Origin of the sequence: Gluconobacter potus (assembly GCF_015244705.1) — a bacterium.
In the GTDB taxonomy this organism is placed as follows: Bacteria; Pseudomonadota; Alphaproteobacteria; order Acetobacterales; family Acetobacteraceae; genus Gluconobacter; species Gluconobacter potus.
On the sequence record NZ_JABCQF010000001.1, the window covers coordinates 574,877 to 632,547 of the forward strand.

General features: G+C 59.1%; 39 protein-coding genes (2 of these 39 running past the window's edge). 21 read left to right on the plus strand and 18 right to left on the minus strand.

What is annotated here, in order from left to right:
* The 5 genes from HKD31_RS02515 to HKD31_RS02535 form a co-directional block, all read left to right on the plus strand.
* Positions 1–220, plus strand: the 3' end of a protein-coding gene (locus HKD31_RS02515) for an ABC transporter permease (protein ID WP_194263727.1). The gene continues 593 nt to the left of window position 1, outside the view; 220 of the gene's 813 nt are visible here — the last part of the coding sequence; its start codon lies off the left edge, out of view; it ends in the stop codon at positions 218–220.
* The gene (locus HKD31_RS02520) at positions 217–1,824 is read left to right on the plus strand and encodes a dipeptide ABC transporter ATP-binding protein (protein ID WP_194263726.1); all 1,608 of its coding nucleotides are present in this window, start codon (positions 217–219) and stop codon (positions 1,822–1,824) included. Before HKD31_RS02515 ends, HKD31_RS02520 begins: the two co-directional genes overlap by 4 nt.
* 86 nt (positions 1,825–1,910) lie before the next feature.
* Entirely contained in the window at positions 1,911–2,453 is a 543-nt protein-coding gene (locus HKD31_RS02525) for a cytochrome b (RefSeq protein WP_194263725.1), read from the plus strand.
* A gap of 484 nt (positions 2,454–2,937) precedes the next feature.
* Positions 2,938–5,199 (plus strand): TonB-dependent siderophore receptor, encoded by a 2,262-nt coding sequence (locus HKD31_RS02530; RefSeq protein ID WP_194263724.1) that lies wholly within the window; start codon positions 2,938–2,940, stop codon positions 5,197–5,199.
* Positions 5,200–5,639: 440 nt separating this feature from the next.
* On the plus strand, positions 5,640–7,694 hold the full coding sequence (locus HKD31_RS02535; RefSeq protein WP_194263723.1) for a TonB-dependent siderophore receptor: 2,055 nt from the start codon (positions 5,640–5,642) through the stop codon (positions 7,692–7,694).
* A 33-nt stretch (positions 7,695–7,727) separates the two neighbouring features.
* On the opposite strand, the gene HKD31_RS02540 is transcribed toward HKD31_RS02535, so the two are convergent.
* Both HKD31_RS02540 and HKD31_RS02545 read right to left on the minus strand, forming a co-directional pair.
* A complete protein-coding gene (locus tag HKD31_RS02540; protein ID WP_194263722.1) occupies positions 7,728–13,748 on the minus strand; it encodes a DUF4011 domain-containing protein in 6,021 nt (2,006 codons plus the stop codon).
* Positions 13,749–13,919: 171 nt separating this feature from the next.
* Entirely contained in the window at positions 13,920–14,531 is a 612-nt protein-coding gene (locus HKD31_RS02545) for an FMN-binding negative transcriptional regulator (RefSeq protein WP_194263721.1), read from the minus strand.
* 222 nt (positions 14,532–14,753) lie between these two features.
* On the opposite strand from HKD31_RS02545, the gene pdxR reads away from it, so the two are divergent.
* The 4 genes from pdxR (at position 14,754) to HKD31_RS02565 (ending at position 22,565) form a co-directional block, all read left to right on the plus strand.
* Positions 14,754–16,235, plus strand: a complete 1,482-nt coding sequence (pdxR, locus tag HKD31_RS02550; protein ID WP_194263720.1) for a MocR-like pyridoxine biosynthesis transcription factor PdxR — start codon at positions 14,754–14,756, stop codon at positions 16,233–16,235.
* 252 nt (positions 16,236–16,487) lie between these two features.
* Positions 16,488–18,413: a S9 family peptidase gene (locus HKD31_RS02555; protein WP_194263719.1), complete on the plus strand. Its 1,926-nt coding sequence runs from the start codon at positions 16,488–16,490 to the stop codon at positions 18,411–18,413.
* A 92-nt stretch (positions 18,414–18,505) separates the two neighbouring features.
* The gene (locus HKD31_RS02560; RefSeq protein WP_194263718.1) at positions 18,506–20,815 is read left to right on the plus strand and encodes a TonB-dependent receptor domain-containing protein; all 2,310 of its coding nucleotides are present in this window, start codon (positions 18,506–18,508) and stop codon (positions 20,813–20,815) included.
* 76 nt (positions 20,816–20,891) lie between these two features.
* Positions 20,892–22,565: an amidohydrolase gene (locus HKD31_RS02565; protein WP_194263717.1), complete on the plus strand. Its 1,674-nt coding sequence runs from the start codon at positions 20,892–20,894 to the stop codon at positions 22,563–22,565.
* 174 nt (positions 22,566–22,739) lie between these two features.
* Here the strand turns inward: HKD31_RS02565 and HKD31_RS02570 are convergent, their stop codons facing one another.
* The 5 genes from HKD31_RS02570 to HKD31_RS02590 form a co-directional block, all read right to left on the minus strand.
* Positions 22,740–24,323 carry an efflux transporter outer membrane subunit gene (locus HKD31_RS02570; protein ID WP_194264077.1) on the minus strand — a complete coding sequence of 528 codons (1,584 nt, stop codon included), beginning with the start codon at positions 24,321–24,323 and terminating at the stop codon, positions 22,740–22,742.
* Positions 24,323–25,534, minus strand: coding sequence for an efflux RND transporter periplasmic adaptor subunit (locus HKD31_RS02575; RefSeq protein WP_194263716.1), 1,212 nt, complete (start codon positions 25,532–25,534; stop codon positions 24,323–24,325). Before HKD31_RS02575 ends, HKD31_RS02570 begins: the two co-directional genes overlap by 1 nt.
* Positions 25,534–28,731, minus strand: a complete 3,198-nt coding sequence (locus HKD31_RS02580; RefSeq protein ID WP_194263715.1) for an efflux RND transporter permease subunit — start codon at positions 28,729–28,731, stop codon at positions 25,534–25,536. The genes HKD31_RS02575 and HKD31_RS02580 overlap by 1 nt, the downstream gene beginning before the upstream one ends.
* A 275-nt stretch (positions 28,732–29,006) precedes the next feature.
* Entirely contained in the window at positions 29,007–29,552 is a 546-nt protein-coding gene (locus HKD31_RS02585; protein WP_194263714.1) for a hypothetical protein, read from the minus strand.
* The gene (locus tag HKD31_RS02590; RefSeq protein WP_228120170.1) at positions 29,549–30,637 is read right to left on the minus strand and encodes a DUF3500 domain-containing protein; all 1,089 of its coding nucleotides are present in this window, start codon (positions 30,635–30,637) and stop codon (positions 29,549–29,551) included. Before HKD31_RS02590 ends, HKD31_RS02585 begins: the two co-directional genes overlap by 4 nt.
* Before the next feature lie 340 nt (positions 30,638–30,977).
* Here HKD31_RS02590 and HKD31_RS02595 point away from each other — a divergent pair, with 340 nt between their 5' ends.
* A complete protein-coding gene (locus tag HKD31_RS02595; protein WP_194263712.1) occupies positions 30,978–33,272 on the plus strand; it encodes a TonB-dependent siderophore receptor in 2,295 nt (764 codons plus the stop codon).
* 3 nt (positions 33,273–33,275) lie between these two features.
* Here the strand turns inward: HKD31_RS02595 and HKD31_RS02600 are convergent, their stop codons facing one another.
* The 3 genes from HKD31_RS02600 to HKD31_RS02610 are packed head-to-tail and all read right to left on the minus strand — an operon-like array spanning position 33,276 to position 35,477.
* Positions 33,276–34,178 carry a delta(1)-pyrroline-2-carboxylate reductase family protein gene (locus tag HKD31_RS02600; RefSeq protein WP_194263711.1) on the minus strand — a complete coding sequence of 301 codons (903 nt, stop codon included), beginning with the start codon at positions 34,176–34,178 and terminating at the stop codon, positions 33,276–33,278.
* Positions 34,179–34,217: 39 nt separating this feature from the next.
* Positions 34,218–34,571 carry a RidA family protein gene (locus HKD31_RS02605; protein WP_194263710.1) on the minus strand — a complete coding sequence of 118 codons (354 nt, stop codon included), beginning with the start codon at positions 34,569–34,571 and terminating at the stop codon, positions 34,218–34,220.
* A 30-nt stretch (positions 34,572–34,601) separates the two neighbouring features.
* Positions 34,602–35,477 carry a D-amino-acid transaminase gene (locus HKD31_RS02610; protein WP_338085522.1) on the minus strand — a complete coding sequence of 292 codons (876 nt, stop codon included), beginning with the start codon at positions 35,475–35,477 and terminating at the stop codon, positions 34,602–34,604.
* 202 nt (positions 35,478–35,679) lie between these two features.
* On the opposite strand from HKD31_RS02610, the gene HKD31_RS02615 reads away from it, so the two are divergent.
* A complete protein-coding gene (locus tag HKD31_RS02615) occupies positions 35,680–36,996 on the plus strand; it encodes a dihydroorotase (RefSeq protein WP_194263708.1) in 1,317 nt (438 codons plus the stop codon).
* Between the two features lie 3 nt (positions 36,997–36,999).
* Here HKD31_RS02615 and HKD31_RS02620 read toward each other — a convergent pair whose 3' ends face one another.
* Positions 37,000–37,893, minus strand: a complete 894-nt coding sequence (locus tag HKD31_RS02620) for a LysR family transcriptional regulator (protein ID WP_194263707.1) — start codon at positions 37,891–37,893, stop codon at positions 37,000–37,002.
* Positions 37,894–38,042: 149 nt separating this feature from the next.
* On the opposite strand from HKD31_RS02620, the gene HKD31_RS02625 reads away from it, so the two are divergent.
* From HKD31_RS02625 to HKD31_RS02660, 8 genes are read left to right on the plus strand one after another with little or no spacing between them, the layout of a single operon-like run.
* Positions 38,043–38,996, plus strand: coding sequence for an N-carbamoyl-D-amino-acid hydrolase (locus tag HKD31_RS02625; protein WP_194263706.1), 954 nt, complete (start codon positions 38,043–38,045; stop codon positions 38,994–38,996).
* Positions 38,996–39,808, plus strand: a complete 813-nt coding sequence (locus HKD31_RS02630) for an ABC transporter substrate-binding protein (protein WP_194263705.1) — start codon at positions 38,996–38,998, stop codon at positions 39,806–39,808. Before HKD31_RS02625 ends, HKD31_RS02630 begins: the two co-directional genes overlap by 1 nt.
* Complete coding sequence (locus HKD31_RS02635; RefSeq protein WP_194263704.1) at positions 39,805–40,641, plus strand: amino acid ABC transporter permease; 837 nt, start codon at positions 39,805–39,807, stop codon at positions 40,639–40,641. Before HKD31_RS02630 ends, HKD31_RS02635 begins: the two co-directional genes overlap by 4 nt.
* Entirely contained in the window at positions 40,638–41,420 is a 783-nt protein-coding gene (locus HKD31_RS02640) for an amino acid ABC transporter ATP-binding protein (RefSeq protein ID WP_194263703.1), read from the plus strand. The genes HKD31_RS02635 and HKD31_RS02640 overlap by 4 nt, the downstream gene beginning before the upstream one ends.
* Before the next feature lie 23 nt (positions 41,421–41,443).
* The gene (locus HKD31_RS02645) at positions 41,444–42,328 is read left to right on the plus strand and encodes a polysaccharide deacetylase family protein (protein ID WP_194263702.1); all 885 of its coding nucleotides are present in this window, start codon (positions 41,444–41,446) and stop codon (positions 42,326–42,328) included.
* Positions 42,325–43,782: an amidohydrolase family protein gene (locus HKD31_RS02650; protein ID WP_194263701.1), complete on the plus strand. Its 1,458-nt coding sequence runs from the start codon at positions 42,325–42,327 to the stop codon at positions 43,780–43,782. Before HKD31_RS02645 ends, HKD31_RS02650 begins: the two co-directional genes overlap by 4 nt.
* Entirely contained in the window at positions 43,782–44,654 is an 873-nt protein-coding gene (locus HKD31_RS02655) for a transporter substrate-binding domain-containing protein (protein WP_194263700.1), read from the plus strand. The genes HKD31_RS02650 and HKD31_RS02655 overlap by 1 nt, the downstream gene beginning before the upstream one ends.
* Positions 44,644–45,297 (plus strand): aspartate/glutamate racemase family protein, encoded by a 654-nt coding sequence (locus tag HKD31_RS02660; protein WP_194263699.1) that lies wholly within the window; start codon positions 44,644–44,646, stop codon positions 45,295–45,297. Before HKD31_RS02655 ends, HKD31_RS02660 begins: the two co-directional genes overlap by 11 nt.
* Here the strand turns inward: HKD31_RS02660 and HKD31_RS02665 are convergent.
* Complete coding sequence (locus HKD31_RS02665) at positions 45,287–46,534, minus strand: MFS transporter (protein WP_194263698.1); 1,248 nt, start codon at positions 46,532–46,534, stop codon at positions 45,287–45,289. The two genes, HKD31_RS02660 and HKD31_RS02665, sit on opposite strands and share 11 nt — an antisense overlap.
* Positions 46,534–48,927: a TonB-dependent receptor gene (locus HKD31_RS02670; protein ID WP_194263697.1), complete on the minus strand. Its 2,394-nt coding sequence runs from the start codon at positions 48,925–48,927 to the stop codon at positions 46,534–46,536. Before HKD31_RS02670 ends, HKD31_RS02665 begins: the two co-directional genes overlap by 1 nt.
* A 349-nt stretch (positions 48,928–49,276) precedes the next feature.
* On the opposite strand from HKD31_RS02670, the gene HKD31_RS02675 reads away from it, so the two are divergent.
* Complete coding sequence (locus HKD31_RS02675; RefSeq protein ID WP_194263696.1) at positions 49,277–50,677, plus strand: FAD-binding oxidoreductase; 1,401 nt, start codon at positions 49,277–49,279, stop codon at positions 50,675–50,677.
* Positions 50,678–51,076: 399 nt separating this feature from the next.
* Here the strand turns inward: HKD31_RS02675 and HKD31_RS02680 are convergent, their stop codons facing one another.
* Genes HKD31_RS02680 through HKD31_RS02700 form a run of 5 tightly spaced genes read right to left on the minus strand, consistent with a single transcriptional unit; the run spans position 51,077 to position 56,483 of the window.
* Positions 51,077–52,222 carry a beta-propeller fold lactonase family protein gene (locus HKD31_RS02680; RefSeq protein WP_194263695.1) on the minus strand — a complete coding sequence of 382 codons (1,146 nt, stop codon included), beginning with the start codon at positions 52,220–52,222 and terminating at the stop codon, positions 51,077–51,079.
* Positions 52,223–52,265: 43 nt separating this feature from the next.
* Positions 52,266–53,696: a cytochrome c gene (locus HKD31_RS02685; RefSeq protein ID WP_194263694.1), complete on the minus strand. Its 1,431-nt coding sequence runs from the start codon at positions 53,694–53,696 to the stop codon at positions 52,266–52,268.
* Positions 53,693–55,351, minus strand: coding sequence for a GMC family oxidoreductase (locus HKD31_RS02690; RefSeq protein WP_194263693.1), 1,659 nt, complete (start codon positions 55,349–55,351; stop codon positions 53,693–53,695). The genes HKD31_RS02685 and HKD31_RS02690 overlap by 4 nt, the downstream gene beginning before the upstream one ends.
* Positions 55,352–55,354: 3 nt before the next feature.
* A complete protein-coding gene (locus tag HKD31_RS02695) occupies positions 55,355–56,023 on the minus strand; it encodes a sorbitol dehydrogenase family protein (protein ID WP_228120126.1) in 669 nt (222 codons plus the stop codon).
* A gap of 43 nt (positions 56,024–56,066) precedes the next feature.
* A complete protein-coding gene (locus HKD31_RS02700; RefSeq protein WP_338085523.1) occupies positions 56,067–56,483 on the minus strand; it encodes a GlcG/HbpS family heme-binding protein in 417 nt (138 codons plus the stop codon).
* Between the two features lie 518 nt (positions 56,484–57,001).
* On the opposite strand from HKD31_RS02700, the gene HKD31_RS02705 reads away from it, so the two are divergent.
* Positions 57,002–57,671 carry the start of a carbohydrate porin gene (locus HKD31_RS02705; RefSeq protein WP_228120127.1) on the plus strand. 1,040 nt of this gene lie beyond the right edge of the window, so the window shows 670 of its 1,710 coding nt (coding positions 1–670); its start codon is at positions 57,002–57,004; its stop codon lies off the right edge, out of view.

Here is a 57,671-nt window from a genome sequence, read left to right on the forward strand (position 1 = left end):
ATGGGTGATCCTTTATGAAAGTGCCCTGAGCTTTCTGGGGGTTGGTGTGCCGCCTCCCACACCGACCTGGGGGAACATGCTGGCCGAGGCGCGGCCTTATATCAGCACGGCTCCGTGGCTGAGCCTTGTGCCGGGGATCTGCCTCATGCTGACCCTGCTTGGCGTCAACATGCTGGGTGACGCCATTCGCGACCGCCTCGACCCAAGGGAACGGACGTGACCGATCTTCTGCTTCAGGTCAGGAATCTGCGGATTGCCACGCGTGCGGGGGCTACACTGGTTCAGGATTTCAATCTGGACCTTGCCGCCGGAGAACGTCTGGCCATCATTGGCGAAAGTGGTTCGGGAAAGACCATGGCCACGCGGGCTCTCGTCAGTCTTCTGCCTCCTCCCGTGCAGGTCGTGGGAGGGACGATCCGCTTCCAGGGACAGGAGATCACCCGATTGGGCTCCCCGGGTCTGCAGCGTCTGCGCGGCCCCGGGATCGGCATGGTCTTTCAGGAGCCGATGACGTCGCTGAATCCGGCCCTGACGATTGGCCGCCAGCTTTCTGAAGGGCTGAAACGTCATTGCGGGCTGTCGCAGGCGGCTATTCGTGGCCGGATCATTGATATGCTGCATCGTGTCCGGATCCGTGAGCCCCAGCGCTGTCTTGCGGCCTATCCGCATGAATTTTCGGGCGGGATGCGGCAAAGGATCATGCTGGCTTCCGTACTGCTGCTGAAGCCCTGCCTTCTGATTGCCGATGAACCGACCACGGCGCTCGATGTTCTCAGCCAGCGTGAAGTCATGGACATCATGGTTGAACTGACGCAGGAACAGGGGACAGCGCTTCTGCTGATCTCGCATGATCTGCCTCTGGTCGAACGCTATACCGACCGGGCGATCGTCATGGAAAAGGGCGTTGTGGTGGAGGCAGGCCCGACCGGGGCGATGATGGCTCATCCGACCCATCCCTATACCAGAAAGCTGATCGGGGCCCTGCCACGGCGGAAAGCGGTGTCTGTGGAGGGAGTGAAAGAAAAAGCGCCCGTCCTGCTGTCGATCGACCAGGTCTGTGTGGAATACGCTACGAAGCGTGGTCTGCTGCGTGCCGGGTCGCCCCGCCGGGTGCTCGATGCTGTATCGCTGCAGGTTAGGGCGGGGGAAATCGTTGCCCTTGTCGGGGGAAGTGGATCAGGAAAAACCACGCTGGGCCGGACGGTCATGGGGCTGACGTCCTTTGTATCGGGATCGGTTCTTTTTGACGGTTCCGACATCGCAACGCTTGGCGGAGCAGCGCAGCGCGATTTCCGCCGTCAGGTTCAGCTTGTGTTTCAGGATCCGTTTTCCTCGCTTGATCCCAGGCTGTTCGTTGCTGAAATTGTCGCGGCTCCGTTGCGCCATGTTCCCGGACTGGATGAGGCTGCGCGCCAGGCGCGTGTAGAGGCCGTTCTGACGTCAGTGGGACTGGAAGGCTTCGCACGGCGTCTGCCACATGAGATGTCCGGTGGGCAGCGTCAGCGTGTGGCGATCGCGCGCGCTATTATTTCAAATCCGAGGATTATTGTGGCGGATGAACCTGTTTCGGCTCTTGATCTGAGCGTCCAGCAGCAGATTCTTACCCTGCTTCAGACATTGCAGCGTGAGCAGGGGTTTGCCTGTCTTTTCATCACGCATGATCTGTCGGTTGTGGAACAGATTGCTGACCGGGTGGTCGTGATGGAAAACGGGGTGATCGTTGAGGAGGGATCTGTGGCCGGGGTTTTTGCGAACCCACAGCATTCCTATACACGCCAGTTACTCTGTGCGACGCCGAAGCTGATCCCTGATCCGGAGCGCTGATAAATTCGTTCTTTGCGAATATTTTATCGTATTTCTTTTCGATTTTGTGAAATGACAGGCAAAGAAATGCATTTTTCAGGGTGTATATGAACGAGACTGACATACTTCGTTATGACCGATACACAATTGTCCTGCACTGGGCCGTGGGCTTCTGTGTCGTGCTTTTGTGGGTGATGGCAGAAGGGGCGGAACTCCTGCCCAAAGGGCCACTGCGATTGTCCATCTGGTCGGTCCATGTTCTGACTGGCTTTCTGCTGGCTTTGCTTCTTCTGGTGCGAATCGCGTGGCGTGTGACGGGCGGCCGCCGTCTGCCCCCTGCGGAACGGGGCGTGTCCCATATGGCGGCAGTGTTCGTTCATGGTCTGCTGTATGTATTGCTGATTGCCGTGGTGGGGCTGGGGATTGCGAATGTTTTCGGACATGGCTTTCCTTTATTTGGTATCTGGCGGTTTCCGCGTCTGTGGGACAGGCCGGTACAGCATTTTATTGCTGGCTGGCACGGTACGGTAGCCAATGTCATCATGATCATCGTTCTGATACATGTGGCAGCCGTGGCGTTTCATTCTCTGATCCTCAAGGATCATATCCTGCGACGAATGATGCCGGGTTCTCGTCGTTTCCCACGATAGTCTTCATATTTGTGAAATCTGCTGTTCGTTATTCCGGATGGCCCTCCCAGGTCTTGCTTCCCTGTGAGGGCATCATATTTCAGAAAAAACGGTTATTCCTGATTCTGGAGTAATGGAAATATAGTATATTGATCTTCATATATCCAATTAATTTCATTAAATATATAAACAATACATATTTGTATGTAAAATAAACTCCTTAATTATTATGGCTTAATAATAATTTTTAGCTTATTTCAATATAAATACTTAATTCACTGAATATATGTGGGTCGAAGGGAATGCCCTCAAAAAGGGATTTCGTTTTGGAATGAGGAAGTGTCGGCCTGTCTGGTGAAGAATCGCCCCTGATGCAAAGCTAAAATTGCACTTTCGCTTTACAAAAAACATTTCATTCATATCATATCGGAATCGCACTGACGTAGGGCGTAACCGACGGGCGGTTGGGTCATGAACCGGTGGTCTGAAGGAGAGGGCATCTACGATGCTGTTTAGAAGCAGGGCTTACAGGACTTTTGCCAGCACCAGCCTGGGAGGCATGTCTCTCTTCTATGTTGATATGGCCTGGAGCCAGACCAGTATTCCGCCTGCCCATGACGGTCATGTGGTTACCCAGGCAACCGTCCCGACAAGCAAGGTCAAGCCTCCGCCTGCCAGAACCGCCGCCAGTGCCGAGCCAGTTTTGGAAAACATTGTGGTTACCGGTACGAGAGCAAACCGTTTCGGGACCGATGTCGTTCAGGCAGGAAGCTTCCGGGGGGCCAAGGCGCTGGATACGCCTTTGACCGTGAATGTGATTTCGCGTGCTGTCATCGAAACGCAGCAGGCCCGCAACCTTCAGGAAGTGTTGCAGAATACAGCAGGCGTGACCGTGTCGCAGACCACGCCAACGGTTTACAGCAACCTCGCCATTCGCGGAATTGCGGTCGACAACAGGAGCAATTACCGTCTCGACGGGATACTGCCGATCATCAACCTGATTGATATTCCCATTGAGGATAAGGATCGTGTTGAAGCATTAAAGGGCGCGTCGGCACTGTATTATGGTTTTACGACGCCGGCTGGTATTATCAACCTGACGATGAAACGGCCGACCCAGAAGCGCTATCTCGAAGTTGATGGGGTTGGCGACAGTAATGGTGGCCGTGGCGGTCATATTGATTACGGGCAGACATGGGGTATGTTTGGCGCGCGGATCAATGGATTATATGCAGATGTTGATTCTGGTATCGATAATACGTTCGGAAGCCGTTACCTGACTTCCGGTGCATTTGATCTGAAGCCAACCAAAAATCTGACCATGCGGCTGGATATCGAGCACATCTACAAGGAGATAAATGAACCGGGCATTTTCCGCTTCGTGAAAAAGCCGACCTCGACGGTGGCGGACCCTTATCCGTCGGTTACTCTGCCGCCTCTGATCGATCCGCGGACCAATTTTGGTCCGGACTGGGCTCTGAACAGGGCGCAGGAAACCAATCTTCTGGGGACGGTGGACTGGAAGATAACGAAAGCCTGGAATTTCTCCCTGAGTGGGGGGCAGTCCTGGCTGTGGCGTGACCGGCATTTCAATTATCTCGACCCGAATAATATCAATACAAATCCTGCGGCCGGTGTTGTGGGAGAAAATGTGCTGACGGTGGGAAATCAGCAGAATTACGAGGCTGTCAACCGGAACGCCCGTGCTGAGGTGGCCGGGACGTTCAGGACGGGGCCTCTGGTGCATGAACTGCTGGTCGGCGCGTCGGTCAATGTGCGTGACCAATATAACCCTTCGACAGTCAATCAGACATTTACCCAGGATTATCTGGACCCTCATCCGATCGATGAAGTCACCTACAAGTCTTCCGTGTTCACAAATACCAGAATCAATGACAAGGGCCTGTATGCGTTTGACCGGATAAAGTTCCGTGAATGGCTGCAATTGCTGGGAGGGATCCGTAAATCAGATTATACGGAAGAAATGATCAATGGCGCCAGGACGTTCCATGCCACGCCGATCACCTATTCCTATGGTGGTATCATCAAGCCCATAAAATGGATGAGCCTTTATGGGACTTATATCGAAGGGCTGGAATCAACGCCGGGTGCACCGACGACGGCTGTCAATTATGGGCAGCAGCTTCCGGCTGCGAAATCGCAGCAGGAAGAAGGAGGTATCAAGATACAGCCGACTAAAAATCTTCTTTTTCAGGTTGCGTATTTTGTCATCAATCGCGCTTCAACCTATGTCAACGGCGCGAACATGTATGTCGAGGACGGGCGTCTGCGCTATCGGGGTTTTGAATTCAGCCTTACCGGCGACCTGACGGATGACCTGTCCATTTATGCCAGTGGGCAGGCGCTGAATGCGAAGCAGATATCGGGAGCGCCAAGCAGCATATCGGCCAGCGGTGTCTATACGCCTACTGTCGTTGGGCGGTGGGTTGAAAATACGCCGAAATATACGGCATCCGTTTCGCTGAACTACAAGATGGATCGTGTCATTCCGGGTCTGAGCTTCAATGGTGGGTTCGTCTATATTGGCCGCCGTGCGATCGATGCCCTGAATCAGGCCTGGATCCCGGGATATGTCCTGTTCAACATGGGGACGTCATACCATCGTATGGTGAGCGGTCATGAGATGACGTTTCGGGTGAATGCCGACAATATTACCGGAAAACGTTACTGGGCATCGACGGGTGCAGATCTTCTGGCTGAAGGAGCGCCTCAGGTTGTAAAATTCTCGGTGGCCATGAAATACTGAGGGGATCGGTTTGTCTGGGGAAGGATTGGGGCTTTCCCCCGGATATGTCTGCTGGACCATAACCGGAATCTGTTTCCTGTCCGGAATTTTTTCAGTGGAGTTTGCAGTCAGGATCACGGCACCACGGATGCCGTGCTTCCGTGGTGTTGAGGGGTTGATGCCGCTATTGGCACAATTGTCAGTTCCCAAGGATGCGGAGCGTGACATTGTGTTAAAATGCTTTATTGCGAATCACTATTATTATCACTATGTGTGCCCGACTGTATCAGCTTCAAGGGACACACCCATCCGTGCGCCAGGATTTTTTTCTGAAATTTCAGAGGACTACGCTTTGCATTGTCTTCGGCGCATTTGCTGTTTCGCAGGTGCGGGCGGCAGAACTCCCTGTTTCGGAGAGAAACAGGATCGACTCACATCAGGCGCATAAAAAGAAGGACAAGGTGCAGGCGAAGAGTGAGCCTTCGGTGTCCGGTGCTTCCGAACGGCAGCTTGATGAATCCATTGAGGTCAAAGGATCGAGCAGAAAATTCAATGCCGATGTCGTGCAGATCGGTACTTTCCGGAACCAGTCGATCATGGACACGCCCATGACGGTGACGGTCCTGACCCGTGCGTTGCTGGATGCTCAGGGCGCCCAGACCATTACCGATGCGATGCGTGATGTTGCGGGGGTTATTTCATCCAGTACGAGCCCGATTACCGCCCCGAATTTCATGGCCAGAGGTGTCCAGATCCAGGCGCGCACGAATTACAGGCTCAATGGAACGCTTCCGATTATCGCGCTTTCGCCGATCATGCTGGAAAACAAGGAGCGTGCTGAAGTCCTCAAGGGTGTTTCCGCTCTGTATTATGGTTTTACCACGCCGTCGGCCATTGCGAATTTCGTGACGAAACGAGCCGGCTCCCGACCGGTTACGGTGGTTAGCCTGACGGGGGACAGCCAGGGAAGTTATGGTGGTGGCGTTGATCTCGGGCGGGAGTTTGGCGCACGGAAGCAGTTTGGCGCACGGATCAACGGTTATGCCAGCAATGTCGGCACAACTGTTAATGGTGTTGCCGGCAATCGATGGCTTGTGAGCGGTGCTTTTGACTGGCGCCCGACCGACCGACTGTCTTTCAAGCTGGATATTGAGAATTCCAAGGAAGAAACTTACGAACCTGGCGGTATTACGGTACCCGCTGCTGTTGACGGGCAGATTACGCTTCCCCGGATCCCGTCCATTCATAACCGGTATGCTGCCAAGGACGCGCCGTACAATGCCTGGGCGACGAATGTTCTCGGACGCATGGATTACGCGATCTGGAAAGACTGGGCGTTTCGGGTCGAGGGCGGAATAGCGCGGACGCGGCGTCAGCGTGCCATTTCCAATGTTTCCAATGTTGATCTGGCGACAGGATGGGGCACAAACACGACGACCTATGCGGGCGACCAGGATTATTACAATCTGAATGTTCGTACCGAACTGTCCGGGTCTGTCAAAACCGGTTTCATCCGGCATGAACTGCTTTTTGGCTATAACCGGAATGCACAGGTTCAGGATGATCAGAACCGTACAAATTATAAATCGTTCAGGCAGAATATCTATAATCCCATCGATATGGATTTTGACGCATTGTCTGCGACGGGGTCTACCGAAACCTATGGAAGCACCAATACGGATACCGGCTATTACATGATGGACCGGGCCGAATTCCTGAAATATTTTACTCTGATCGGAGGCGTGCGTTACGAAACTTATGAGACGTATACGCCGCACACCAACAGTGATTATACCGTCAAGAAAGTGACGCCGATCGGGAGTCTGGTTATTCGGCCCACAAAGCAGAGCAGCCTTTATGGAAGTTATATCCAGGGGCTGGAAAGTGCCGGAACCGCACCTGACAGCGCAGTCAACGCAGGGACCATCCTGTCGCCGGTGACGAGCAGCCAGTATGAGTTCGGTGCGCGGTACAAGATCAAGGAGGCCCTGATTTCCCTGGCCTATTTCCATATTGATCGTGGGCTTGCCTATGCCAACCAGGACAATGTCTATGTTGTCAACGGCCGGGCCATTCATAAGGGCGTGGAATTGTCCGTACAGGGGAGTGTCACGCATGAACTCTCCATTTCCGTTTCAGGAACATGGACGCATGCCGTGCAGGCGCAGACCGGGAATGCCGCGCAGAACGGGAAATCGGTGATCGGTGTGCCGGATTATGCCCTGTCTGCTTTTGCGGAATACAGACCGGATTTTCTGCCTGATCTGGGCCTGAATGCAGGTGTCTATTATGTGGGCAGACGTTCCGCGGACAGTCTGGGGCGTGCCTATGTGCCGGATTATGTAACGCTCAGCCTTGGTGCCAATTACCGTTTGCAGCTTCCATCGGGGCAGACTGTAACTTTCCGGGCAAATGGCAATAACGTTACCAATACCCGGTATTGGTCCAATGCCGATACGGTGCTGTTTGTCGGGTCTGGTGCGACAGCCAATTTCTCGGCCAGTTTTTCTTTCTGAACGATTTTCAGTACGGCATGGGATCGCCTGTGGTCATGCGGAAGGTCTGTCGGGGCTTCCGCCGTTCACGAGACGTGCTTCCCTCAGGGCTTCGGCGAAGCGGGTGCGGGTTGTCTGGCCCATGCGGCTCATGCCGCAGGCATCACGCATGCGGGTGATCGCGTCTTCGTCGGGACAGTCGATGGCGATAGCGCGACAGGCGAGGTCCACGAGGGCCGGGAGAGGGACCAGGGCTGGATCAATGGTCCTCTCGGAAGTCAGTGCCGTGAGGGGGAGCCGTGCGGCGACCGGAAGCCGCATTGACCACAGGAATGTGCCAACATTTTCTTCGGTGCGCCCCAGTGCGGTCGGGATGGCGCGCTGGATGCGTTCGCGGATTTCACGGCCTGCACGGGCAAAACCGTGCTCTCGTGAAATGGTCTGGATGAGAAGATCTTCACGCAGGACCCCCGCCCTATCGACCGCACGGGCGATCAGCTGCGTCAGGGTCGGGAGATAATCTTCCTGGGTGAAGCGTGATGGGTCGGCTGTCAGGGCCGGATCATGGTCTGTGGGAGCGGTGACTGCGTCTGGCGCTCTGGCATACAGGGGTTCAGCCGTTCTCACAGGGGCAGGCGAGAGTTCTGATGCCGCGGCCTCGGGGGAAGAGGGCTCCCCGGCGGGGAAACGGTCCTGCTGGTCTGTTTCCAGAGGGGTTTCGGGAGGCAGGGCGGCTTCGGCGACAGCCAGGTCGCGTTCAGCCTGTTCAGCGCGTTTTTGACGGGCGTCTTCGAGAAAGACGTTCAGCGCACGATCGATCCGCTCGACTTCGCGGGGGGCGTTGGTCCACCAGTCCGTGGACCAGATGCGCAGGATGTTCCAGCCGAGATTTTCGAGCACGGCCTGTCTCAGGCGGTCGCGATCGCGGGCTGTGGCACTGCGGTGATAGGTTGCACCGTCACATTCGACGCCGGCGAGGAAGGTACTGGTCAGATCGGGGTCGACGATACCGAGATCCACGCGGAAACCGGAGACGCCGACCTGGGTTGTCACGTCCCAGCCCTTTGCCCGAAGCATGGCTGCGACCTCGATTTCGAAGATGCTGTCGTAACCGCCGACGGATCCTTCATGGGCACCGGCCAGCGCCGTGGCGCCGCGTTCTGCGAACAGGAGGAAGCGGCGGAGGTCGCGGACACCAGTGGCGCGTGTCCGCTCGATCGCGATCTGGTCTCCACGGAGGGAGCCGAACACGATCAACTGCTCACGGGCGCGGGTGATGGCCACGTTGAGGCGACGTTCGCCGCCATCGCGGTTCAGAGGGCCGAAATTCATGGAAATCCTGCCCGTGATGTCTGGCCCGTAGGTGAGGGAGAACAGCATCACGTCGCGCTCTTCACCCTGTACGTTTTCCAGGTTCTTGACGAGAAGGGGTTCGGGGGCCTGTTCGCCGGTGAATCTTTCGAGGGACGGGTCTTTCCGGACTTCCGCGTCAAGAAGATCAATGATCAGTTTCTGCTGTTCACCGTTGAAAGTGACCACGCCGACCGAGCGGTCACGTCCGTCGCGCATGATCCGCAGGGCCTCGGCGACCACCATGCGGGCTTCCATGGGGTTGGTGTGTGATCCATTCCGGCCGGGTTCGTAAATGCCTTTCGGCACGAAGCGGAACGAAACGGCCTGATCGGATGTGACGGGAGAGGGGAAGGTGACGAGATCGCCGCCGTAATAGGCCTGATTGGAGAAGGCAATCAGGCTTTCATGACGGCTGCGGTAATGCCATTCCAGACTGATGGCCGGAACGCCAGCCCCGAGACATTCGTCGAGGATCGAATCAAGATCCGTCATGTCGTCGGATGGGGCAGCGTCGTCGGACGCCTTGCCGGAGGCGAAGAAATCCGTGGGTGGCAGCTGTTTCGGGTCACCGACGACGATAACCTGTCTGCCCCGGCCGATCGCACCGATCGCGTCCCATGTCGCGATCTGGGAAGCCTCGTCAAAAATGACGAGGTCGAAAGGAGCGGCATCGGCTGGCAGGTATTGCGCAACCGACAGTGGGCTCATCATGAGGCATGGCGTCAGTGTCCGCAATGCGCCGGGCATCTTTTCGGCCAGCTGGCGCACGGGCAGGTGTCGGGATTTTTTGGCGATTTCGCGGGTCAGGACCTTGTATTCAGGATCATGCTGACGGGCGGCTTCTCCGGGGATGCGTCCTGCGAGGCGGGCACGGATCAGGCGTGTGGCGAGGGTTTTGAGTTTTTCGTCGAGTTCCCGGAACCGGATAATGCGTCCTTCGTGGGTTGCAGCCACGAAACCGCTCAGCAAGGTAGAATCGCTGACGGCGTGCATGGTCCACCAGCGTGCGTAATTTGCTTCGAAAACGGGCAGCACGTCGTCGCGCGCGACCATGCCGTGTTCGATCGCATTGACCAGGGGGGTCAGACCGAGTTGTGCGGCGTGATGGCAGGCACGTCGCCAGGAGCACCAGTCCCGCAGTTCGCGCGTGGCGTCCTTCCAGCCGTGCAGTCTTTCATCTGTCTGTTCCGGCCAGTTCGGGGCCCTGGGATCAGCCAGCGTGCCGATGTCGCTGGCGCTACATGTGCCCAGCGTTGCCATGGCGGCTTCGAGCGCTGCGAATGTGGTTCTGTAGCGGGTTATGGCAGCATGAACGGTTCCGCCGGGCGCCAGAAGATCCTGTCCTTCCGCCAGCAATGTCCTGAGATGGGCCCTCGCCGAGAGAAGCTCGGCCGTATCAGCCGTACAGCCGGCAAGGCGGCTTCTGGCCTGCTGTCCCCATTCGAAGGCCGCGTTGATCTGATCGAAATCGGTTTCCAGACCATACCACATCGGGCCAATGCTGGCCTTGTGGGGCGCATTTTCCAGCTTCCCGACGATGGCCTCACGCTCGGCCAGCGCGGCGAGATCGTTTTCGCAGTCTTCGGGCAGGGTGATGGCATGGGGGGCGAGCCGTTTGCGGATCGCCTTGTGGCCCATGGAGCGCGTGAGCAGCCATTTTTCCTTCGTCGTGCGCCATTCAGACAGGATGTCGGGAAGCGGGAGCGTCCGGATGCTGTCCTTCCACCGGGCGGACAGATCCTCGCTCAGCGCGCGGTAGCGGGCAATCGGACTCTGTTCTTCCAGCACGGCGTCCCGAATGTCCTGTGCGGTTTCGCCGAAGGCCCAGGCTGTGGCATGGGTCTGTAACAGATGGGCGCAGAGGGCGTCGATCTGCGTGAGCCGCAGGAACGACTGGTCGTCCGGTCTGAGGGCGAGAGCTTTCGTGACCTCCTGTGTGGCATCCCCCAGGGCCGCAAGGGCGGCGCGTGTCGCATTGACCGCGTCGAGCAGTCTGGCTTCCCAGAGGGGGGACCAGTCCGTCTGTTCGAGGCCTGCCAGACGGGGAGAGACCACCACGTCACCGATCCGGGCGTAAAGTATGGCGAGGTCTTCAGCAGTCTGGACGAGGCTGTCGTAATCGGTTTTCGAATGGGTGTCCGCATTGGCCCATTCGAGGGGGATGCGGACGATGGAAGCCTCCTGGGCACGGAGGGTAACGCCGATCCCGCGATAGGGTGTCCAGCCGTTGCGTCGCACCGTATGAAGGTCACGGACATAGGCGTTGAGTTCGGTGCGAAGGCTGTCGAGGGTCTGTTTCGTGCGGGTATATTCGTCGGGCTGAAAGTCTTCGAGAGCAGCCTGGGCGGTCTGGAACTGTTGCAGGACCGCCATCTTGCTGGCCTTGGGTGAAAACAGGTCCAGACAGAATTCCGCGATTCCCAGTTTTGCCAGACGGGCCCGGACGACTTCGAGAGCTGTCCGTTTTTCGGCTACGAACAGGACGGTGCGGCCCTGTGCCAGGGTGTTGGCGATGATGTTGCCGATGGTCTGGCTCTTGCCGGTACCGGGAGGGCCGATCAGAACGAAGTTCTCACCTGCGGCTGCGCGGGCCACCGCCTTGAGCTGCGAGGAGTCTGCCTCCATCGGGCATACGAGATCGGCTTTTGCCAGGGCATCGTCGAGGTCCTTGGACGCGTCGAAACCCGGGGACCGGGACGCACCGTTCTCTTCAGCGTCCCTGACGCCATTCAGGAGGCGGCTTGCGACATCATTGGTGGCAAGCTGGTCCCGTCGTTCGAGCAGGTCTTTCCACATCAGGAACTTCGCGAAGCTGAGTGTGGTCAGACTGACATGTTCGCGGATTTCCCAGCCCGGGATGTGACGGAGATGCAGACGGAACGCTTCGATGATTTTCGGGACGTCCAGCCCGGAATCGTCTTCCGGGAGGGCGTCTCCTTCGAGCAGAGGGATGCGGATATCGTATTCCGCACGCAGCATTTCGAGCAGCGTCGTGTTGATCCGGGTTTCATCGCCGTGCGCGCGAAGGGTAAACGGCGATCTGATGCTGGCTCGCTCAAGGATGACGGGAACGAGGATCAGGGGCGCGAGATAGGGTCTGGCCTTGTTTTCGGGCGTCCATGCCACGGCGCCGATGGTCAGGAAGAGGACGTTCGTGCCGCCTTCCTGCTCGGCGCTTCGGGCGTGACGGTAAATTTCGGTCAGTGCGGTCTGGAGTTTGTCTTCCTTGCGCTGGACGACGATTTCGCGGCGTGCGAGGGCTTCCCGCGCATAGGCGCGGGAAGCGTCTTCATGGTGGCGGCCCTGATGGAGCGCCCTGTTGCGGGGATCGTCGTCGTCCATGAGACCGGGTGCGGAGACGAAACGGAGCGGCCTGGCGGTGCCGCCAGCCCGCATCTCGGCAACCATGTCTTCAAGGGCCGCCGGGTCCGGGCAGTCGAGTTCGATCAGCTGGCGGTCCGATCTGGGCAGATTCAGCAGGCGGTTGCGTGCCGACATGTCGAGCAGGCGGTTGCACCAGCGCTGTACGCGGTCGGCCGGGCGATCCGGGAGGCGTTCTTCTTCCCGATCTTCCCGCAGGACGGGAGGAGCCTCGAACAACGGCAGTTCGGAGGTCTCCGGCGTAGCGGTCTCTTCACTGCTGTCCGAAGGCGTTGGGGGCGTGGAAAGGGGGAAGATGCGGCGCAGGCGCGCCCGGTGGATATCGATGACTTCACGGAATTCTTCCTCGTCATCGTCGCTGATATCCCGAAGTCTGGCCTCTCCGTGTTCGCAGGCGGCAGTGAAGCCGGGCTTGCGGGCCGCGGTTGCCAGCGTTGTCTCGAAGACACGCAGGTCATCGAGTTTCAGGCGATTGCGGATGCCCGGCAGATCCTGGACGACCGATGATCCTGCATCCTGCTGGGAAAGCCACAGGCCGGCGAATGCGTGTCCTCGTGTCAGGACGATCAATGGTCTCAGACCGATGGCTTCAAGACAGGCGGCAAACAGGACGGTGGTGTCGAGACAGGTGGCCAGACGTTCATCGAGAACCTGCGTTGGGAGGCGGATGCGCTGACCGTGTTCGATGAACGACGCGGGCGGGTTGATATAGGTGATGTCAAGGCTGCAGATCGCACACCAGATGGCCTGTGCCTGCGCCCAGACCCGTGTCTTGTCTCCCTGGTAGCCTTCAAGGGAGGGGGACTGCCCGGCCTGGCGCATGATGTCGGAGGCATTGCGCAGGATGCGGGCGATGGCCGGGTCATTCGGCAGGACGAAGGCGGCAAGAATATCGGGAATGCCGGACAGGCCACCCCATTCGTTGCGGGCGAGTATCCGGATATCGCGGGTCGTTCTCGCCAGTTCCTGCTCCCCGGCGCGGGCGACCAAGGTGACGACGGCTTTCGAGGCTTCGGTCTGGGCAGAGAGCAGGGGGCCGTCGAGCGTGAGATCGCGATCGCTCAGGACACGCAACTCCCCGGCGCCGACCTGCTGCAACATCCAGGACCGGGGCATGAGAAATGGGGGTTCGCTGCTGATGGCAATTTCAACGACCGGATAATCGTGATCGGTCTGGTTGTCGAAAGCGAGTTCCTCAAGGATGGGAACGCTGTTTTCCCACAGGCTTGCGTTGACGGCTTCCTGCATGGCGACCTGCAGGAGCGGCATTTTCACAGGCGGCGCGGTGTCAGCGTCGTCAACGATAGGGTCCTGTGCTGCGTCCACCGAAAATTCCTCCATGCCCGGTATGTTCACGAGCTTGATGACATTGCTGTCAATCGGGTCATGAAGAAACCATCCATGTTTCGTTACAAAGAATCCTCATGGATTGGGAGTGAAAATTCAAGGGCCCTGGTGTGTTCCGTGCCGGTAGGGCGGGAAAACAGGCAGATATTCATTGCCGTGAGGCGATCAGGCAGGTCTGCCCTGATCCTGACGCGGTTCACTGCCGCCTGTCCGCATCCTTTTCATCCATTCCACGAGGACCCTGTCCTCATGCTTCTGAACGATCTGCGCGAAGACGGGGTCCTGTTCGTCCTGTCCAAGTTTGAAGGTGGGGTGAAGGGTCAGGTTTTCGATGGAGAAGCCGATGATGTGTTCTTTCATGCATTCGGTCCGGCTACCGGCTTCTTTCATGCTCCAGGGCACGGGCTGGTTGCGCTCCATTTCCGCGATGAGGATTTCCAGGCTTTGCTGTGTCAGTTCAGGAGAGAAGGTGATCCGGCCTGAAACGAAGAGACGGGCGTAGTTCCAGGTCGGAATCCAGGAACGATCCGTCAGGAGGTTGGGAGTGATGTAACTGTCGGGTCCGCAGAACAGGACACCGACGTCCTGTGGTTCCTGAAGTGCCCGGGGAGAGATGTTGCGTTTTGCCATGTGGCCAATGAGCGAGACCATCCGTTCCGGACATCCTTCCGTCTGCGCAACCAGCGGTACGTGGATCGGCTGGCCCGGATGAACGGAAACTCCTGTGATCGCGGCCAGTGGATAGTCATGCACAAGCTGTAGAGCGGGATTGATCATCAATACTAGCCGTCTGATTCATTGTAATTGTCTGGCTTGTGCCACGGGCTCAGGTCATGAAAACCATGAGGTGACAGGCGCGATATCAGGTTTGTCGCTTCGACAATGTCATGCAAGAGCCAGTTTTCATATTAATACGGGACCATTCAATCCCTCTTGGGAAGAAAACTGGCCGATGATAGGACTGTTCCGGATGTTGTTCCATCAGGGAGGAGACTGGATATGCTTCGTCCATGGCGGATGCATCTGGATGTTCGGCTCGATCATGAGTCACCGCTGCCGATCTATATCCAGATCGCCAACGCGATCGTGCATGATATTGAGCGCGGGCGGCTGGTTTCCGGAGAGTTTCTTCCGAGTACGCGTGCAATGGCACAACTGCTTTCGGTCAATCGCAAGACGATCGTGCTTGCCTATGACGAACTGATCGCCCAGGGCTGGATCGAGAGTGCCGGGACGAGCGGCACGAAAGTCTCTGATGCTCTGGGGCTGCGTCCGCCGGCTCCGGACGTCGGCTCCGGTGAGGGGCCGGTTCCGGATGCCAATACGCCGCTCTATGACTTCAAGGCTCCTCCCGGGCGGCCACTGGCCGTTCCGAAGGAAAGGAATGCGTACAAGATTGATGAGGGGTCTCCGGATGGACGGCTGTTTCCGCCGGATGTTCTGGCGCGTGCTTACCGCACCGCGATGACACGCCTGTCGCGGAGCAATACCCTGTCTTATGGAGATCCGCGTGGTTCGCTGGAACTGCGGGAAGTCATCGCGGCAATGCTCAAGACGGAGCGGGGGCTTTCGATCGGTGTTGAGAATGTCTGTCTGACCCGCGGCAGCCAGCATGGGATCTTTCTGGCAGCGCTGACCATTCTGCGGCCAGGCGATACGGTTGTGGTCGAGGATCTGACCTATGAGCCGGCCGTCATGGTTTTCCGTGCCATTGGCGCGCGGGTGGTCAGTATCGGGCTGGATGAGGATGGCGCGGATGTGGACGCACTGGCTCGGCTCTGTGAACGCGAACGCGTGTCTCTCGTTTTCCTGACGCCTCATCATCAGTTTCCGACGACGGTGTCTTTGCGTCCGGAACGCAGGCTGCGCCTGATTGAGCTGGCTCGGCATCACCGGTTCGCCATCCTTGAAGATGATTACGACCACGAATTCCATTTCCATTCCCAGCCGCTGCTTCCGATGGCGAGTTATGCGCCGGAAAATGTCGTTTATGTGGGATCGCTCTCGAAGCTCGCTCTTCCTGTTCTCCGGCTGGGTTATGTTGTGGCGCCTGCGCCGATGATCGAGGCGCTGGCTCATCATGTCTCGTTGCTGGACGGGATGGGGAATGTCATTACCGAGACAGCGGTTTCCACACTGATCCAGGAAGGCGAACTGCGTCGCCACGCGCGCAAGGCCGGCCGGATCTATGCCCGTCGGCGGGATACCTTTGCTGTGATGCTGCATGAGATATTCGGTCATCATGTCACGTTTGCAAAGCCTCAGGGGGGACTGGCGTTCTGGATACGGTTTGTGGATCCGGCCTGTCTCAAGCGGATGGAAGAGAACGCGGCATCCATGAACCTGCGCTTCGCGCCTTCGGAGTCTTATGCTGCTGCGGGGAAGGCCGTAACGGGGCTGCGTGTGGGTTTTGCGAGCATGACGGAGGCCGAGGCGCGGCAGGTTCTTCTCCGGATGGGCAAAGCCAGCGGTATTTCCTGAAAAATAATACCGGATGGTCCCGTGCAGAACATCACGATGTCGCAATGGACCCTTTGAAAAGTAAAAACTGGATGTTCTGGTAAACCAATGACCGGGGTCATTCTGACAGGGTCGGTGCATTAACCCGGGAGCTGGTTTGCCTTGCTTATGACGACTGCCAACGGCCTGTCGAACAGGACATCCGTCTCTGCACGGAGAAATCTGCAGCGCGTTCTGAGCCGAGCCGGTGTCTGCGGATTGCTGGTGACTGCCATGACGTTTCCTTCCGCCTTTGGCAAGGCCGGAACGGGCGGGGAGGTGACGTCCGGAGGGATTACACCCCAAGAAATCACGCCCCGGGACATCGCGTCGCTGCGTAGTGTAACGGATGCCGAGATTTCGCCGGATGGCAGCATGGTTGTTTACATGCGTGTCGATCCCGCAAGGAAAGAGGGGCCAACCCCTCCGGTTCTGTGGGAGGTGGCGACCGACGGGCATCGTCCTGCCATGAAGCTGCCCGGAAGCCTGGCTGGCGATCATGAAGCCCGCTGGTCTCCGGACGGGAAGAGCCTGGCCCTGTTGCGGAAGGCAAAGGCATCCGGAGAAGCGGAGCTGGTTCTCGCAAGGCCCTGGAATGCGACTGCAATCCCTGTGGGAGGCATGAAGGGCAGTCCGGTTACATATCGCTGGGCGCCTGACGGGCGGTTCATTGCGGTTATTACCAGGGAAAAGCCTGTTCCGCAGGAGAATGGAAGTCAGGTGGAAGGTGCCAGTGGTGCGTCCCATCTGTTCATCGTGGATCTGGCGCATATGACGGCGCGGGAAGTTCCGGTGTCTGCGCCATCCATCTTCGATGTGGACTGGGCGCCTGATGACCGGCGTCTGGTTCTTCGGACGGGGCAGGAAGGTGGGCTCGATTATTTCTGGTACCGTTCCGTCGTCTCGGTCATGGCCGTGGATGGCGGGCATCTTCAGACATTGCCGGGGCGGGCCACGGCTGTGCATCCGTCCTTTTCTCCGGATGGCCAGCAACTCCTGTATGGTTATTTCGCGGATAACGGGATCGGCGGCCATGTCGCGCGTTATGATCTCGCGAGTGGTGTACGGCATCCTGTAGGAGCCGACTGGGGCGGCGCCATCCTGCGGGCAGTCTGGGATCAGGATGGCAGGGGACTGACGGTGCTGGGGTTCCGGGGGCTGGACACGTCTCTGGCGCATGTCGCGACGGCAGATGACCGCGTTGAGCCGTTTGCGACCCTGCAGGGTGAAATCTTCAGCTTTTCACAGGACCGGGCCGGCAATATTGCGGTCGTGGCGTCAACCCGGCAGAAGCCGGGGGAGGTCTGGCTCTATCATGGGGCTGACGGGCATGTTCTGACGGATACCAATCCGGAGGTGGCTCACTGGGATCTGGGTGAAGAGCGGGTGGTTCGCTGGAAAGGACGGGACGGCCTGGATCTTCAGGGGATCCTTGTCCTGCCGCCTCATGTGTCGCCTCGCAAGCCTCTTCCGTTGTTCGTTCAGGTTCACGGCGGCCCGCTGGAAGCCTGGTATGATGGCTGGCTGGGATCGTGGCATAACTGGGCCCGGATGCTGGCGTCTCATGGCATTGCGGTCTTCATGCCGAACCCCCGGGGGTCCGAAGGCGGGGATACAGCCTTTACCGTGGCGAACCGCGGAGACTGGGGTGGGCAGGATTATCAGGACATCCTTGCAGGCGTAGACATGCTTGAGCATGAGGGGGTCGCCGATCCCGGGCATCTGGCTCTGGGAGGATGGAGCTATGGCGGCTTCATGGGAATGTGGGCGGCCGGTCATAATGATCGTTTCAGGGCTATTATTGCAGGTGCCGGAATTTCGGATCTTGAAACGATGGCCGTGGCAACGGATGTCGGTTTCAGTTTCATTTCTCCTTATTTTGGTGATCCGCTGACGCACCGGGTGGATTATGCGGCTCATTCGCCCCTGTCCTTTGCCAGTGCGGTCAATGTTCCCGTTCTTCTGCTGCACGGCAATGCAGATGCCCGTGTTCCTCCTGTCCAGAGCCGCCTGTTCTACGCTGCACTGCATGAACAGGGGAAGCCGGTGCGCCTTGTTCACTATCCTGCTGCGCCTCACTGGTTCGGGGGCAGTGTCGGGATGGATACCGAGATTGATGTCCAGCAACAGGTTCTTTCCTGGCTGCAGCGTTATCTCTGATTGTTCGTTACTCGAAATAAAAATCGTCAAACGTCTTCAACTCAGGTTCAGGGTTCCCAGAAATGCGTGTACATGAGCTTAGAAATGTTCGGGTGACCAGTCTCTGTTCCGGGCGCATGAGCGCCCTGCGTCTGGCTCTTATGACGGCGGTGTTCGCGCCTCCGGTCTCTGTGCTGGCGCAGGATCTTCCGCCCGTAGCGCATGGTTCGAAAACGCCGTCCAAAGCGTCCGGCCATCCAGCAACGGTTCCGGTGCCTCACCGGCCTGCAACCGATCCCGCGGATGTACAGGGAGGTCTTGAAACGATTACGGTATCGGCGGAACGCCGGCGTCAGTCCACCCATGACGTTGCGAACTCCGTGACGGTTCTTTCGGGGCAGTTCCTGCAGAAGATCGGTGCGCAGTCTTACGCGGATTATATTTCACAGGTTCCGGGCGCGACTTTCAACCAGTCCCTTCCCGGTCTTTCGACCATTACCTTCCGCGGTATTGCAACGACGGCCGGTCTGGATCAGGGGCAGGGGACAACCGGCTATTTCCTGAATGATATTCCTCTTGCCGAGCCGGGTTTTGCGATTGCTGTGCCCGATATCGATACGTTCGACGTTGCTCGTGTCGAGGCGCTTCGGGGACCACAGAGTACGCTGTTCGGTTCGGCGACCCTGGGTGGGGCCATCGATTATATTCCCAATCAGGCTGATTCCAGCAAGATCGATGCGGCGGCGCAATCATCGATCGTCGGGATGCCGGGGCATGAAGTGGGCTATGCTGAAAAAGGCATGTTCAATATTCCCATCATCAAGGGGAAACTGGCCGTGCGTGGTGTGCTGGATTACCGGCAGGACCCGGGATACATTACCAATCGGGGTATCGGCACGAATACGAACACCAGCTATACGCGCAATGCCCGTGTCAGCGTGGTGTGGACACCTACGGATGTGGACAAGCTGGCCTATACATATCTGGCACAGAGTTCCGATATTTCGGATGATCCGTATTCACTGATAGCCATGCCTGACTATCAGAAGTCTCGTCAGATCGAGGAGCCACTGCGGACCCAGATCCAGATGCACGAGTTGAGATACGATCATGATTTTTCTTTTGCCACGTTGAGCGCGATGGGCGCCTTCCTGCGCAAGGGCAAGAATGCGACGACGGATTATACACCCTATTACGGAACATCCATGGGGGGAGGCAACACGACGCTCAATGAAACGGGCGATAGTAAATCCATGTATTACGAAGTACGGCTTGCATCGCGGGGACACAGTCGTTTCAGCTGGTTGCTGGGCGCGGCCTATTACGAGACATGGAAGCGGATTGAAGACAATGTTTCGACTGCGGGAGTCAGTTCCTATCTCAGTGGTCTGTACGGATCATCGGTTGCTTCTTCCCTGACGCAGGGATCTGATAGCTGGTATTGGGGAACGGCCAATTATGATGGAACCGAAAAATCGATTTTCGGGGAGTTTTCCTACACACTGCTGAAAGGTCTGACGCTGACGGGCGGGGCACGCGTGTTCAATGCGGCTGAAACGGCTTCGACCGAAACACCAGGCTATATTGCCTATGCCGATTATGGCACATCGCTTCATCGTGCCGCGTCCTCGACGTCCCAGACCAGTGCATTGCCAAAAGTCGCACTCCGATATGAGCCCAACAAGGCCATGATGTTCTATTTCCTGTTCTCGGAAGGATACCGGTTCGGAACCCCCAACTCCGTTATTTACAATGCGGCCTATCCGACGCCGATGGGAACAAAATCCGACAGTCTCATGAACTATGAAGTCGGGGCACGTCTGAATCTGTTTCATCATCACCTGCTGCTGGAGCCCACCCTCTACTGGATCGACTGGAGCAACATGCAGGCCCGGCTTCTGCGTGGGGATGGTCTGACTTATGGTGCGAATGTGGGGTCGGCCGTCAGCAGGGGGGCGGAACTCAGTGCTACATGGATTACCCCGATCGACGGTCTGACCCTGAAGGTCAACGGTACTTATGACGATGCCCACACAAACCAGTCGATTACGACATCCAGTGGTGTCATTGCAGGAGGTTCGCAACTGGCGTCCAGCCCGAAATGGCAGTTCAGCGAGATCATGAGTTATACTGTGCCGAATGTTGCAATGGAGCCTACATTTGCGGTCATTCATCACTACCGTGGCTCTGCGCCCGGGTTGCTGGGGAACAGTCTGATGACCGGAAATTACAATACGGTTGATCTGCGCGTTTCCGGAACTTTCCACACCCAGCAGGGGCAGTTCGGTGTCAGTCTGTACGTCAATAACGTGGGGAATTCCCATGGGATTACCATGGGGTACGATAACGGGAGCGCTCTTGTGAACCAGTATTACCTGCTTCCGCCACGTTTGGTCGGTTTTACTCTGAACTGGCATCTCTAAGATCTGAAACACTCACAAAACCTGAAATATCAGACTTCGAGGGCACGGTGCGGCCCTCCCGGGAGGAAAAGGGCGCATGCTCAAGAGACGTGACTTTCTGAGTGCCGGTGTTGGCTGTGCGCTTCCGGTGCTGGGTTTCCCTGCGATCGCGGCATCTTCGCGCGAAGGTGTCGAGACGGCCTATATCAACGCAATGCTCTGGGATGGCTATTCTGCTGCCCCCTCGATGAGTGCGATTGGTGTCACGGGAGAGCATGTTTCGTGTGTGGGCGCGGAGGCAGTCAAAGCCCGGATTTCGAAGCGCACACGGGTGGTGGATCTGCAGGGTGCGTTTGTCATGCCCGGTCTGATGGATTGCCATACGCATTTTTCCCTGGCGTCACTGGCGTTGACGGAGGTTGATCTGCGGGGGGCGAAAACTCCGCAGATGATGGTCGATCAGATCGCCGCCAGGGCGCGGACTGTTGCGAAAGGGCACTGGGTTCTGGGAACCGGGTGGGATGCGGACCAGTGGGGTGGGGCGCTTCCGGACAGGAGCTGGCTCGACAAGGTGACGGGCGATGTTCCGGTTTCAGTGTCCCGCTATGATTTGCACATGCTGTTGCTGAATTCCGCTGCCCTGCGGCTTGCGGGGATCAACCGGGATACGCCGGATATTGCCGGGGGTGTCATTGTTCGCGACAGGAATGGTGAACCGACCGGGCTGTTGAAAGACACGGCCAAGACACTGGTTGAAGCCGTGATCCCGGCCTATTCGCCTCTCGAAATTGACGATGCCATGCGACGGGGTATCGCGCTGGGGCTGAGCAAGGGCGTCACCAGGGTCCATTGTCCCGAAATTGACTGGCGGACCCATGAGAGCCTGATGCGTCTGCGGGCGCAGGGTGAGACCAATCTGCGCTTTTATTCCATGGTGCCCCTGCCGGACTGGGAACGCCTGTTGCGTCAGGTGCAGGAACAGGGCTGGGGGGACGACTGGGTCAGATGGGGTGGTCTGAAGGCGCTGGCCGACGGGTCTTTGGGATCACGGAGTGCTCTGTTCCAGCAGCCTTACAATGATGACCGTTCCACGCGCGGTGTACGCGTCCATCCGGTCAGGGATCTGCTGGAATGGACCTTGATTGCTGATCGGCACAATTTTCAGGTGGCGATTCATGCGATTGGTGATCAGGCCACGCATGACGTACTCGATATTTTCCAGACCGTCAGTGACCGGAATGGTCCACGGGACCGGCGCTTTCGCATGGAGCATGCCCAGAGCCTTCAGCTTGCGGATATCGGGCGCTTCAAAAAGGAAAATGTCATCGCCTCGATCCAGCCCTATCATGCGATTGATGACGGTCGCTGGGCTGTTCGGCGTGTTGGTCCCGAGCGTCTGAAGGGGACTTTCGCCTATCGTTCGATTGTTGATCAGGGCGCGCGGTTCTGTTGCGGGTCTGACTGGCCTGTGGCGCCTCTTGATCCTTTCACAGGGATTCAGGCTGCTGTCCTGCGTCAGACGCTGGACGGAAAAAATCCCGGTGGGTGGATGCCAGAGCAGAAGCTGACTTTGCTTCAGGCGCTGAGCGGATATACGACCGGAGCCGCTTATGCGGGTTTTTCCGAGAACAGGATGGGGCGGATCCTGCCAGGATTTCTGGCTGATTTTGTTGTTCTGGACAAAAATATTTTTACCATTCCATTCGAGCAGATTAACAGCATGTCCACACTGTCCACGATTGTGGGCGGGAAAGCGCGTTATACGGCGTAATACCCCGCTCTGCTCTTGCCCGGGAGCTGAGCTTATGAGGTCCACGACTACGTCACGGCTTCGCCGTGACGTAGTCGTGGATGATGAACTTTCCGGTGTAATGCTCAGTAAACGTATTTTCCTGGGGCATCACAAGGGTAGCTCTCCTCGAACCGGTCGAACATTTATGAAAAGCTATTTGTGGGTCGGAATACGGGATGCCGCATCCGGTGCAGTCAGGTCTTCGAACTGTTCCGGATGCTGGGACGCATTGACGTCTCCAACCGGTTTCGGGTGGTGCAGGTTGTCGTATTGCAGCGGAGCGATCGAGAGAGTCTGGTCCATGGTCGGCAGATCCTTCACGGCCCAGCCACCCCCGAGGCTGCGGATCAGATCCACATCCGCATGATACAGCCGGGTCGCAACCTCAACCTGATGGATGCGGCTTTCCAGCGTATTTTCCTGACTGACGATGGCTTCAAGATAGGTTCCAACGCCCCCCTGATAGAGTGTCATGGTCATGTTCTGCGTCGCGAGATTGGCCTTTACCGCCTGTTCCAGCGCCGCGTTTTCCTTCGTCAGACGCTCGGTGAGGGACAGACCGTCCTCCACTTCGCGGAACGCTGACAGGACCTTCATCCGATACGTATCGCGGGTCTCGCGATAGGCCGACCATGTTCTCTGAAGCTCCGCCCGGCGCAGCCCGCCATCGAACAGCGGCATGTGCAGGCTCGCCCCATAGGTCCACAGCGAGTTGGCAAGATTGGCCAGATCAAAGCCGTTGGCTTCAAACCCGCCATTCAGATTCAACGCGATATGCGGATAGAACGCCGCACGCGCAATGCCGATCTCCCGGTTGGCCTGCGCCATTTCACGCTCGGACGCCGCAATGTCCGGGCGGCGCTGAAGCAGGGTCGAAGGAACATCCGTCGGGATCGTCGGCTGGATGAAATGGAACTCGGGGCTGGCAGGAATATGGAAGCTCGACGGCGACGTATTGGTCAGCACCGCGATCGCATGTTCCATGACCTGCCGCGCTGCCTGAATGTCCAGCCGGGCCGCCTGCGTGGTGTAGAGCTGAGCCTGTGCCCGCGCCAGATCGAGGCGCGGGGCCGCCTGGTTCTGGACCTGGTTTTCCGTAATGCGAACGGCCCGCTCATAGTATCCGATGGACTGCTCATAAATCGCATCCTGCGCGTCATAACCGCGCAGCTGGATGTAGTCGCGGGCCAGTTCGGCCTGCGTGCTCAGGCGCGCCATGGCGAAATCGGCGGCACGCTGCTGGGCAAACTGCTTCTGCGCCCGCACGCGGTTGCGGATGGACGACCAGAAATCAGGCTCCCACGACACCAGCCCCCCATAATCCTCACTGGTCTGCGTCAGGGTGGCGCCATTGCGGAACAGCCGGTCGGCGGACTGCTTGTTGTCCGAAGCCCCCGCATCCAGACTGGCATGGGGCAGCAGTTCGGACCGTGCCGCCACAACCAGCGAGCGTGCCTGAATGAAGCGCTCGGCCGCCGCCTGGATATCGCCGTTATCGGCCGTGGCCCGCGCTTCAAGATCGTTCAGCAGCGGGTCCTGAAACATGGTCCACCAGTTGGCGGGCAGCACCATATCCGCGGGGGTTGCCACGGCAAAGGGCGCCTGCCCCTGCCAGCTTGAGGGGACGACAAAGTTCGGGGTTCTGTAAGTCGGGGCCAGATCGCAGGCCGACAGGCTGATCAGCGCGAGGGCTGATCCACCGGTGAGTGCGAGGCGTCGGAAGGTGGCTGGGATCATCATTCGTCCCCGTCATTGTCGGAGGAGTCGTTGTCAGTCTCGAAGCCGCTTTCATTATAGCCCCGCGCCGGGGTCACGACATGCACCACATCGCCTTCCAGCAGATCGGCAGGCGGATTGTTGATGATGCGATCCGTAGGCTTGAGGCCGCTCAGGATCTCCGTGGAGCTGTCCGCCATGCGCCCCACCTGAACATTGACGTAATGGACGTGGCTGGTGGCATCCACGACCGCGACCTGCATGCCCTTTTCCTCAAAAACGAGACTGCCGCTCGGGATTTCATACAGATTGGCATCCGTGTTCTTCGCCGTCAGGGCAACCGAGGCGAACGTGCCGGGCCAGAGCAGATTGCCCGGATTGTCGAGCACGAATTCCGCAATGGCCGTGCGCGTGTTGGGGTCATAGCCCTTGGACGTCGTCAGGTACTTCGCCGTAAAGGTCTTGCCCGCATATTGCGGCACCGTAACCTGCGCGGTCATGCCGTCCTGCAGGACGTAGGAAAAGACTTCCGGCACGGAAACGAAGAGACGCAGCTTGTCCGTATCGGCCACGGTAAAGAGTTCGGAGGCACTCCCCGTCGCATTCAGACCGCCGCCGCCATTATTGACGTAGTCGCCAACATTGACCGAACGGGCTGTGACGATCCCGTCAAATGGGGCCACGAGCTGCTTGAAGCGTTCGAGCGCCTCGAAATGATCCACATTGCGCTGTGCGGCCTGCACTTCGGCATTGGCGGACTGTTCGTTTGCGTTGGCGACCGAAACCGACTGGCCGGAAACCGACTGGGACTTGCCCATCGCACGCCAGCGGCTCGCCGTGACGGACGCCAGATTGTATTTCGCCATGACGGACGCAAGACTGGCCTTGGCCTGCGCATATTCGGCATCAAGCGCCGGCGCGTTGATTTCCGCCAGAACGTCGCCCTGTTTCACATGCGCGCCATAGTCCTTGTACCACATTTTCACATAGCCAGAGACCTGCGGATAGATCGGCGCCTGATACCAGGCATCAATATTGCCAGGCAGCGTCAGGGACACTTTCGGGCTGGTCCGATGCGGCGAGACGACCGACACGTCAGGAATGGCGCCGGCATTGGTTTCGGCGCGCAAAGTGCTGACGGCATGGACGCGGTCGACGACGAGAAATGCGACGTAGAGGCCCACGGCGCAGGCTCCCGCGCCAAGAATGAACTTACGGGAAAGGGAGGCCATCAGACTGTCTCCTTGTGGCGCGCGGGACGGTTGTGAAGAATTGCGTAGACGCAGGGGACGAATAGCAGGGTCGAGATGGTGGCGACGATCAGGCCACCAATCACGGCCTTGCCGAGCGGAGCATTGGTGGAGTTGGAAATCGCCATCGGCACCATGCCGACCACCATGGCCAGAGCGGTCATGATGACGGGACGGATACGCCCGTAACCGGCTTCCACGGCGGCGCGCAGGGCATCGCCATGCTCCTCGATCCGCTCGCGGGCGAAGGACACGACAAGGATCGAGTTCGCGGTCGCGGTTCCCATGCACATGATAGCCCCCGTCAGCGCAGGGACGGAGAGGCGCGTATGGGTGAGGAACAGCGCCCAGGCGATCCCGGCCAGCGCGCCGGGCAGGGCCGTGATGATGATGAACGGATCCAGCCAGGACTGGAAGTTCACCACGATCAGCAGATAGATCAGCACCACCGAGACGGCGAGGCCAAGCACGAGCTGGTTGTAAGCCCCGTGCATGGTCGTGGCCTGACCCCGGACATCCACCTGCGCGGATGTTGGAACGGTCTTGGCCGTGTCGTTCAGGACCTTGTGCACACCATCGAGGACGGAGCCCAGATCAGTACCTTCCGCCGAGACATAGATGTCGATGTCCGGCATGGAGTTGTAGTGCGAGACCTCACCTGGCGTTCCCGTCGCCTTGATCGCACTGATGGCGCCAAGGAGCTGGGTCTGGGTTCCGCTCGGGTCGCCGTCACCCTTGTCCACGGGGATCGTCATCAGATCCGTCAGATGGGTCAACTGGTCCTGCGAGACATAGACATTGAGCGGGAAGGTCACGTTGTCGCTCGGGTCCAGCCAGTATTGCGGATCAACCGTGGAGCTTCCCGACAGCGCCATCAGTTCGTTGTTCGCAAGATCGGCTTCGGTCAGGCCGGTCGCCTGGCTGAAAGTCCGGTTGCCCTGAACCATAAGGGTCGGTGTCTTCATGGTCTGCTGGATCACGACATCCGCCGCCCCCGGAATATGCCGCAGCGGCCCGAGGATGGAGCGTGCATAGGCGTAGTTCTGGCGGATATCTGGACCCGAAACCTGGATATCGATCGGAGACGGCGCTCCGAAATTCAGGATCTTCGCCGTCAGATCAGCCGGCTGGAACGTAAAGACCGTGCCAGGGAACTGCGCCGAGAGATCCTTGCGCAGCAGACGACGATAATCCCAGACCGGCGAGGCCTCGTTCTTGAGCGTGATGGTCAGGTCGCAGTCCTGCGTTCCAATGCTGGGCGTCGGAATGAAAGCCTGGTTGTGCGGACCTTCCGGCAGGCCGCAATTGCTGATGATGTCCTCGACCTTGCCGGGCAGGATCTTGTGGATACGGTCATCCACGAGTGCTGCAATCCGGCCCGCAACCTCAATCCGCATGCCCAGAGGCGCACGCATGTGCATCTGCAGAAGGCCGGATTTCGTCTCGGGGAAGAAATCCCGTCCCGCCGTGGCATATAGCCCGAGCGACAGCAGCGAAACGCCAAGGAAAGCGCCCACGAAGGCAATACGCCGCTCGACGCAGCGGGTCAGAATACGGTTGTAGCCTTCCCTGAAGCGGGTGAAACCCCGCTCGAACCCCTGCTGGAAGCGGCCTAGGAACCCCTTGCGCGGCCCACCGGCAACCGTCTGGTCCATGTGAAGGGCCTCATGCTCCTGACCATGCAGACCGCTGTGAACATGATCCGTCAGCAGATATTTCGCCATCGTCGGAACCAGCGTCCGCGACAGGACGAAGGAGGCGATCATGGCGAACATGATGGCCATGGCCATCGGCCGGAACAGGAAGCCCGCTACGCCGTCCAGCTCGAACAGCGGCAGCCACACGATGCAGATGCAGGTCGTGGAAACGAAGGTCGCCACCACGATCTGGTTGGCCGCATCGATGATGGCGTCCTCAAGGCCTTTGCCCATTTCAAGATGGGTGTCGATGTTCTCGATCATGACGGTCGCGTCATCCACGAGAATACCAACCGCCAGCGCCAGACCGCCAAGCGTCATGACATTGATGGACTGCCCGGCCCAGCCCAGCCCGATGATGGAGCACAGGATGGCCAGCGGGATCGACGTCGCAATAATGATCGTCGAGCGCCACGACCCCAGGAACAGCAGCACCACGAGCCCCGTCAGGAACGCGGCCGTGACCATTTCACGCACGACGTCCTTGATAGAATCCTTCACGAAGGTCGAGGCATCCGTCAGGACCGAGACATACACGTCGGGCGGCAGAATGCGGCGCAGGCGGGGAAGCAGGTTCTTCACGCCGTTGACGACATCCAGCGTCGAGGCCCCGCCGCCCTTCATGACGACGATTTCCACGCCCTGACGCCCCTTGACGAGAACCACGTTCGTCTGCGGATGCCCCCCACGATACACATCCGCCACGTCATGGATGTAGATGACCGCATTGCCCACCCGCTTCACCGGAATGTCGCCGATGGCTTTCATGCTGGTGGGGGTGGCGTTGGTCTGCACCATCCAGTCGGTCGCATCGATCTTCTGGTCACCGGCCGGCAGAACGATGTTCTGGTCCCGCATCGCGGCCTGAACATCCATGGCGGACAGATGATGCGCCCGGAGCTGCGCCTGGTTCAGCGCAATCATCACGAAGCTGTCCATCCCGCCATAGGGATGGGCGACCACAGACCCGGGAACCGTGACCAGAAGCGGCCGCACGGAAATGACGCCCAGCTTGAACAGATCCGACGGCGTCTGCTTGTCGGACGTGATCTGAAGCGAAATGACAGGTACGGACGACGCCTCAAGCCGCATGACCATGGGCGCGGGAATATGCGTCGGCAACTGCTGGATCACGGTCTGCGAAATGGCGACGACATCCGCCTCCGCCGGGCCGATATCGGTCCCCGGCTGGAAGTAGATGTTGACGATCCCACGTCCGTAATAGGAGTTGGATTCCATGTGCTCGATGCCTTCGACGGTCGAGGTCACATTGAGTTCGTAATTGTAGATGATACGCCCGGCGAACTGCTCGGGCAGCATCCCGCCATAGGTCCAGACGACCGAGACGACGGGGATGTTGATGTTTGGAAAGACGTCCGTTGGTGTTTTGAAAATGGACATGACGCCAAGCATCACGATCATGATCGACAGGACGACAAAGGTGAGCGGTCGCCTCAGCGCGGTGATGACAATGGCATTCATTCAGCTCGGTTCCCGACAGGGTTACAGCAAGGAAGGGAAACCGGGACGATAAGGGGCCTGAAATACTACGTCTTTTAAATCGTGATTTATGGAATTTTTTTTACTATTTCACCAAAGTAAAAATTATTTTTTACTTTGGTATGAGCTTTATGTAAAATTTCTGATGGATCTGTTTAAATAAAAAACCATTAATTTCATAAAATAGCACAGATGGCGCGCCATCCTGACCGCGCGCCAGCCCCGCTGAAACCCCACACCGCAGGACCGTCCGCCGATCAGGCCGGATCGGCCATGAGATCCAGCTGATAATCCGACTGATCCTGCGAGCGCGTCTGCCGCAGCACATGCAGCCCCGGATCCTGCGGGACCAGACAGTTCACGAGCCACACCGTCTCGGGGCCGGCCCCGGCATTGCGATACGCCAGATGATTGGCCCCGGTCTTCAGCACGGCACGCACCCGGAAGCGGAAATCCAGAACCCCTGTCCCCCCGCGCATGGCCTCCAGTGACGGAAAGGTCGTCTCCTCCGGCACCAGTGCCAGAGGCTCCCCGTTCAGGGAGACGGACAGGCCGTGCGCAACCCGCGCAACATAGGCCTGCTGTTCCGCGGGAGACAGCCGACCGTCATGATCGGTATCGATCTGCCCGATCACAGCCCCGGCCACATCCACCCCCGGCACAAGCCGCAGATGCAGGCCGATATGATCACGCGCCGGAGCGATCGTCGTGGCCTGAAGATACTCGTCCAGCCGATGCGCCGAAGCCGTTACGGGCAGCAGCAGGGCCACACCCGCCAGCACCATGCTCCGTATCCTGCTCATGGCGCCGTAAACCGGCTGCCGTAACTGTCGGTCGGGTCCCGGTAAACCGTATGAACGTGCAGCGTCGGATCGCCGCCGACGCCCTGCGGAGAAAACTCGATCAGCAGATGCGGGCCCTGGATACGATAATAGGACGAGCCGTTGCGGTCAGGCTCATGGGTGGTCGGACCGCTCCAGGCAAACCATGTCTCGTCCAGCCCCTCGCGGATTTCCTTCAGGCGCGGCGCGGCATAGGTGTCGTTGATGATCCCGGCCCATTCGCCAATGATGTCCATCAGCATCTTTTTCTGCGCCGCATTCAGCGCAGACCCCTTGATGCCTTCAGGCACAATGGTTTCGCCATCATGCCCGGGCCCTGCCACGAGATCATCCACGGCATAGGGCAGGATCGCCTGCTTGCGCTGCTGCGCATCCAGAGCATCCAGCAGCGCAAAGGCCTTGTCGTTTTCCCCCGCCAGAACACGCACCGTCCTGCCGCCCCGCTTGTAGATCGCAGGCTGGGCCCCCGTCAGGGTCGGGGTCATCACGCTATGCGGACCATCGATCACAAGGTTCAGACCCAGATGATGCCCGCCGAACTGCACCATCCAGGGCGCCGTTTCCGAAGGCTCCCCGAAAATGCCGATGGTGTAGACGGCCCTGCCGGACGCAAAATCCGTCCCGGCATCCGCCAGTGCCTGATCCCCGTCCATGATGTCCTGAACCTTCTGATAGCCCCGTGCGCTCAGAAGCGTCTGCAGAAGGTGAAATGCCGCTGCCCGCTGGGCCGGCGTCAACTGCCCCATCTGAAGCCCGGGCCGCAGCACGTCACTGACCGGAAAGTTGGACCATACGGCCGTGCCGTAACGCTCCCCGATAAATCCTCCCGGCGGCCCCATACCCGGCCCGCGCGCGGCCGGAGCCGCCGTCTGATCGCCTGTCACAGGCACAACGGGCTGCCCCGGAGCACTCCTGCGGAAGCGGGCAAGCGTGCCGGATTTTTGTGCAACAAATGGAAACTGCACCTTCGTCCGTCCCTGTGAATCGAAGCTGGCGAGAAATGCACGGGCCGCAATGACGGCATCATGGGTCTGGTTCGCAGGCATGGTCTCTCCTGACGGCGAGGCCGCCCGGGCCTGGGAAAATCCGGCTTCCACAACCGGAGAAACCGCCAGAAACAGCCCGCCCAACACCCAGAATCTGTTCTTCACGCTGCCCTGACCCCGCTGGTTTTTCCTGCCGCCCGCATCCTGCTCCGCAAGGCGGACGCGCAACACTGCATGCCCCCGATGGAGCGATCAAGACCCGCCCGTCCGGGCCGCAGACCGTCCAGCCACGCGCCAGCAAAAGTAAGAAAATTTACAAACCTCACATCTCCGTTATATGAGACTAATTCTCATTTGCGAATTTCATTTGCAGAAATCACGGCGGAGCGGTCAGGTGGACATGCACGGGAAAACCAGCAGCACGATACAGAACCTGTACCGCTACGGCGTTCTCCTGTGGACGGTCAGCGCCGGATTTCCGGTCACACTGGCCCACGCCGCCGACCTCCTGGACAAAGAGGACAAAAAAGCCACCTCTCCCTACGCCACGGGCAACACCCAGAAGAAAGGCCCGGCAAAGCCTCCGCAGGCCCAGCAGTCCTCCGCAACAAACGAGATGCCCTCCAGCGTGGAAAGTCTGGTTGTCTGGGGGGAGGGACGCAAAAACGCGACCACCGACGGGACGGGGAGTTACGTCGTCAAGGCGGTGTCCATGGGCAAGATGCTCCTGCGCCTGAATGAAATCCCGCAATCCGTCTCCGTGCTCAGCAGCCAGCAGATGCACGACCAGAACCTCAACAGCGTCGACGACGCGCTCAAACAGGTGCCCGGCGTGAACGTCAATCTCTACGGGGATGGCACTGCCGGCATGACAGCCCGCGGCTATGCGCTCACGCCCCAGTTCGACGGCGTGCCCTCAACGGGCGGCCTGCAGATGGCGCAGCAGTTCGATCTCGCCATTTACGACCGGCTCGAAGTGCTCCGTGGCCCCAACGGCACGTTTCAGGGCTCCGCTCCCCCGGGCGGGAGCGTGAACTTCGTCCGCAAACGCCCCCTGGACCAGTTCAGGGCCCAGGGTTCGTTCAGCGGCGGCTCCTGGGGCAATTACCATGCCGATGCCGATCTCACCGGGCCATTAAGCGCGTCCAAACGGGTGACAGGCCGCTTCGTGATCGCCGGAACCGACCGCGGCTACTTCTATCAGCACGCTCATGACCGCCGCTGGACGGCCTATGCCGATGTCGATGTGCACATCACCGATCATACGACCCTGTCCATGAGCGCAACCGGACAGAAAAATGACACCACCCGCTTCATGGGCCTCCCCCGCGCGGCCGACGGCAGCGACCTGCATTTAAGCCGCAACAGCTTCGTCGGCGCCGACTGGGGCCATACGACGTCCCCCATGTATGAACTCGGCGGCGAACTGGAACACCGTTTCGGTGGCGGATGGCGCGCGCGTCTGACCGGCCGGCACCGCGTGACCGATACGAGCCTGCACTACACCTACCTCAACAGTGCCGTCACAGCTCAGAAAACCGCCAATTTCGTTGTCGCGAACTCCCTGATCCATGACCAGTACGATGGCGTGGACCTGTATGTCACCGGCCCCATCCATGCCTTTCACCGCAAGCATGACCTGGTGATCGGCGGGAATTATGATTCCGACGTGATGACAGACGGCGGCGCCACGCAGAGTTCGCGCGTCAATACGGGCCTCGCAGGCCTCGACATCTTCTCGCCCGTCATTTCAAGCACAATCCAGCCTGACATCACCACGATGTACCGCGAACCCACACGTCAGGAAGGCGTCTACGGGTCCCTGCGGATCGAACTGCTCAGATCACTGCATCTGCTCCTGGGCGGCCGGATCAGCTTTTACGAATACAAATACAGAAACATTTCCACCAATAGCCCCTATGTCACCAGCCTGAAGAACAACGCCGTCCCGACGCCATATCTGGGGCTGGTCTGGAACGTGACATCCGGGATCTCCGCCTATGTCAGCTTCACCGACACCTTTACCCCCCAGTCCGGCTACACCCCGACCGGCCGCCTGAAACCGGATCTCGGCCAGCAGATCGAGGGAGGGCTGAAAGGCGACTTCTTCCGTCATAACCTGAACGTCACGCTGGCCGGCTACCGCGTGATCGAACGGAACAAGGCCATGATCGATGGCGATCTCGCCCCCACCTGCGGCCGCAGCGGAACCGGCGACTGCTACCGTGCGGCCGGCAAGGTACGCAGCCAGGGCGCGGAAGCGGAGATGATCGGCCGTATCCTGCCGGGCTGGGATATCAACGCCAGCTATACCTATAATGACAATGTCATCCTGAAAGACAGCACGGCGTCCCTGGAAGGCCAGCCTTATGCGTCCAACTCACCCCGGCATCTTTTCAAACTCTGGAGCCACTACCGCTTCGCCGCCCCCGAGCAGACCAGAAACGTCTGGAGCGTGGGCGGCGGCCTGACCGCGCAGAGCAGCACCTTCGGCACGACACGCACCGTCAGACAGGGCGCCTACGTGGTGGCCAATGCCCAGATCGGCTACCAGTTCAATCCCAGACTGGATGTCGCCGTCAATATCAACAACATTTCCAACACACGATACTATCAGCGTCTCGGCAATATCTATTACTACAATTATTACGGAGAACCCCGGAATTTCATGGCCACACTGCGCAGCACGTTCTGAAATTCAGATGAATGTTTCCGGCAGGGACTGCATGGCAAGTCGGCACGCTGCAAGATCCCAGGCGGCACAGCCGACGCTTTTGAAAAACACCGCCTGGTTCTGCACGGGCTTTGCCTGCAGATAATCGGCAAGCGTGCCCACCTCTGACCAGTTCTTTCCAGCCTGAAGAATATCCCCCGCCTCATGGGGCGCCCCAATGGGATCATCGACAACGCAGAGACTGTTCAGGACGATACCGGGGCCGATCTCGATCATGTCCGGCCGGTACGCGCCCACCCCGATGACCAGCGTTTCCGGGGATGCCTCCCGGTCAAACAGGATGTCCCGACTGCTGGTGACGGCAAGGACCGCATCATAATGCTCTGCCGTATCGCTCTCGGCCCGGATGCGAAGAGCAGGATAGGGGCCGTCGATCAGAGACTGGATACGCTGCGTATTTCGTCCCCGGATCGTGACGCAAAGCCCCGGATAGAGTTCATTCAGTGCCTCAAGATGAACCCGTGCCTGCGCACCAGTCCCGATGAGCAGAACATGATCAAGGCGTGCCGGACGAAAACAGGACAGGCCAAGCATCGAGATCGCGGCCGTGCGCCGTTCGGTCGCGGTGATGCCATCCATGGCGAACAGGAAACGCCCGTCCTGCCCATCCAGACACGTCACCTGCCCCTGAAGGGTCGGAAGTGCGGTATTTTCAGGAAAAATGGTCAGGAGCTTATGGGCGATAAGGTCCGGCCCGCAGGCCACCATCGACAGCACCGTTCCATTCCGGTCGGCGGTTGGCACGACAAGACGTTCCGGACAGATGATGGTTCCGTCCCGGTATTCCGCAATGGCCGTCCTGAGGGCTGCGATCAGCGGCTGAAAGGGCAGGGCCTGTCGTGTTTCACTGGCTGAAAGAAGGCGCATGGAGGCTCCGGAACGGTGTCAGGGGATCAGAACTATATCTCAGGATCCGAGGCGCGCGACCAGCGTCATTTCGACTTTCCAGGCCGGATCAGCCAGACGGGCTTCCACCGTGGCGCGGGCCGGCTTGGCGTCCTGATCGAGCCAGGCGTCCCACGCCCTGTTCATCGCGCCGATCTCGGAAATATCCGTCAGGAAGATCTGCACGGAGATGATGTCGCTCTTGCGGCTTCCCACCTGCGCCAGAAGGCTGTTGATCTGGTTGAGGATGTTGATCGTCTGCCCTTCGGTGTCCAGCGTCTCATCCGTGGTCACCTGGCCTGCGAAATGGATCATGCCATTGCAGATGACAGCGCCGCTGAGGCGCTCATGGGGATCCAGACGTGTAATCGACATTGTTGATGGTCCTGTCTTGAAAAAAGGTTTTCAGGAAATGCTGACAGGCAGCGTCATGACGTCCTGCAGATAGGCGTCATAAAGACTGCGAAAGACCGGCCCGGGAATCCCACCGCCGACGCATACGCCATCCATTTCGATGACGGGCACAGCGATCGTCGAGGCGCTCGTATAGAAGGCTTCGGTCGCCTCCAGAACTTCCGCCTTTGAAAAAGGCCGTTCCACGATCGTCAGGCCATGGCGTTTCGCGATCTCAATGATCGTGCGCCGCGTTATACCCGGCAGGATGTCCTGGGAAAGATTGCGCGTGACCAGTTCATTGCCCCGCGTGACGATGAATGCCGTCGAGGAGGCGCCTTCCGTGATGAAGTCACCATCGAGCATCCAGGCTTCCTTGACGCCGGCCTGCGTGACGGCATGTTTGGCCATGACCTGCGCCAGAAGCGACGTGGATTTGATGTCCCGCCGAGCCCAGCGCAGATCCGGCACGGTGATGATCCGAGCGCCGGTCCCGATGATCGGATTGGACTGGACCTTGCTGAACTGAGGGAACATCACCACGGTCGGTTCGAGACCTTCCGCATACTGGAACGCACGCTCCGCCACGCCACGGCTGACCTGGATATAGATCAGCCCGTTACGCAACTCATTGCGCCGCATAATCTCCGTTTCGATTTCGGTCCATTTCCCGATACTGAACGGATTGGCAATGCCGATCTCCCCCAGTGAACGGTTCAGACGCTGGAGATGATGGTCATTATCCACCAGACGTCCCTCGATGACGGCCGTCACTTCATAGACGCCATCCCCGAAAAGAAACCCGCGATCCATGACAGGAATGACGGCCTCCCAGAGAGGGACAAATGCCCCCCGTACGAACCCGATACGGTTGTCGACAGTCGACACGATCTCTCCCCTGCAAGCCGGCCTGTTGACACTCTGTATAAAAGAAGTTTCCCGCGCTGGCATATCGGATATCCGGACCAACTATTCATGGGCGTGATACTCCCCTCCAACTGCCGATAGAGGAGGCACTGGACGCCCCTGCGCGCGCCATGGAGTATTTTTCGACCCGATATCATTCGCAGAGCAGGCAAGGGCGATCCTCATGGACCATTTCGATCTCATCCTGAAAAACGGGACTGTTGTCACCTCATCGCAGGAACGCGCCGATATCGGCTGCCGTGACGGAAAAATCGTCGCCATCGGAGATCTCGGTCGCGCAGAAGCGACCGAAGTCATCGACTGCACCAGCCTGTATATCCTGCCCGGTATCATCGACCCGCATGTCCATCTTCGCGAACCGGGAAACGCCAGCGTCGAGACCATCCATGACGGCACGAAAGGCGCCATCCTCGGCGGCGTGACAACCGTATTCGACATGCCCAACACGGCTGAATCGGTCGTTTCCAAAGAGGTTCTGGACCGCAAGCGCGCCATGATCCTCGGCAAAAGCTGGTGCGATATCGGGCTTTATGTCGGGGCGACAAAGAAGAATATCGACATGCTGGATACGCTCGAAGTCCAGGACAATGTCTGCGCGATCAAGGTTTTTGCAGGCTCATCGACAGGCGATCTGCTCGTCGATGACGATGCCAGTCTCGAAGCCCTGATGCGCAACGGCACCCGCCGCGTCTGCTACCATTCCGAGGACGAGACACGTCTTCAGGAACGTAAGAAGCTCTTTTCCGTCGGCCAGCCCTATCGCACGCATATGGAATGGCGGGACGTCGAATGTGCATTTCTCGGCACCCGGCGTCTGATGACCCTGGCGCGAAAGACGGGCCGCAAAACCCATATCCTGCATGTCTCCACCGCCGAGGAACTCGCCTATATGCGCGATTTCAAGGATATCGGAACGGTCGAGGTTCTGGTCAATCACCTCACGCAGGTCGGGCCGGAAGTGTACGATCGTCTCGGCGGCTACGCCATCATGAACCCGCCCATCCGGGACCAGCGCCACTACGATGCCTCCTGGGCAGCGGTCAACGCAGGCGATGTGGACTGCATCGGCTCCGATCACGCGCCCCATTCCCGCGAGGCCAAGGAACGCCCCTGGCCGCTGACGTCGGCGGGACTGACAGGAGTGCAGACGCTCGTTCCGATCATGCTCGATCATGTAAATGCCGGTCGCCTGCCGCTCGAGCGTATGGCAGCCCTGATGTCAGCCGGTCCCGCGCGTGTCTACGGCGCCGTCGGCAAGGGCCATATTGCCCCCGGCTATGACGCAGACTTCACGATCGTTGATCTCGCGCACCGTCGGACCATCGAGGAAAGCTGGATTACGTCCCCCTGTGGCTGGACACCGTTTGCAGGCATGTCCTGCACGGGCTGGCCCGTCATGACGGTCATTCGCGGCCAGGCCGTCATGCGTGACGACGAGATCATCGGCTCGCCCCGCGGTGCGGTCGTCTCTTTCTCGTGACGCTCAGAGGTCTTTCGGAAGATCGCCCACAACCTCGCGGACGCGCTCAAGGAAAAAGCGCCCCAGTCGCGAAAGCGAGCGATTTTCGGACCATATCGCATAGGCCGCCACGGGAATGGCCGGTGCAAAGGGGCGGCTGACGAGCTTGAAACGCCCCGATGATGCCGTCAGGGGGTCCACGATCGCGACCCCCGCATTGGCTTCCGCAAGGGTGCAGGCCGTATTGGCATACCGGACTTCAGCCGAGAAAGTGAAACCCTCGTCTTCCTGATCGAAGGCGGACCGGGTGGCTTCTCCGAGCTTGGTGCCGGATTCCAGCGCGATGAAATGATAGTCCCGCAGATCCCAGGGCCGTATCTGCCGCCGCTCGCTGAGCGGATGGCCCGGCGGCATGACGCAGACCATCTCTCCACGATACAGAACCTCTGAAGCCAGACCCGGTTTCCCGCTGAACCCCAAGGCAAACCCCAGCTCCGCCTTGTGGCTTTCCACGCTGTTGATGACCCCTTCATAGCGGCGGACGTCGAAATACGTCCGGATTTTCGGCCGAAGAGACTGCGTGCGCTGGATCGCGGTTGCGAGCATGCCATACCCGATGGGCGGCGTGGCCACGAGCCTGAGCTGCCCGGCCCGGCTGTCCCGCAGATCCTGGATCCGGCCTTCAAGCCTCTCATGCAGATCGAAAATTGCTTCTGCGTCATCCACGATGATCGTGGCCTCAGGGGTAGGATAGATCCGGTTATTGACTCTCTGGAACAATGCGAAACCGACCTGATCCTCCATCGTGCGAATGGCATTGCTGATTGCAGGCTGCGACAGCCCCAGAACGCGCGCGGCTGCGACGGTTGTATTGTGGCGAATGATCGCCCGGAGGATCTCGATCTGGCGAAGGTTCATCTATAAGTTTTTTGAATATGAAGGTGGGATATCTGATTAGCCGGATTATTGAGCTAACCGAAACAAAATGGCAATGAATTTGTGGCCGGCCGGTGTGCGAAGGGGTTCGCCGTCGTGCCATCATGAGACCCGGACGAGAGAAAATGACTATGGGACGGATCATTCGGATTGCCGCAGCCCAGATGGGGCCGACACAGAAGGCGGATGAGCGCAGCCACACGGTAAGGCGCATGATTGCGCTGCTGGAGGAGGCCGCTTCGAAAGGAGCCACTCTCGTCGTCTATCCGGAACTCGCGTTTACGACGTTTTTTCCGCGCTGGCTGCTCGAAGGCCATGAACTGCTGAAGGAATATGAGCGCTCCATGCCCAATCCAGAGGTGCAGCCGCTGTTTGACCGCGCCCGGGAACTCGGCATCGGCTTTTACGTCGGCTATGCGGAGCTGACACCGGAAGGCGAGCGCTTCAACACCAGCATCATCGTCGCCTGCGATGGCACGATCCTTGGCAAGTACCGTAAGGTCCATCTGCCCGGTTCGGTGGAGCCGCGGCCCGGTGCGAAATTCCAGCAACTTGAAAAGCGGTATTTCAAATACGGAGACCTCGGTTTCCCGGTTTACCGTGCAGGAGCGGAATGGTCCAACGCGCTCATCGGCATGCTGATCTGCAACGACCGCCGCTGGCCGGAAGCTTGGCGCGCCCTGGCTCTGCAGGGCATGGAGCTGCTCTGCGTGGGCTACAACTCCGCCGCGTATGACCCCAACGGCGGCGATACCGAAAGTGCGGATCTGCGGACATTCCATGCCCAGCTCGTGGCGCAGGCAAATGCCTATATGAACGCCTGCTGGGCCGTGGCCATCGCAAAAGCGGGCGACGAAGATGGATCCTGCCTGATCGGCGGAAGCTGCATCGTCAATCCGAACGGCCAGATCGTTGCGCAGGCACAGACCCTTGCCGATGAAGTGATTGTTGCCGACTGTGATCTTGATCTCTGCCAGCAGGGCAAGACCAAGATGTTCAACTTCGAGGCACATCGCCGGCCGCAATGGTACACCCGCATTACAAGCCAGACGGGCGTCGTCTACCCGGAGGACGAAATCGGCTGATGACGTCGAAATTCCGGACACTCCTGTCTCTGACGGCCTGTCTCCTTCTGGGGCAGGTGGGGGCCGCGCTGGCGTCTCCCGGAGTGCTCCGGATTTCGGTCAATCCGATCTATCCGCCCCTCGAATTCCGCGATCCGGTCACGGACCGCCTGACCGGCTTCGACATCGATTTCGGAAACGCCCTGGCGGCCCGCATGGGCGTAAAGGCGCAATGGGTCGAGACGGCCTTCCCCCAGATGATCCCTTCCGTCCAGAGCGGCCGGACCGACATGATCCTCAGCGGATTTTCCGACCGCCCCGAACGCCGCGCCTTTCTGGATTTCCTCGACTATCTCAAGTCCGGCGCACAGGTCCTTATCCTGTCACAGGGCGACGTCCAGAGCCCGGAGATGCTGTGCGGACAAAAAGTCGCCGCCAGCCGCGCCACATCCTTCCCCACCATGATCCGCCAGTGGAGCCATGATCACTGCGAGACGCAGGGACGTCCCGCGATGGTGTTCTACCCGTCCGAAAGCGGAGCCGACGCCCGGATCCAGCTCCTTCAAGGGCGCGTCGCCGCCATGGTGCAGGGGGGCGAGACGGTCGGATATTTCATCGACATCACCCATCACGCCTTTCGCAGGCTTGGAAATCCCCTGTCGAACATGCTTCTTTCGATGGCGTTCCCAAAGGGGCACGCGGCTCTTGAGGCGCAGGTCGCCCACGCCTTCGCGGATCTCAGGGCAGACGGAACCTACGCGCGCCTTCTCCAGCGCTGGTCCCTTCAGGACGCGGCACTTCCCGACACAGACTCAGACGGATCGACGCCATGACCAGAACGACAGAGTCTTCCCGGCTACTTGCCCTTCCGCGCGGCAGACATATCGCATGGACGCAGATCGCATCGGGCGTCGTGCTGCTCGCCCTGTGCGCCTGGATCATCCATGCCTTCGCCGTGGGGCAGATCGAATGGCGCTATGTCGGCCAATTCCTGTTCGTGCCCTCCATCCTGCGCGGTGTGGGCGCCACGCTGCTGATGGCCGTATGCGCCATGGCACTCGGTATGGTCGCGGGCATCATCCTGGCCTTGGGCCGTCTGTCCACGGCATGGCTGCCCCGGATCGTCTCGGGGCTGTATGTCTGGCTGTTCCGCGGCGTGCCGGTCATCCTGCAACTGCTGATCTGGTTCAACCTCGCGCTGATCTTTCCCCATGTCACCCTGCCGGGCATCGGCTCCTACCGGACGGTCGATCTCATGACGCCGTTCCTCTCGGCCCTGTTCGGTCTGGGGCTCAATCAGGCCGCCTATATTGCCGAAATATTCCGCGCCGGTTTCCAGAGCGTGGATCGCGGACAGTATGAAGCCGCATCCGCCATCGGCATGACGCGCCTGACAGCCATGCGCCGCATCATTTTCCCGCAGGCCTTCCGGACGGTCATCCCGCCGCTGGGCAACGAATTCATCAACATGATCAAGCTGACCTCACTCGCCAGCCTCATCCAGTATCCCGAAGTCCTGCACAATGCGGAGACGATCTATTACGCCAACACACGCGTGATCGAACTGCTGATCGTCGCCGGCTTCTGGTACCTAGCGGCCGTGACCGTCCTCTCGCCGTTGCAGCACCTGCTCGAACGCCGCTTTTCGCGAGGCAAATCCGCATGACCGAACCTGCGATCTGGATCCGGAACCTGCACAAATCCTTCGGCGCAAACCCCGTCCTGCGCGGCGTGTCGCTCGACATCCCGCCCGGTCAGGTCGTCTGCGTCCTCGGCGGCTCCGGCTCAGGCAAGACGACCCTGCTGCGCTGCATCGCCCAGCTTGAAACGGCGGAAGACGGCCTGATCGTCATGAGCGGTGAACTGCTCGGGCATCAGGAACGCAACGGGCGCCTTGTTCCCCGCAATGCCCGTGATATCGCCCGTCAGAGACGGCTGGCCGGTATGGTCTTCCAGCGTTTCAACCTTTTCCCGCACATGACAGCCCTCGAAAACGTCATGGAAGGTCCGGTCCGCGTGCAGAAACGCCCGGCTGCGGATGTGAAACACGAAGCGCTGGAGCTTCTGCGCAGCGTCGGGATGGAGCATCGCGCGAACCATTATCCCGCACAGCTTTCCGGCGGCCAGCAGCAGCGCGTCGCCATCGCCCGCGCCCTGGCGCTGAAACCTGCTGTCATGCTGTTCGACGAACCAACCAGCGCGCTCGATCCGGAATCCGTGGGCGACGTCCTGGCCGTCATGCAGAGCGTCGCAGCCAGCGGCGTGACGATGCTGGTCGTCACCCATGAACTCTCTTTCGCCCGGGAAGTCGCCGATCGCATCCTGTTCATGGATGGCGGCGTCATCCTGGAAGATGCCCCGACCGCCGACTTCTTCGGAACACCGCGCGAGGAACGCACACGCGCCTTCCTCGCAGCAGTTCTCGGCCAGAAATCAACTGCCTGATACTTTCCAAGCGGAGATACCCCATGATTCGCAGCTACGACGACGTTCCGATCCGCCCCTCGAATCTCGCAGGACCGGCTCCGGAATTCCCCTGGCCCCACGGCATGCGGGCCGCGATGATGCTCTCCTTCGACATCGACGCCGAAAGCGCCATCACCAGCAAGGACCCGTCCCATGCGGACAAGCTCGTCTCGATGTCCTATGGCGGCTATGAAGCCCGCGTCGGACTGCCCAAGGTCCTCGAACTGCTGCGCGAACTGGACCTGAAAGCCACGTTCTTCACAACCGGCTGGGCCGCGGATGCATACCCCGCGATGGTGGAAAGCGTCCTGCGCGACGGCCATGAAGTCGGCCATCACGGCTATCATCACCTGCTGCCCGATCCCGGATCGTCCCATATCGAAGACGAACTGGCACGCGGTTTCGAGGCGCTGGCCAAGCATGGCGTCCGCCCGGTGGGCTACAGGGCGCCCTATGGCGAAAGCTGTGACGAACTGCGCACCGCGCTCAAGCGCGAAGGCATGCTCTATTCCAGCTCATGGCGCGACGATGTGCGCCCCTACAGGCAGGTCCTGCCGGACCTTTCGGCGGGCGTCGTCGAGCTGCCGCCATCCTCCTGTTTCGATGACTGGATGCACGGCCTCAGCACCCGCTTTGGGGCGCGCTCGATCTTCCCGAAGGAACATGTCCTGTCCATGTGGAAGGACGAGCTGGACGAAACCCGCGCCTGGGGAGCCATGGTCGGCACCGTCCTGCACCCGCTCGTCAGCGGGCGCCCGATGCGCCTGCGCCTTCTGCGCCACTTCCTGACCTACACGATCGAATGCCGTGACGTCTGGATCGCCACGGGCGAGCAGATCGCCCGCCATTTCGAGGCGTGTGAAGCCGGCGGATCGAACGCATCATGAGCGCCCGTCCGATCCGCATTTCCGGCCTGCGACAGGCCGTCCTGTGGGATGACCGCAGCGCAGGGCATGTCTATGCGCCCGACACCGACCTCGTGATCGAAGGCGGCAAAATCGTCTTCGCCGGCCCGGCATCGGAACTGCCGGATGCGTATGCAGCGCTTCCCGTGGATGTCGACGGGCGCGACCTCATGGCCATGCCGGGTCTGGTGGACGTCCATTCCCACCCGGCGACGGAACCCATGAGCCGCGGCATGTTCGACGAACTCGGCTCGCCCGGCCTGTTCTATTCGTCCCTGTACGAATACATGCCGGTCTTCCGCGCCGACGCCGCCAGCAAACCGGACTGCGCCCGGGTCGCCTACAGCGAAATGTTGCTCTCGGGCGTCACCACGATCGTGGACCTCTCCACGCCGTGGGCCGGCTGGCTCGATGCGGCGACGGAAAGCGGGCTCCGGGTCTGTCTGGGGTCAATGTTCCGCTCTGCCGCCTGGAAAACCACGAACGGCTATACCGTCGACTACACTTGGAGCGAGGACGGCGGCCAGCGCTCGATGGACGAGGCGCTGGAAACCGTCGATGCGGCGCAGGCCGATGCATCGGGCCGTCTGTCCGGCATGATCGTCCCCGCCCAGATCGACACCTGCTCGCCCGAAATCCTGAAAGCCTCGTTCGCCGCCGCCGAAAAGCGGGATCTCCCGTGGCAGACCCATGCGGCACAGTCGATCGTCGAGTTCCAGGAAATCACCCGCCGCCACGGCATGACGCCCGTCCAGTGGCTCGACAGTCTGGGCGTGCTCTCCAGCCGCAGCATCATCGGACATGCGATCTTTCTGGACGACCATCCGTCCACGCCTTGGCACACAAAACGCGACCTCGACATCCTCGTCAGCCGGGACGCCGCGGTCGCACACTGCGCCACGGTCTTCGCCCGGCGCGGCTACGTCCTGCGCGACTTCGGACGCTACAAACGCGCCGGAATCCGCATCGGACTGGGGACGGATACCTACCCGCACACCATCCTCGACGATCTGCGTCTGACGGCCTATCTGGGCCGCGTGCAGGAACAGACCCCCGAGGCCGTCTCCACGCGCGACGTGTTCGATGCCGCCACCTGCATCGGCGCCTCGCTGCTCGGAAGGGACGATATCGGCCGCCTGAAAACCGGCGGCCCGGCCGATCTGGTTCTGGTCGACCTGTCGCATCCGATGATGCGCCCCTCGATCGACCCGGTGCGCTCGCTCATTTTCTCGGCCGATGACCGCGCCATTCACTCCGTCTACGTGGCGGGCCGCAAGGTGGTGGAGAAGGGACGGGTGCTGACGATGGATTATGAAGGGGCAACATCCCGTCTGGTCGAGGAACAGGCGCGGATCGTCGGCTCCGTCGCCCAGCGCGACCGGCTGGGCCGGTCCGTGGAAACGCTCGTCCCGGCCACCTTTCCGACCCGCCGCTGATGCGCCGCGCCACACTCCCGTTCGGCATGTCTCTGCCGGGCCGGCGGGTCGTGGCGCGCTCCTTCGCGGTCATGGCGCTGCTCGGTTTCGGTTCCGCAAGGGCCGAGGCTCCGGTCCCCCCGGATCTCCTGCTGGGCCTGTATCCCAGCTACCCGCCGCTCGACATGCGTGACCCCATGACGGGCGTGCTCGAAGGTTTCGACGTCGATCTCGCAACGGCCCTGAGCCAGCGGATGGGCATGACCCCACGGATGGTCGAGACAGGCTTTGCGCAACTCATTCCCTCCCTTCTGACAGGGCGGATCAGGATGTTTTTCAACGGCATGGTGGACACGCCCCTGCGGCGCCAGAGCGTGTCCTTCGTCGATTACCTCCAATCAGGCTTCCAGTTCGTCACCCTCTCCGGGGACGATCATGCGCCATCCACCCTACCGGAACTCTGCGGCCGCATGGTCGCCGCCAGCCGCGTAACCTCCGTCCCTGCCGAGCTTCTGGCCTGGAGTGACCGCAACTGCGTGGCAAAACATCTTCCGCCCGTCCTCCTGTTCGCAACCGAAAATTCGGCGGATGCCCGCCTCCAGCTCCGTGAAGGCCGTGTGGTGGCCGCCTTGCAGGACAGCCTGACGCTCCCCTGGACGGTTGAAACCAGCGGCCATACGCTCCGGGCCCTGGACGAGGCCTTCCATCTGTCCCCGCTGGGCATCGGCCTTCCCAGAGGAGACAGCACCTTCATCTGCCGTGTCTCCGGGGCTTTTTCAGCCCTCCAGCAGGACGGCACCTATCTTTCCCTGATCCATAAATGGCACCTGCCCGAAAGCGCCGCCCTTCCAGCACCGCCCGTTCCCGAGGATTGCTCCCGCCATGTTTTCTGACCGTATTCTCGTCATCAATCCCAATTCCTCGTCTCAGGTAACCCGCGCGATCGATACCGCACTTGCCGCAATGCGTGCCCGCACCCCCTTCCGGATCGACGTGATGGACCTGCCCGACGCTCCGCCCGGCGTCGCCTTGCAGAGCGATGCGGACGAAGTCGCCCCCCTGGTCCAGCACGCCATCCGCACCAACCCGGCGGAAGCCTATGCCGTCGCCTGTTTCAGCGATCCGGGCGTCGCAGGCGCGCGCGAAAACACGCCGGGCGCCTCGGTCCGCGGGATCGGGGAAAGCGCCATCCTGCACGCCCTGACCCGCGGAGACCGCTTCGGCATCATCGCCCTGTCCGAAAAATCGGTCTTCCGTCAGCGCCGTCTGGTGCGCGGGATGGGCGTGGGCGAGCGCTATGCTGGCAGCCTCGGCATCGGCACCACCGCCGCCGGAGCAACGGACCATGCGCTGCTCGACAGAATGGTCGATGCGGCAAAACGCCTCGTCGATCAGGGCGCGGACACAATCCTCATGGGCTGCGCGGGCATGGCACATTTCCAGCCCCATCTCGAAGACATCTGCCAGCGCCCCGTCATCGAACCCACCCGCGCCGCCGTCGCCCTCCTGATCGGAGACCTCACCCTCAGGCCCTGACGGGCCCTCGCACACAGGCCAGCGCCACAATCCCCGCCACCCCCAGAAACACCAGAATCCCGTCCGCCAGCCACCAGTTCCCCAGAAACGTCACACTCCACGACATGGCCAGCGGCACCACCGCAATGGACAGATTCCCCAGAAACTGTGTCCACGACGATACCCTCGCCGTAGATGCCCCGCCAAACTCCTGCACGCAGGACCAGATCGAGACCTGACCCAGCCCCAGAAACGCTGCGGCAATAAGGGCGAGGGGAAGCATGGCTGCGCTGCTCGACGTCAGCAACGCCACGGCCAGAAAGGCGGTGCCTCCGCCCAATCCTGCGATCCCGAGTGGAACACGGGCGTGCCATTGCGACAGGCCCACGCGGAGCAGCATGTCTGAGGCAAAGCCTCCGAAAAGTTTTGAAAGCAGGATGACGAAATAGGATGCGGAGACGTACCAGCCGACATGGCTCATATTCAGGTGGAATGTGTTTCGCAGATACAGGGGAAACAGCGCCAGGAAAAACCCTTCGACTCCCATCAGGCAGAAATAGGCGCTCCCGATAGTGTACAGGCGTGACAGGGCGAATGGTTCTGTCAGGGCTGTTCCGTTCTGCGGCGCGGAAGGCTCTGCCACGCTCCGGCTATAGGACAAAAGAATGCCGAAGAGCAGGATCCCGACTGTTCCATAGATCGCAAAACACAGACGCCATGACAGTGATGTCATGAGAAAGACTGAAAGCGGCGCACCGATAACGGCTCCAAGAGACAGGGCTGCCAGCAGGATCGCGATGACGGAAGAGCGATGGATAGGCCTGAAACGTTGCTTCAGGGTGATGAGCGCGGCGGTCCAGTCAGGAGCCTGTCCGATGCCGAGGAGCGCGCGACACAGGATCAGCTCTGCGATTGTGCTGGCAAATGCTGTGGACAGCAGGGCTAGGGACCAGAACAGGCAGGCCAGCGCATAGGTCCGGGCCGCTCCCAGCCTGCGGCAGACCCAGCCAGCCGGAAGCTGGCAGAGCGCGTAGGTGAAGGAATAAGCGGAAATGATATTGGTGATCTGGCCCAGACTGCAGCCGAGGCTGTTCTGGATGAGGGGCGCCATGACAACCATCGCCTGTTTGTCGATGGCCATCAGGAATATCGCCGGCAGAAGAACCAGTCCGAGAATGAGCCAGGGATTGCTCCAGTGCCTCCCCGCCTTCAGGTCTTGCCGGGCAGGAGAGAGGGCATCTGAAATCTGCATCGCCATTAGAAATCGGAGCTCAGGGAGAAAGCAACCGCAAAATCGCCGCCGACGTAATAGGTTGGTGTCCCGGCGGCAATGGACGTTCCGAAAATACCCTTCGTTGCGCGGGCATTCGTGGCGATACCGTTGACGCCGGACAGGTAGTGCTCGTCGCCGATATTCATCAGGTTGAGCTGGATCTGCGGATGCTGGGCCGGGCCGACTTTCTTGAAGCGGTAGCCGGCGGACAGGTTTGCCGTCTTGAACGCCGGAATGCTCTGGTCATCCATGAAGGTACTGTACTGAGAGTCCACGTAATTGAAGGTGAAGTTTCCGAAGAAATGGGTGTCATCGTAGCTCAGGCCGATTGATCCGGTGAATTTCGGAGCAAGGACAGCGGCTTTCCCCTTGGTGGGCAGGTAATCGTTGCCGACCTGAATGTTATTGCCCATTTCGGAGTGGAGATACTGACCCGCAATATACGGGGAAAAGTGATGCCATGCAGGAAGGCTGAGTTCCGCCTGCACGCCGCGGATGGTCTGGCCGCCGCCATTCACCGAGAAGGACTGTGGGCTGTTATTGACATACACGATGCTGGAAATCTGGCGGTTAGTCAGATTGTAATTGAACGCCGCCGCCGAGAAGTTGACCACGCCGTAATGACGATATCCGATTTCTTCGGAGATCGAGTATTCCGGCTTGAGGTTGCTCGAATGGCTGCTGGTCTTCTTTCCCGTTGTGGCACTGTAGATGTCGACATAGGCGCTCAGCGCGGCCGGTTCCTTGAAGGCGGTCGAAGCACTGAAATAGACCTGGTCATGAGGCGTGATGCGATAGCTGGCTGAAAGCTGTGGCAGGGGCTCGGCGTCATTCTTGTTGATGGCATAAGTCGGGCCGGGCATTGCGCTGGTGGCATGGCGGGAAACCATGACTTCCTTGAAGCCGGCGTTCAGCACCAGGCGATCGTCGAGGAATTTCATCGTATCGTTGATGAAAAGGGCGTTTGTCTGCTGGATGAGATGACCGTTATAGGTCCCGATGACCGCTCCTGAAGCGGTCTTGATCGGATTGCCGCCATACTCGTTCATCACGTTGCCGTTCGGTTCGACCGGTGTGTACGAGGTGTTTTCGTTGTGGTCGAAATAATCGTACCAGTAACCGACCTGAAGCGTGTTGAACTTGTGCTTCCATGTCAGGGTCGCGTTCTGTCCGCCCGCTGCCTGGGTATAGGCATCGACGTTTTCCACGGTCGCAACATTGTTGACGCTGTACGGAAGCTGCACCGTTCCGATGGACTGGTCTCCAACGAACATTGACTGTCCATTGACATTCGCACCGCTGTTAATGAAGCCACGCGTGTACATGATGTAAGGCGTGATCTTGAATGTCAGTTCCGGCATGAGTTCAAACTGCGTTGGAATGGCAGCGATGACGTTCTGCCGCTGGTTGAAGCGCAGTTTGTAATAATTGGACGTGCCGTAGGAGTATTTTCCTGCATAGTTGTAGGAAATTCCGTACTGATTCCACTGGCTGAGGGTGGGGTTTGTGTAGACGTCCGTACGCATCCAGTTCCAGGAGAAGAACGGCGCAATGCTGTTATGTCCCCATTCCTTCAGGAAATGGCTGTCGACATGGTAGCGCTTCGTATTGCCGGAGCCGCGCCAGTTGTTCACTTCCGTGTGGGAAAAAGACGTGTAGTTCCGAATACCGGTATGTCCGATCTCGCCACTGTCGAGCCGGACGAACTGCCGGTTGAGGGATTTGTTGCCACCGCTCAGGTCAATGTACCCACCCGCCTTGTGGGAAGGCTGTCGCGCAGAGGCCCGGATCTGGCCACCGACTGAATTATAGACCGGGGCATCGATATCAGGCGAGCCCTGTGACACCTCGAGATGGCTGATGTTTTCCGTGTCCGACCATTCGGTTGCGAACGGCGTGTAATAGAGGCGGTCGCCGGCGGGCATGCCTTCATAAGTCGTTCCCAGCTCGGTCTGGTTCAGGCCGCGGATGGAGACGTTCATGCGGTCGCTGAGGCCAAGGGGATCATTGGCTGCGACAACGACGCCGGGGCTCATCGCAAGGAGGGTAACGGCATTGGCTGTCGGCGACTGTTTGGCAATGTAATCCCGCGAGACGCCGCTGACGGATTTCGCTGCGCTCTGCACGGGCATCAGGCCGCCGCCCGGCGTGGTGTTCGTAACGCCGTTGGCGCCGACAACCTGTTTGCGGACCGAGATATACTCGTCCTTGTGAGCGGGAACGGCTTTGGGGGCCGGATGGGCGGTTTCCCTGGTGCGGGGAGCATGATGTGTAGGGGCGGGTTTCCCGCTTGTCACGATGGATGCTGCCAGCGTTGGCTGAAAGTATAGCGCACAGCCCGACAGAAGAAGGATTTTATAACCGTTTTTCGTCAGCATATCGGCAGTTCCGTTCCAGCCATGGAATTTGGTGTGATGCTGAAACGATAAGGGATGCAAACAGCAGAATCTCGCTCTAAATCCATCATGATAATCAGAATTGGACCTCTTGGTATTTATTCGGCTTATACCCCTTGCCGGTCTGGAAAGAAGGATCAAAGGAAAGTTGCGTAGCGAAACGATCCGGAGTGATGCCGCTCGGGGAATACGGGATGGGTACGGGCTTGACAGCAGGAAGCCGGAGCGTCCGTACTGCCTTCGATGCAGCGGGCGATTATCTGAGGAATATCCTGAGGATCGGTAATCGCATGCGGCCCAATGTGAATCCAGGACAGGAATGATGATGGAAATGGATGACCGTACACAGGCGATTCATGCTGGATTGCAGGCGATCGTCGGGTCAGACCAGATCTTTACGGGGGTAGCAACCGATCGTTGGTCACGGGACTGGACAGGCCAGTTCGAGGGTATGCCGCTTGCCGTTGTCCGTCCTGGAACCTGTGAGGAAGTCGCCGCTATCCTGCGTCTTGCCGGGCAGTATCATGTTCCTGTCGTTCCGATCGCCGGGAATACGGGTCTCAATGGCGGGGCTTATGGAGCAGATTCCATTCTGGTGTCCATCGAACGGATGAACCGGATCCGCGAGATCAGGAGCGATGCTCGTGTGGCTGTGGTCGAGGCCGGTGTCATTGTGGCGGCGCTGGACTCTGCCGTCGCCCAGTATGGTCTGACGTTTCCGCTGACGTTCGGTGCGGCGGGGTCAGCAATGATCGGTGGTGTTCTCTCTACCAATGCGGGGGGCGCCAATGTTCTGCGTTACGGCAATGTGCGGGACCTTTGTCTGGGGCTTGAAGTCGTACTGCCGGACGGGCGCGTCCTCGACCTGATGACGGCCCTGAAGAAGGACAATTCTGGCTTCGATCTGCGTGACCTTATCATCGGTGCCGAAGGACAGCTCGGGATCATCACCGCAGCCGTACTGAAACTGCATCCCCGACCGGTTTTTCACGCAACAGCGCTGGTGGCGCTAGAGGATCTGAGGGAAGCGCCGGTGCTGCTGAATGCCTTTCAGGATGCATCGGGCAATGCTGTTACGGCCTATGAATTCATGTCCCGCAGTTATGTTGCCGGGTATGAGAAACTCGTGCCGACGGTGCGTCGGTTCTTCGAGACTTCCTATCCTGCGGTTCTGCTCGTGGAGCTTGCGACCGTGCGGAACGAGGAGTTGGGGGAGCTTCTGGAAACAGTGCTGGGTGACGCCATGGAGCGGGGAGCCGTTGCGGATGCCGTAATCGCCCAGAGCGACATGCAGCGTCAGGAGATGTGGGCCCTTCGCGAGGCTGCCGCAGAACTTGCTTTTCAAAGGCATCCGGTCATCGACACCGATATTGCCGTACCGCTGGACCGTATTGCTGAATATCTAGACCGTATTCCGGAAAGAATGGCTGTGATCGATCCCGGATTTACTGACATTGCCGTCGCGCATTTTGGTGATGGCAACATCCATTATACGGTGTGGCCTTCAAAAAATGATCCGGCAGTCGAAGCGGCCTTGCGCGCGGCCATCGATGGGCTCGCAGTGGAAATGGACGGGACCTTCTCGGCAGAGCACGGAATTGGTCTTTGCAAGCTGCCCTCCATGGCACGGCATAAAAACGCTTTTGCACTTGATATGATGCGGGCAATCAAGGCTGCTTTTGACCCAAAGGGTGTTCTGAATCCCGGCAAGACATTGCCTGGTGGGAGTTAGTCATCAGTGTGAGGATCAGCTTGAAAGGGAACTTTGTGTGTTTGCACGAGATTGACATCGCGTCAGTGTAAATAAGGAGCTTCATGCAGACGAGATAGTAATCTTGGGTAATATGGCCGATCGTTTTTTTATTTATGGCTGGCCGTTGGGCAGTTTGCGTGTCCTATATTGCTTCGGATCACGTCCTTGGGAACATGGACGAAATCGCCACTGGACCATGTCCGAAGCTCTGAAAATGGCGCTGCCTGCCTTTCCACCAGTCTTTTACGGGTGTGTGGTTTACCCATACAATCAAGGGGCTCTGAGCTGGCCCTGAAAGTTAGGGAGGACAGGCCTCTCTGCTCCGCGCCAAGAGCAGCAAAAAGGAACACCCAACCAGAAAAATGTCTCTGGTTCCTGTTACCGTAGGGTTTTTTCGAGGTCGGCACCCCCTCCCGGAAGCGGGGTTTCGCCAGCCTTGCGGAGTTGCGTTCCGTCCCATGTCAGGGTCAGCAGACTACGGTCCATGACACCCTGGACCAGAATGTCATGACCATCTGGAGAGAAGGTCAGTCCCTGCGGCCAGAGTGTACCGGGAGCCTGTGCCAGTGGTGTCAGATGACCGTCACTGAATGAGAAAACCGTGACGATGCCCCGGTCATGATAGAGTGGAGAGGTAGGGGAAAGTGCGGAGCCGTTCTGGGAGACGACGGCGACATACTGGCCATCTGGAGAAATATCGAGCCCTTCCGGCGCGTTGGGGACGGGAGTGCGCTGGATTTCCCGGATTGGTTCGGCGCTCAGATCCAGAACCGAAAGAGCACCAGGCAACCCTTCACCATGGCCCAGCATTCCCATGACGGCGTAATGCCCGTCCTTGCTCAACTGGATATTCCAGGGCCCGGGTTTGATGTTCAGAGGGTGAGGATCGACGGTAATCTGTTCGCCGTTGATATGGAGGGTATAGACCTTGTCCGCCTGCCACAGGCTCACAAGGGCGCGCTTCCCGTCGGGAAGGATGGCGAGACCACCCGGAAAGCCGGAGACGGGCAGGGAAATCACACGCCGGTTGCTCAGGTTGTGTCCGTCAAACCTGAACCAGGTCAGAACGCCGGATTTGCCATTGGCGACGAGAAGGTGATGTCCGTCTGGCGTGAAGCGCAGGGTGGTTGCGCCGGGAGCAGATGCTACGCGCTGTATGATTTTCGGTTCTGCCCCGGAAATATCGATGACGGTGATCTCATCGTCCGGAACGATTTTCCCGGCTTCAGGATCAGGCTTCGAAGCAGCAGAGACGACGAGGATTTTGCCATCGGGACTGAAGGTAATGGCTGTAGGTGGCCCGATGACGCTGGTAGGCACGTTGATGCTCGTCCGGACTTTCCAGGCGCCATCGGGTGTTCTGGCAAGAAACGACAGGGAGTCTGGTTTCAGGGGGTGTGGCAGAACCTGTACCCCGTTTTGAAGAATGGAATGTGCATCATTCGCCGAAACCACAGTCTGGGCGTGGGTGGATGAAGCGAACGCAAGCAGTGCGGCACAGGAAAGCAGGCACAGTCTTTGCATCTCTGGGGTCTCCTGGAGACGTTAGACGAAAGGGCGGAAAGCCTCAGGCCTTCGCCTTTCGGGAAAGTCGGATGAAGAAAAGAATGGCGACGGCGAGGATCAGGGCTGCTCCGATCATCGCGGGGACTGTGAAAGCGCCCAGCTGTGCAATAAGCGGCTTGGGACCACCGGAACGGATGAGCTTCACATCGTCAGGTGTGACTTTGACATTCGGATTGCCGAAGCGCTGCTCGACGTAATTGCTGATATCGGCAATGTCCTGATCGGACAGGGAGTCCACATACGAACCTGGCCCAAATCCAGGCATATAGGTCGTATGACCGTTGACTTCCCGCCGGACCCCCATGAGGATCGTGGTGATCAGGTTATCGGCGATCGGGGCGCCCAGGGCCGTATTATGGAAAAGCTGCGGGTAGTACCCGTCCGGGCTGCCCTGGCCGGTTGGGCGGTGGCAGGCCGCGCACTCTCCCGAGAAGAGATATTCGCCGCGACTGATCCGGCTGGCGGGCAGAGCACGGTAGACGGATTCACGATCGGAAATTTTCCCATAGCTTTCGCGGGGGGCTTTGTCCTTGCTGTCCGAAATGGCCGGAACCTGCTTGATGTAAGCAACCATGGCACGGATGTCGGCATCACTCAGATACTGGAAGCTGTGCTCGATGGCTTCTGCCATGGGGCCGCCTGCCTGAGCTTTTCCGGGAACATCGCCGGTTTTGAGGTAGCGGAAAAGATCGTCGTTGCTCCAGCCGCCAATACCGCTGACAGGGTCCGAAGTCACATTCGGCGCATACCATGAGGACAGCGACGCACCGGCCAGAGGGCTGCTGCCCTTCTCCGCCATCATGGCGTTGCGGGGCGTGTGGCAGGTGTCACAATGCGCCAGGGCGTAGGACAGATAATGCCCGCGATTGACTTCCACGGATTTGGAAGGATCGGGCTTGAAGCGGGTATCATCCAGGAAAAGGGCATTCCAGATCGCCATGGAAGCCCGGATATTATAGGGGAAAGGCAGCTCGGTTTTTTGCGGGCTGCTTTCGACCGGTTTCACCGATGTCATGAAATAGACGTACAGGGCGTGGATGTCGTCGTCTGTCAGCTTGGTGTACGAGGTGTAAGGCATCGCGGGGTAAAGATGAGCCCCGTCGCGTCGGATGCCTTCTCGTAAGGCATGGGCGAACTCTTTCTCGGTGTAGTTCCCGATACCGTATTCTTTTGAAGGCGTGATGTTGGTCGAATAGATCGATCCAAGTGGAGACGCGATGCCATACCCGCCGGCAAACGCTTTGCTGGAGCCGGGCGCCGTGTGGCAGGCCGCGCAGTCAGCGGCGATGGCAAGATAATGTCCGCGTTCGGCGACAGCCGTGTTGGGATCAGTGTCCTGCGCACGCGCAAATGTGCCGGTTCCAAGTCCGATTGCAGCGGAAAGGGCGAAATAGCCGGGAAGACCCAGGCTTTTCTGTCGTTTCTGTTTCATGCCTGCCCCCGTGCGAAAGCGGCCTTGATGGAATCGGCAGCTTTCAGACCGAGCGCTGCCATGCTGAGCGTGGTGTTGACGACGCTGGCAGACGGCATCGCGCCGCCGCCGGGAATCCACAGATTGGGGTGGTCATGGGCCCGGCAGTCTCCGTCTACGACCGAGTCCTTGGGGTCCCGCCCCATGATCGTACCGCCCATGATATGATTGTTGGCGTTATAGTCCGTCGTGATGCGGAGTTCAGTCCCGCCCAGCAGGCCGGCAATCTGCTTGACCTGCGTGTTGACTGCATCCAGTCCTTTGCGGACATAGTCGCCGACATCGTAATGGATGTCGGGGCAGGCCAGCCCCAGAGGATCCTTGCGGGTTTTGCTCAGCGTCAGGCGATTTTCCGGATCAGGAAGCGGTTCAAGGCTGATGGAGAGGTCAACACCGCATGCTGCACGGCGGCGGATTTCGTCATCAAGCTCTTTGCCAACCAGACCCAGTTTGAGGGCCTGTTCCGTCGCAGGAGCGACGCGGCTGATATTGTTGAGGATCATCTTGTTGGCTGAGTATTCCCGCCGGAAATCTCCGTCCCGGGGACCGACGATGCAGCTGCTCTGCGCTGGTCCGCGTCCGAACCAGAGAGGCTCGTTGGCCAGAAAGGATGCATGGACGCCCGAGTGGTCCATCATGTTGCGGCCCACCTGATCCGAGGAGTTGGCGATGCCGTTCGGGTTGCGTTCATTCGCCGCCAGCAGCAGCAGACGCGGGGTTTCGATACCATTACAGGCGAGCACGAATGTCTTGCCTGTCGCCTTGTGGGACTGCCGGTGCGCGTCATACCAGTGCACGGCCGTCACGCGGTTGTTTTCATCGGTATCAATACGATAGACGACCGCTTCGGCGATGGTGACAGCGCCTTTGGACTCAGCTTTTTCGATGTGCTGAATGCCATTGTACATGGCCCCGATGGGGCAGATGGGCTGGCAGTTGTTATTGCCACAGCAGGCGGGGCGCTCACCGTAAGGCTCGATACTCCGTCCCTGTGGAATGGGAACGAGATGAAAACCGTGGGGATTGACGATTTCAGCGACCCGACGGTCTCCATACCCGAACGGGATCATGTCCCGGGGGTAGGGGCGGCTCCGTTCCGGAGGGGACTGGAGAGATTTGTCGTGCGGGCCTGAAACTCCCATTTCCTCTTCAGCGCGGCAATAAAATGGCTCCAGATCATTGTAGGAGATGGCCCAGTCGCGGCCGACGCCATAACGCGTTTTCATCTCGAAGTCGGAAGGAAGATGGCGCCAGCAGGAAGCGGCCCAGTGCCATGTCGTTCCGCCGACAGTCCGAAGATAGCCCTGCTTGAACGCCGAGCCATTGGGGCCCGACAGGCCTACATAGTCATTGGGCGGAAAATATAAGGGAGCCTGAGCCAGCGGGGACTGGGGATAAAGGCCCTGAAAATCCGAATGGAGCCGGTTGTGGAACGACATGTTGCGCCAGTTTTCCACATATTCTGCGCGTTTGAGGCGCAGTCCTGCCTCCAGAATCAATACGGAATGGCCAGCAGCAGCAAGTTCGTTTGCCACCATGCCGCCCACCACTCCGGAGCCGACGACAACGACATCCGCCGATACATCTCCAGAGGATGAAAAGTCCGGTTTGGCCATGGGTTAGTGCTCCTGACGGGGTTTGGGAACGTAAGGGGGAGAAGAGGGCGTGATGGGTTTCAGAGGCGGCGACTGCGGCGGAGTTTTGCTTTCCACGCCGAGAGGGGCCGGGGCCGGTGGCGTCGCCGGAAGCGGAGCATGGATCGGAATGCCAAGTGCCGGCGGTGTCTCGGTCCACCATCCTGGACGTGCAAAACAGTAGGTTGGTACCGGCAGACCGTCTTTTGTGGGCTGGTACATGAGAGCATTGTAATAGGCGACCATGGGGGCGCCCGTTCTGTCCTCGACTGAGCCGGTGTACCAGGCGGCATTGAGGGCCAGAAAAGCCTTTTTCAGATCGCCGGAGCGCTCGAGAATTTCGCGGGGTTGCCCCCCTTGCGCCGTGACAGAGGCCAGAGCTTGGATTGTGCTTGCATAGCCAGGAAAAGTGGCCTGCATGGCCGCGCAGAGGCGGCTGCTGAGGACCGGATCGAGATCCTGACGCCCGGTGATCGCCCGTGAGATGGCCAGGAATGTTTCATCGAGTGGAGTGGCGGCAAGAGCGCCTGCCTTTCCAAGGACTGAATTGCCGACAGCAACAGAAAGACTGCCCATGATGGTGCCGAGCAGCAGGGAGCGGCGTCCCAGGACAGACTGCTGAAAAGGAGCGGAAGGATGGCGGCCTTTGGTCATGCCTTGGCTCCTTTTCCACGATGTTCCGCAACAGAGATCATTGTCATTTCAGAGCTCCTACCGCGGTATTGGCGGCATCGGCGTCCTGGGCATTGTTGCCTCCACTGACACCGATGCCGCCCACAAGCTGGGTATTACGGAAAATAGGGATCCCACCCCCTGCCGGCATGGCATGGGGAAGAGCCAGAACGGCCATTTTCCCGCCGCTCAGAGCCGCTTCGAAAGCGGCTGACGGGCGCTTGTAAAAGACAGCGCTGACCGCCTTGCGTTGGGAAAGGTCGATACTGGCGAGCTGTGCTCCCGCCATACGTTCGACCAGAATGGGTTGCCCCGAAGGATCAACCACAGTCACGACGATGCTCGTCTGGTTTGACGCAGCTCTCTTTTCAGCCGCCTGGGCCAGACGGCGCGCCTGAGAAAGGGAAAGGGGTGGGAAAGAGGCTTCTTCCGCTTGAACCACCTGCGGAATGACTCCAGCTCCGAGAATCACTGCACAACAGATGCGTTGCAGGATTCCGCGAGCGTTCTTCGTGGACATATTCCTGAATAGCAGCACGGGACGCGCCTTTCGGTCATATTTCGTAACGGCTAAACGGCATGTGCCATGAGAACCGAGAGTCCACCTAGATCGATCTAATTCACTATATTGTGACAAAGTATGGAAAAATCGGGGATTTGCCGCCGAGGAGAAAGCTGGGTTTTTGGCGCTCAATGATGATAAGGGCTGCTATCTCAATGAAAAAACGTTGTTTTTCCTAATTCGAAATCCCCGAAAATTTTAGATCGCTCTAAATTCTTTTTTCAGGTTCTCAATGTCGTGAGGACGTCTTCACAGAATTCGTGATGAGTTCCGCTATGGGAAATGCGAAAATTATATGGCATGCCGCTTCCAGAGAATATGCGAAGTACTGATTCTGCTTTTTCTGGTTGGATAGAGTAGATTGGTAGATGCATGAAGTATGATTCACTGGAACGAAGATGTTTAAGAATCGGCTTATAATAAGCAATTCGACAGGACGCTCGTTTTATGCGCAAAGAATCTGTAAAAAAATCTTATATGTTTTTTTGATTTATTGCGTTTCTGGTGGATTCCCGTTTTTGTTTGCGAAAGGCCAGACCCAGACCCAGACCCAGACCCAGACCCAGACCCAGACCCAGACCCAGACCCAGACCCAGACCCAGACCCAGACCAAAGCCCAAGCCCAAGCCCAAGCCCAAGTCCAAGCCCAAGTCCAAGTCCAAGCCCAAGCCCAGAATTTGGGGCCGCAGCAAAATGCGTCAACGCCGTTGAATTCGGTTCAGCAGAATGCTCCGCCTCAGTCAGATATTGCTCCGGGTATTTTCACGACGTATCCCGCGCCGCCTTTGTCGCCTCCGAGTGCGGCGCCTTCTGCAATCACAGAAGGACCACCTTCCATTTTTCCGGACTTTTTCGGCATGACGCCCTGGCTTAGAAAACACGGTATCGGTTTTCATTTTGATAATACAAATGAGTATGCCGGGGCGCTTCAACACCCGACAAGAGGGCCGCATTACGGAAATTACAAGGACGGATCGAGTAATGCCGGTCAATATTCAGCAAATCTTATTGTTGACTGGGAGCATCTTGCGGGCATCAAGGGATTTGTGACTCGCATGACGACCGTTG

Coding starts and splice junctions, on each gene's coding strand:
- HKD31_RS02585 (WP_194263714.1), bottom strand. CDS start 29,552: ATGAGCAGGATACGGAGCATGGTGCTGGCGGGTGTGGCCCTGCTGCTG.
- HKD31_RS02590 (WP_228120170.1), bottom strand. CDS start 30,637: ATGCCTGCGAACCAGACCCATGATGCCGTCATTGCGGCCCGTGCATTT.
- HKD31_RS02675 (WP_194263696.1), top strand. CDS start 49,277: ATGGATGACCGTACACAGGCGATTCATGCTGGATTGCAGGCGATCGTC.
- HKD31_RS02695 (WP_228120126.1), bottom strand. CDS start 56,023: ATGACCAAAGGCCGCCATCCTTCCGCTCCTTTTCAGCAGTCTGTCCTG.
- HKD31_RS02605 (WP_194263710.1), bottom strand. CDS start 34,571: ATGTCGATTACACGTCTGGATCCCCATGAGCGCCTCAGCGGCGCTGTC.
- HKD31_RS02600 (WP_194263711.1), bottom strand. CDS start 34,178: ATGCGCCTTCTTTCAGCCAGTGAAACACGACAGGCCCTGCCCTTTCAG.
- HKD31_RS02645 (WP_194263702.1), top strand. CDS start 41,444: ATGATTCGCAGCTACGACGACGTTCCGATCCGCCCCTCGAATCTCGCA.
- HKD31_RS02555 (WP_194263719.1), top strand. CDS start 16,488: ATGACGTTTCCTTCCGCCTTTGGCAAGGCCGGAACGGGCGGGGAGGTG.
- HKD31_RS02620 (WP_194263707.1), bottom strand. CDS start 37,893: ATGAACCTTCGCCAGATCGAGATCCTCCGGGCGATCATTCGCCACAAT.
- pdxR (WP_194263720.1), top strand. CDS start 14,754: ATGCTTCGTCCATGGCGGATGCATCTGGATGTTCGGCTCGATCATGAG.
- HKD31_RS02540 (WP_194263722.1), bottom strand. CDS start 13,748: ATGGAGGAATTTTCGGTGGACGCAGCACAGGACCCTATCGTTGACGAC.
- HKD31_RS02685 (WP_194263694.1), bottom strand. CDS start 53,696: ATGAAACAGAAACGACAGAAAAGCCTGGGTCTTCCCGGCTATTTCGCC.
- HKD31_RS02580 (WP_194263715.1), bottom strand. CDS start 28,731: ATGAATGCCATTGTCATCACCGCGCTGAGGCGACCGCTCACCTTTGTC.
- HKD31_RS02595 (WP_194263712.1), top strand. CDS start 30,978: ATGCACGGGAAAACCAGCAGCACGATACAGAACCTGTACCGCTACGGC.
- HKD31_RS02575 (WP_194263716.1), bottom strand. CDS start 25,534: ATGGCCTCCCTTTCCCGTAAGTTCATTCTTGGCGCGGGAGCCTGCGCC.
- HKD31_RS02670 (WP_194263697.1), bottom strand. CDS start 48,927: ATGCTGACGAAAAACGGTTATAAAATCCTTCTTCTGTCGGGCTGTGCG.
- HKD31_RS02625 (WP_194263706.1), top strand. CDS start 38,043: ATGGGACGGATCATTCGGATTGCCGCAGCCCAGATGGGGCCGACACAG.
- HKD31_RS02640 (WP_194263703.1), top strand. CDS start 40,638: ATGACCGAACCTGCGATCTGGATCCGGAACCTGCACAAATCCTTCGGC.
- HKD31_RS02570 (WP_194264077.1), bottom strand. CDS start 24,323: ATGATCCCAGCCACCTTCCGACGCCTCGCACTCACCGGTGGATCAGCC.
- HKD31_RS02565 (WP_194263717.1), top strand. CDS start 20,892: ATGCTCAAGAGACGTGACTTTCTGAGTGCCGGTGTTGGCTGTGCGCTT.
- HKD31_RS02545 (WP_194263721.1), bottom strand. CDS start 14,531: ATGATCAATCCCGCTCTACAGCTTGTGCATGACTATCCACTGGCCGCG.
- HKD31_RS02615 (WP_194263708.1), top strand. CDS start 35,680: ATGGACCATTTCGATCTCATCCTGAAAAACGGGACTGTTGTCACCTCA.
- HKD31_RS02655 (WP_194263700.1), top strand. CDS start 43,782: ATGCGCCGCGCCACACTCCCGTTCGGCATGTCTCTGCCGGGCCGGCGG.
- HKD31_RS02530 (WP_194263724.1), top strand. CDS start 2,938: ATGCTGTTTAGAAGCAGGGCTTACAGGACTTTTGCCAGCACCAGCCTG.
- HKD31_RS02630 (WP_194263705.1), top strand. CDS start 38,996: ATGACGTCGAAATTCCGGACACTCCTGTCTCTGACGGCCTGTCTCCTT.
- HKD31_RS02660 (WP_194263699.1), top strand. CDS start 44,644: ATGTTTTCTGACCGTATTCTCGTCATCAATCCCAATTCCTCGTCTCAG.
- HKD31_RS02650 (WP_194263701.1), top strand. CDS start 42,325: ATGAGCGCCCGTCCGATCCGCATTTCCGGCCTGCGACAGGCCGTCCTG.
- HKD31_RS02680 (WP_194263695.1), bottom strand. CDS start 52,222: ATGCAAAGACTGTGCCTGCTTTCCTGTGCCGCACTGCTTGCGTTCGCT.
- HKD31_RS02635 (WP_194263704.1), top strand. CDS start 39,805: ATGACCAGAACGACAGAGTCTTCCCGGCTACTTGCCCTTCCGCGCGGC.
- HKD31_RS02525 (WP_194263725.1), top strand. CDS start 1,911: ATGAACGAGACTGACATACTTCGTTATGACCGATACACAATTGTCCTG.
- HKD31_RS02665 (WP_194263698.1), bottom strand. CDS start 46,534: ATGGCGATGCAGATTTCAGATGCCCTCTCTCCTGCCCGGCAAGACCTG.
- HKD31_RS02690 (WP_194263693.1), bottom strand. CDS start 55,351: ATGGCCAAACCGGACTTTTCATCCTCTGGAGATGTATCGGCGGATGTC.